The sequence below is a fragment of the Acidovorax sp. genome (genome assembly GCF_021287135.1).
GTDB lineage: Bacteria > Pseudomonadota > Gammaproteobacteria > Burkholderiales > Burkholderiaceae_C > Acidovorax.
The window spans coordinates 1-56,036 of the sequence record NZ_JAJTBB010000004.1 but is presented as its reverse complement, the minus strand read 5'-3'; the positions used below and the strand labels follow the sequence as shown (position 1 = coordinate 56,036).

At 68.8% G+C, this 56,036-nt stretch carries 50 protein-coding genes (1 of these 50 running past the window's edge); 35 read left to right on the top strand and 15 right to left on the bottom strand.

The annotated features are described in order from the left end of the window. Positions 1-320: the end of a xanthine dehydrogenase small subunit gene (xdhA, locus tag LWW96_RS01080; protein ID WP_291483816.1), read on the top strand. Its footprint begins 1,237 nt before the window's first position; 320 of the gene's 1,557 nt are visible here — the last part of the coding sequence; the start codon falls outside the window, past its left edge; it ends in the stop codon at positions 318-320. Further along, entirely contained in the window at positions 317-2,743 is a 2,427-nt protein-coding gene (xdhB, locus tag LWW96_RS01075) for a xanthine dehydrogenase molybdopterin binding subunit (RefSeq protein WP_291483815.1), read from the top strand. The genes xdhA and xdhB overlap by 4 nt, the downstream gene beginning before the upstream one ends. 31 nt (positions 2,744-2,774) lie before the next feature. Here the strand turns inward: xdhB and LWW96_RS01070 are convergent, their stop codons facing one another. Then, entirely contained in the window at positions 2,775-4,880 is a 2,106-nt protein-coding gene (locus LWW96_RS01070; protein WP_291483814.1) for a diguanylate cyclase, read from the bottom strand. Between the two features lie 229 nt (positions 4,881-5,109). Continuing rightward, on the bottom strand, positions 5,110-5,733 hold the full coding sequence (locus tag LWW96_RS01065; protein WP_291483813.1) for a Crp/Fnr family transcriptional regulator: 624 nt from the start codon (positions 5,731-5,733) through the stop codon (positions 5,110-5,112). A gap of 256 nt (positions 5,734-5,989) precedes the next feature. Between LWW96_RS01065 and LWW96_RS01060 the strand changes: the two genes are divergently transcribed. Then, positions 5,990-7,030, top strand: coding sequence for a porin (locus tag LWW96_RS01060; RefSeq protein WP_291483812.1), 1,041 nt, complete (start codon positions 5,990-5,992; stop codon positions 7,028-7,030). An 85-nt stretch (positions 7,031-7,115) separates the two neighbouring features. Next, the gene (locus LWW96_RS01055; protein ID WP_291483811.1) at positions 7,116-8,978 is read left to right on the top strand and encodes an EAL domain-containing protein; all 1,863 of its coding nucleotides are present in this window, start codon (positions 7,116-7,118) and stop codon (positions 8,976-8,978) included. Between the two features lie 42 nt (positions 8,979-9,020). Here the strand turns inward: LWW96_RS01055 and LWW96_RS01050 are convergent, their stop codons facing one another. From LWW96_RS01050 to xdhC, 3 genes are all read right to left on the bottom strand, one after another. Beyond that, positions 9,021-10,421, bottom strand: a complete 1,401-nt coding sequence (locus tag LWW96_RS01050) for an 8-oxoguanine deaminase (RefSeq protein ID WP_291483810.1) — start codon at positions 10,419-10,421, stop codon at positions 9,021-9,023. Between the two features lie 19 nt (positions 10,422-10,440). Continuing rightward, positions 10,441-11,649 (bottom strand): urate hydroxylase PuuD, encoded by a 1,209-nt coding sequence (locus LWW96_RS01045; RefSeq protein WP_291483809.1) that lies wholly within the window; start codon positions 11,647-11,649, stop codon positions 10,441-10,443. A 252-nt stretch (positions 11,650-11,901) separates the two neighbouring features. Then, a complete protein-coding gene (gene xdhC, locus LWW96_RS01040) occupies positions 11,902-12,726 on the bottom strand; it encodes a xanthine dehydrogenase accessory protein XdhC (RefSeq protein ID WP_291483808.1) in 825 nt (274 codons plus the stop codon). A 164-nt stretch (positions 12,727-12,890) separates the two neighbouring features. Between xdhC and LWW96_RS01035 the strand changes: the two genes are divergently transcribed. Beyond that, positions 12,891-13,376 (top strand): hypothetical protein, encoded by a 486-nt coding sequence (locus LWW96_RS01035; RefSeq protein WP_291483822.1) that lies wholly within the window; start codon positions 12,891-12,893, stop codon positions 13,374-13,376. A 123-nt stretch (positions 13,377-13,499) separates the two neighbouring features. On the opposite strand, the gene uraH is transcribed toward LWW96_RS01035, so the two are convergent. Further along, positions 13,500-13,850, bottom strand: a complete 351-nt coding sequence (gene uraH / locus LWW96_RS01030) for a hydroxyisourate hydrolase (protein ID WP_291483807.1) — start codon at positions 13,848-13,850, stop codon at positions 13,500-13,502. Positions 13,851-13,957: 107 nt separating this feature from the next. On the opposite strand from uraH, the gene LWW96_RS01025 reads away from it, so the two are divergent. The 4 genes from LWW96_RS01025 (at position 13,958) to LWW96_RS01010 (ending at position 18,838) form a co-directional block, all read left to right on the top strand. Continuing rightward, positions 13,958-14,626, top strand: a complete 669-nt coding sequence (locus tag LWW96_RS01025) for a GntR family transcriptional regulator (RefSeq protein WP_291483806.1) — start codon at positions 13,958-13,960, stop codon at positions 14,624-14,626. A gap of 180 nt (positions 14,627-14,806) precedes the next feature. Continuing rightward, positions 14,807-15,757, top strand: coding sequence for an allantoinase PuuE (gene puuE / locus LWW96_RS01020; protein ID WP_291483805.1), 951 nt, complete (start codon positions 14,807-14,809; stop codon positions 15,755-15,757). A gap of 64 nt (positions 15,758-15,821) precedes the next feature. Next, positions 15,822-17,600: a 2-oxo-4-hydroxy-4-carboxy-5-ureidoimidazoline decarboxylase gene (gene uraD, locus LWW96_RS01015; RefSeq protein ID WP_291483804.1), complete on the top strand. Its 1,779-nt coding sequence runs from the start codon at positions 15,822-15,824 to the stop codon at positions 17,598-17,600. Beyond that, the gene (locus LWW96_RS01010) at positions 17,597-18,838 is read left to right on the top strand and encodes an ArgE/DapE family deacylase (RefSeq protein ID WP_291483803.1); all 1,242 of its coding nucleotides are present in this window, start codon (positions 17,597-17,599) and stop codon (positions 18,836-18,838) included. The genes uraD and LWW96_RS01010 overlap by 4 nt, the downstream gene beginning before the upstream one ends. An 86-nt stretch (positions 18,839-18,924) precedes the next feature. Here the strand turns inward: LWW96_RS01010 and LWW96_RS01005 are convergent, their stop codons facing one another. Then, positions 18,925-20,259, bottom strand: a complete 1,335-nt coding sequence (locus tag LWW96_RS01005) for a glycerate kinase (protein ID WP_291483802.1) — start codon at positions 20,257-20,259, stop codon at positions 18,925-18,927. A 164-nt stretch (positions 20,260-20,423) separates the two neighbouring features. Between LWW96_RS01005 and LWW96_RS01000 the strand changes: the two genes are divergently transcribed. From LWW96_RS01000 to LWW96_RS00965, 8 genes are all read left to right on the top strand, one after another. Beyond that, a complete protein-coding gene (locus tag LWW96_RS01000) occupies positions 20,424-21,704 on the top strand; it encodes a C4-dicarboxylate transporter DctA (RefSeq protein ID WP_291483801.1) in 1,281 nt (426 codons plus the stop codon). Between the two features lie 29 nt (positions 21,705-21,733). Further along, positions 21,734-22,435: a GntR family transcriptional regulator gene (locus LWW96_RS00995; RefSeq protein WP_291483800.1), complete on the top strand. Its 702-nt coding sequence runs from the start codon at positions 21,734-21,736 to the stop codon at positions 22,433-22,435. Between the two features lie 254 nt (positions 22,436-22,689). Then, positions 22,690-24,177, top strand: coding sequence for a nucleobase:cation symporter-2 family protein (locus LWW96_RS00990; RefSeq protein ID WP_291483799.1), 1,488 nt, complete (start codon positions 22,690-22,692; stop codon positions 24,175-24,177). A gap of 182 nt (positions 24,178-24,359) precedes the next feature. Then, positions 24,360-26,678 carry an NADP-dependent malic enzyme gene (locus tag LWW96_RS00985; protein ID WP_291483798.1) on the top strand — a complete coding sequence of 773 codons (2,319 nt, stop codon included), beginning with the start codon at positions 24,360-24,362 and terminating at the stop codon, positions 26,676-26,678. Positions 26,679-26,897: 219 nt separating this feature from the next. Further along, positions 26,898-27,932, top strand: a complete 1,035-nt coding sequence (locus tag LWW96_RS00980; protein ID WP_291483797.1) for an ABC transporter substrate-binding protein — start codon at positions 26,898-26,900, stop codon at positions 27,930-27,932. Positions 27,933-28,004: 72 nt separating this feature from the next. Beyond that, positions 28,005-28,829, top strand: coding sequence for an ABC transporter ATP-binding protein (locus tag LWW96_RS00975; protein ID WP_291483796.1), 825 nt, complete (start codon positions 28,005-28,007; stop codon positions 28,827-28,829). A gap of 24 nt (positions 28,830-28,853) precedes the next feature. Next, a complete protein-coding gene (locus LWW96_RS00970) occupies positions 28,854-29,621 on the top strand; it encodes an ABC transporter permease (RefSeq protein WP_291483795.1) in 768 nt (255 codons plus the stop codon). Next, positions 29,614-30,102, top strand: coding sequence for a nucleoside deaminase (locus tag LWW96_RS00965; RefSeq protein ID WP_291483794.1), 489 nt, complete (start codon positions 29,614-29,616; stop codon positions 30,100-30,102). The genes LWW96_RS00970 and LWW96_RS00965 overlap by 8 nt, the downstream gene beginning before the upstream one ends. Positions 30,103-30,276: 174 nt before the next feature. Here the strand turns inward: LWW96_RS00965 and LWW96_RS00960 are convergent, their stop codons facing one another. Further along, on the bottom strand, positions 30,277-31,248 hold the full coding sequence (locus tag LWW96_RS00960) for a sugar kinase (RefSeq protein WP_291483793.1): 972 nt from the start codon (positions 31,246-31,248) through the stop codon (positions 30,277-30,279). Positions 31,249-31,389: 141 nt separating this feature from the next. Between LWW96_RS00960 and otnI the strand changes: the two genes are divergently transcribed. From otnI to LWW96_RS00940, 4 genes are all read left to right on the top strand, one after another. Further along, entirely contained in the window at positions 31,390-32,187 is a 798-nt protein-coding gene (gene otnI, locus LWW96_RS00955) for a 2-oxo-tetronate isomerase (protein ID WP_291483792.1), read from the top strand. Positions 32,188-32,572: 385 nt separating this feature from the next. Further along, the gene (locus LWW96_RS00950) at positions 32,573-33,601 is read left to right on the top strand and encodes an ABC transporter substrate-binding protein (protein ID WP_291483791.1); all 1,029 of its coding nucleotides are present in this window, start codon (positions 32,573-32,575) and stop codon (positions 33,599-33,601) included. Between the two features lie 11 nt (positions 33,602-33,612). Then, positions 33,613-34,614, top strand: a complete 1,002-nt coding sequence (locus LWW96_RS00945) for a 2-oxoglutarate and iron-dependent oxygenase domain-containing protein (RefSeq protein ID WP_291483790.1) — start codon at positions 33,613-33,615, stop codon at positions 34,612-34,614. Then, positions 34,611-35,024, top strand: a complete 414-nt coding sequence (locus LWW96_RS00940; RefSeq protein ID WP_291483789.1) for a VOC family protein — start codon at positions 34,611-34,613, stop codon at positions 35,022-35,024. Before LWW96_RS00945 ends, LWW96_RS00940 begins: the two co-directional genes overlap by 4 nt. Before the next feature lie 92 nt (positions 35,025-35,116). On the opposite strand, the gene LWW96_RS00935 is transcribed toward LWW96_RS00940, so the two are convergent. Beyond that, positions 35,117-36,118, bottom strand: a complete 1,002-nt coding sequence (locus LWW96_RS00935) for a 2-oxoglutarate and iron-dependent oxygenase domain-containing protein (protein WP_291483788.1) — start codon at positions 36,116-36,118, stop codon at positions 35,117-35,119. Between the two features lie 362 nt (positions 36,119-36,480). Here LWW96_RS00935 and LWW96_RS00930 point away from each other — a divergent pair, with 362 nt between their 5' ends. From LWW96_RS00930 to LWW96_RS00875, 12 genes are all read left to right on the top strand, one after another. Then, positions 36,481-37,020, top strand: a complete 540-nt coding sequence (locus tag LWW96_RS00930) for a nucleoside deaminase (RefSeq protein ID WP_291483787.1) — start codon at positions 36,481-36,483, stop codon at positions 37,018-37,020. Positions 37,021-37,103: 83 nt separating this feature from the next. Then, positions 37,104-37,760 carry a TetR/AcrR family transcriptional regulator gene (locus LWW96_RS00925; protein ID WP_291483786.1) on the top strand — a complete coding sequence of 219 codons (657 nt, stop codon included), beginning with the start codon at positions 37,104-37,106 and terminating at the stop codon, positions 37,758-37,760. A gap of 271 nt (positions 37,761-38,031) precedes the next feature. Continuing rightward, positions 38,032-38,334, top strand: coding sequence for a 2Fe-2S iron-sulfur cluster binding domain-containing protein (locus LWW96_RS00920; protein WP_291483785.1), 303 nt, complete (start codon positions 38,032-38,034; stop codon positions 38,332-38,334). 19 nt (positions 38,335-38,353) lie between these two features. Then, positions 38,354-38,941 (top strand): NAD(P)H-dependent oxidoreductase, encoded by a 588-nt coding sequence (locus tag LWW96_RS00915; protein WP_291483784.1) that lies wholly within the window; start codon positions 38,354-38,356, stop codon positions 38,939-38,941. 11 nt (positions 38,942-38,952) lie between these two features. Further along, the gene (locus LWW96_RS00910) at positions 38,953-40,269 is read left to right on the top strand and encodes an amidohydrolase family protein (RefSeq protein ID WP_291483783.1); all 1,317 of its coding nucleotides are present in this window, start codon (positions 38,953-38,955) and stop codon (positions 40,267-40,269) included. After that, complete coding sequence (locus tag LWW96_RS00905) at positions 40,266-40,745, top strand: RidA family protein (protein WP_291483782.1); 480 nt, start codon at positions 40,266-40,268, stop codon at positions 40,743-40,745. The genes LWW96_RS00910 and LWW96_RS00905 overlap by 4 nt, the downstream gene beginning before the upstream one ends. A gap of 163 nt (positions 40,746-40,908) precedes the next feature. Beyond that, positions 40,909-41,772 carry a creatininase family protein gene (locus LWW96_RS00900; protein ID WP_291483781.1) on the top strand — a complete coding sequence of 288 codons (864 nt, stop codon included), beginning with the start codon at positions 40,909-40,911 and terminating at the stop codon, positions 41,770-41,772. 73 nt (positions 41,773-41,845) lie between these two features. Further along, on the top strand, positions 41,846-42,841 hold the full coding sequence (locus LWW96_RS00895) for an ABC transporter substrate-binding protein (protein WP_291483780.1): 996 nt from the start codon (positions 41,846-41,848) through the stop codon (positions 42,839-42,841). A 188-nt stretch (positions 42,842-43,029) separates the two neighbouring features. Continuing rightward, on the top strand, positions 43,030-43,869 hold the full coding sequence (locus LWW96_RS00890) for an ABC transporter ATP-binding protein (RefSeq protein WP_291483779.1): 840 nt from the start codon (positions 43,030-43,032) through the stop codon (positions 43,867-43,869). Then, positions 43,866-44,771: an ABC transporter permease gene (locus LWW96_RS00885; RefSeq protein WP_291483778.1), complete on the top strand. Its 906-nt coding sequence runs from the start codon at positions 43,866-43,868 to the stop codon at positions 44,769-44,771. Before LWW96_RS00890 ends, LWW96_RS00885 begins: the two co-directional genes overlap by 4 nt. 101 nt (positions 44,772-44,872) lie before the next feature. Continuing rightward, positions 44,873-46,264, top strand: a complete 1,392-nt coding sequence (locus tag LWW96_RS00880) for an FAD-binding oxidoreductase (protein ID WP_291483777.1) — start codon at positions 44,873-44,875, stop codon at positions 46,262-46,264. Between the two features lie 238 nt (positions 46,265-46,502). Then, positions 46,503-47,342, top strand: a complete 840-nt coding sequence (locus tag LWW96_RS00875) for an urease accessory protein UreD (protein WP_291483776.1) — start codon at positions 46,503-46,505, stop codon at positions 47,340-47,342. A gap of 24 nt (positions 47,343-47,366) precedes the next feature. On the opposite strand, the gene LWW96_RS00870 is transcribed toward LWW96_RS00875, so the two are convergent. The 3 genes from LWW96_RS00870 to LWW96_RS00860 all read right to left on the bottom strand — a co-directional run bounded on the left by LWW96_RS00870 (position 47,367) and on the right by LWW96_RS00860 (position 50,596). Then, on the bottom strand, positions 47,367-47,834 hold the full coding sequence (locus tag LWW96_RS00870; protein WP_291483774.1) for a GNAT family N-acetyltransferase: 468 nt from the start codon (positions 47,832-47,834) through the stop codon (positions 47,367-47,369). A gap of 149 nt (positions 47,835-47,983) precedes the next feature. Next, entirely contained in the window at positions 47,984-49,213 is a 1,230-nt protein-coding gene (alaC, locus tag LWW96_RS00865) for an alanine transaminase (RefSeq protein WP_291483772.1), read from the bottom strand. A 159-nt stretch (positions 49,214-49,372) separates the two neighbouring features. Then, entirely contained in the window at positions 49,373-50,596 is a 1,224-nt protein-coding gene (locus LWW96_RS00860; RefSeq protein ID WP_291483770.1) for an MFS transporter, read from the bottom strand. Between the two features lie 239 nt (positions 50,597-50,835). Between LWW96_RS00860 and LWW96_RS00855 the strand changes: the two genes are divergently transcribed. Further along, positions 50,836-51,558 carry a haloacid dehalogenase type II gene (locus LWW96_RS00855; protein ID WP_291483768.1) on the top strand — a complete coding sequence of 241 codons (723 nt, stop codon included), beginning with the start codon at positions 50,836-50,838 and terminating at the stop codon, positions 51,556-51,558. Positions 51,559-51,663: 105 nt separating this feature from the next. Here LWW96_RS00855 and LWW96_RS00850 read toward each other — a convergent pair whose 3' ends face one another. Both LWW96_RS00850 and LWW96_RS00845 read right to left on the bottom strand, forming a co-directional pair. Beyond that, on the bottom strand, positions 51,664-52,455 hold the full coding sequence (locus tag LWW96_RS00850) for a metallophosphoesterase (RefSeq protein WP_291483766.1): 792 nt from the start codon (positions 52,453-52,455) through the stop codon (positions 51,664-51,666). Between the two features lie 34 nt (positions 52,456-52,489). After that, positions 52,490-53,593 (bottom strand): diacylglycerol kinase family protein, encoded by a 1,104-nt coding sequence (locus LWW96_RS00845; protein WP_291483764.1) that lies wholly within the window; start codon positions 53,591-53,593, stop codon positions 52,490-52,492. 324 nt (positions 53,594-53,917) lie between these two features. Between LWW96_RS00845 and LWW96_RS00840 the strand changes: the two genes are divergently transcribed. After that, positions 53,918-54,814: a phosphatase PAP2 family protein gene (locus LWW96_RS00840; RefSeq protein ID WP_291483762.1), complete on the top strand. Its 897-nt coding sequence runs from the start codon at positions 53,918-53,920 to the stop codon at positions 54,812-54,814. A 142-nt stretch (positions 54,815-54,956) separates the two neighbouring features. On the opposite strand, the gene urtE is transcribed toward LWW96_RS00840, so the two are convergent. Then, the gene (urtE, locus tag LWW96_RS00835) at positions 54,957-55,661 is read right to left on the bottom strand and encodes an urea ABC transporter ATP-binding subunit UrtE (protein WP_291483760.1); all 705 of its coding nucleotides are present in this window, start codon (positions 55,659-55,661) and stop codon (positions 54,957-54,959) included. Between the last annotated feature and the right edge of the window lie 375 nt (positions 55,662-56,036).

Genomic DNA, 56,036 nt, shown 5'->3' with positions numbered 1-56,036 from the left:
CCGCCGTCTGCCTGGCCGTGAACCTGGACATCGAGGCCGGCACCGTGCGCCGCACCAGCATCGGCGCCGGCGGCGTGGCGGCCACCCCAGCCCGCGCGCGCCAGGCCGAGGCCGCCCTCACCGGACAGCCCTGGACCGCCGACACCGTGGCCCGGGCCGCAGCGGCGCTGCAGGCCGAATTCAACCCCATCTCCGACATGCGCGCCAGCGGCGCCTACCGCCGCGCCGTGCTGGCCAGCCTGCTGCAGCGCTTCTGGCTCGAAAGCCAGGGCGAAGAGGCCGTCAGCGTGGAGAACTTCCGCCTGGAGGCACTGGCATGAACCTGCGTGATTCCTCCCTGCCCCTGAGCCGCGACGCCGTGGACGACCCGGTCGCCGCGCGCGCCGACGCCCACGCCGCCGATCCTGTCGCACCGCCCCAAGCCAGCGCCCCCGCCGCGCTGCGCGCCATGGGCCAGTCGCACTTCCACGAAAGCGCGCGGGCCCAGGTGGCCGGCAGCGCCCACTACATCGACGACCTGCCCGAGGTGAAGGGCACGCTGTACGCCGCGCCCATCCTCTCCACCGTGGCGCACGGCACGCTGAACGGCGTGGATGCCTCAGCCGCCCTGGCGCTGCCCGGCGTGCGCAGCGTGGTGCTGGCGCAGGACGTGCCGGGGGACAAGACCCTGGCCGCCTTCGCGCACGACGAACCCGTGTTTGCACACAGCACCGTGCAGCACATCGGCCAGGTCATCGGCCTGGTGGTGGCCGACTCGGTGATGCAGGCACGCCGCGCCGCACGCACGGTAAAGCTCGACATCACCCCCCTGCCCGCCGTGCTGTCGGTGCATGACGCGCTCAAGGCGCAAAGCTATGTGCTGCCGCCCGTGTTCGTGCGCCGGGGCGATGCCGCGCAGGGCCTCGCGCAGTCGGCCCACCGCCTGCAGGGCGCATTCGAGGTCGGCGGGCAGGAGCACTTCTACCTCGAAGGCCAGATCGCCTACGCCCTGCCGCTGGAGCAAAAGCAGTGGTGGATCTACTCCAGCACCCAGCACCCCGGCGAGGTGCAGCACTGGGTGGCCCACGCGTTGGGCATCGACAACCACGCCGTCAAGGTCGAATGCCGCCGCATGGGCGGCGGCTTTGGCGGCAAGGAGACGCAGGCTGGCCATATGGCCGTGTGGGCCGCCGTGGCGGCGAACAAGCTGGGCCGCCCCGTCAAGCTGCGGCTGGACCGGGACGAGGACTTCATGGTCACCGGCAAGCGCCACCCCTTCGCCTACGAGTATGACGTGGGCTTTGACGACACCGGCCGCATCACGGGCCTGAAACTGCAGATGGCGGCGAACTGCGGTTTCAGTGCGGACCTCTCAGGCCCCGTGGCCGACCGCGCCGTGTTCCACGCCGACAACGCCTATTACCTGAGCGATGTGGAGATTGCCTCGTACCGCTGCAAGACGAACACACAGAGCCACACGGCCTTCCGCGGCTTTGGCGGGCCGCAGGGCGTGATCGTGATCGAGGCCATTCTGGGCGACATCGCCCGCGCGCTGGGCCGCGACGCGCAGGACGTGCGCCTGGCCAACCTGTACGGCAAGGACGCTGCCGACGGCCGCAACGTGACGCACTACCAGATGACCGTGGAGGACAACATCCTGCACGAACTGCTGCCCCAGCTGGAGCGCAATGCCGACTACCGCCGCCGCCAGGCCGAGATTGCCGCCTGGAACGCGCAGCAGCCGGTGCTCAAGCGCGGCCTGGCCATCACGCCGGTCAAGTTCGGCATCAGCTTCACGGCCACGCTGTTCAACCAGGCCGGCGCGCTGGTGCATGTGTACACCGACGGCAGCGTGCAGGTGAACCACGGCGGCACCGAAATGGGCCAGGGCCTGCACACCAAGGTGGCGCAGATCGTGGCCGACGAACTGGGCGTGCCCCTGCACCGCGTGCTGGTCACCGCCAGCGACACCAGCAAGGTACCCAACGCCAGCGCCACTGCCGCCAGCAGCGGCACCGACCTGAACGGCCGCGCGGCCCAGTTCGCCGCACGCAACGTGCGCGACAACCTGGCGTCCTTCGTCTGCGGGCTGGACGGCTGTGGCGCAGGCGCCATCCGCTTCGAAGGCGGGCAGGTGATCTCGCCCAAGACCGTACGCTCCTTTGACGATGTGGTGAAAGAGGCATACGCCAACCGCATCCAGCTGTGGAGCGACGGCTTCTACCGCACGCCCAAGATCCACTACGACAAGACCACGCTCACGGGCCGCCCGTTCTACTACTTCAGCTACGGCGCGGCGTGCTCCGAGGTGGTCATCGACACACTGACCGGCGAGAGCCGCGTGGTGCGCGTGGACATCCTGCACGACGTGGGCCACAGCATCAACCCGGCCATCGACATCGGCCAGATCGAGGGCGGCTTCGTGCAGGGCATGGGCTGGCTCACCACCGAACAGCTGGTGTGGAACGACCAGGGCGTGCTGGCCACCCACGCGCCCAGCACCTACAAGATCCCGGCCACGGGCGACATCCCCGCGCACTTCCAGGTGGCGCTGTGGCCCGAAGCCAACCGCGAGGACAACGTGGGCGGCAGCAAGGCCGTGGGCGAGCCGCCGTTCATGCTGGCCATCAGCGTGTACGAGGCGTTGCGCAATGCCGTGGCGGCCGGGCGGCGCCCCGGCGCACCGGGGGCATCCACCGACCCCGTGGCGCTGACCGCGCCGGCCACGGCGGAGAACGTGCTGCGGGCGCTGGGCGGGCTGTAGGCCCGTTTCGCACCGGCGCTGGCTGGGGGACCTACGCCGGCCCGAGCGCCATCCGCCCGGACACCACCGCCTGGCTCGCGTACCGCGTTTCCACCCGGTTGCGCCCCGCCCGCTTGGCGTCGTAGCACGCCATGTCCGCGGCATACAGTACCGAGGGCACATCGTGCAGGCTGGTGTCCAGCACCACCAGGCCGATGCTCACCCCCAGCGTGAAGCTGCGGCCCTGGTACGAAGGCTCCCAGGCCTGCACCGACGCACGCAGCTGCTCCGCCACCGCCAGCCCGCGCGCCAGTGCGCAGCCGGGCAGCACGACCGCGAATTCATCGCCCCCCAGGCGCGCTGCCCAGCCGATCTGGCGCACCTGCGACTCCAGCAGGCGGGCCACGTGGCGCAACACGTCGTCGCCCGCGTCGTGGCCGGCAATGTCATTGACCACGGTGAAATGGTCCAGGTCCAGAAACAGCACCACACCGTCTCCCGGTGCCTCGCCGCCCTCGGCCTCCGGGGAACGCGGCCGGGCGGAGCGCTCGGCCAGCAGCTGGCCCAGCCGCTGGTCAAAGGCGGTGCGGTTGTGCAGGTGCGTCAGCGCATCGTGGGTGCGCTCCCATTCCCGCTCCAGTTGTGCCTCGCGGGCTGCGGTGATGTCCTCCAGAATCCACACGGTCCCGCCACCCGCTTCGTGGGGCCGCACGCTGCGTCCCTGCACGCGGGCCCAGACCGGCGAGCCGTCCTTGCGGGTGAAACAGACGTCTCCGTCAAACGCCCCATGTGCCGCGAACTCGGCCTGTACCCGTTCGCCCATGCGCACATGCTCTGCGTCATTCGCGTAGAGGATGCGCGCGGGGCGGCTGTACAACTCGCCTTCGGCGTAGCCCAGCATCTGGCAGGCTTGGCGGTTCACCGCCTCCAACACGCCGCCGCGCGAGATCACGATGCCCACGGAGGCATGGTCCATCACGGCCCGGAACTGCCCGTCGAGCGTGGCCTGGTGCTGCTCCTGCACGCTGCCCTGCCGCGCCAGGCCCTGGAACGCCCGGACCAGCTCGCCCACCTCGCCCCCCGCACGCGGCCATTCGACCAACTGCGCGGGAGCGGTGCGCGGACCGCGGCGCAGCATCTGGCGGGCGCTGTGGGTCAGATGCGCCAGCGGCTGCGCCATCCAGGCCATGAGCCCTGCCGCGAGCAGCATGCACAGCGCCATGCCGGCGGCCGCCAGCCACCAGGCGTCGCGCTGCGCCCCGCGCAGCGGCGCCAGCAGGGCCTGCGACGGCGTGACCCGGGCCACGATCCACTGCGGCAGCGGCATGCCCGCCATGCTGACGATGTGCTGGGCCTCCACCTGCGTCATCCCCCGCCCCACGACGGGCTGTGCCTGGGCCAACCAGCGGGCGTACACGGAGCCCAGGCCCACCTCGTCAGAGACCTTGCCCAGAATGCGCGCCGGATCGGAGTGCGAGAGGATGGTGCCGTCCCGCGTGAAGACGATCAGCCGGGAATCATCGCGCACCGGCAGCACCATGGACTGCGGCAGCAGCCCCTGGGACTGCAGCCGCAGCGCGCCCGCCACGGCCCCCAGTACCGAGCCGTCCTCGCGGTGCAACGGCATCGTGAACATCACCCGCGCCTCGCTGGTGCGCCCAGCGATCAGCTCCGACACCAGGGGTTTGCCGTCAATCAGCGTGCGGCGCAGCGCGTCGCGCTCGGCCGGGTCCAGGTTGGAGGCCTTGTCCGGGCGGCCGGCGCGCAGGTTCAGCCGCAGCTCGCCATCGCCCCGTGCCACCTGCATCGCATCGAAGAACTGCACCGCAGGCTGGCCCTGCTGCAACTGGTGCTCCAGCTCCGACGGAGTCTCCAGCAGCTCGGGCGTGATGCCTGCCGCCACGGTGCGCAGCACCTTCTGGCTTTGCTCGATCTTGCTGGCCAGCAGGCGGGCCACCACTTCCACTTCGTCGGTTTGCTGGCTCACCACGCGCCGCAGGGCTTCCTGCCCGGACGCACGCGTCACCAGCCATGCCGAGATGCCCCCCGACAGGCCCACCGCCAGCACGGCCACCAGCACCAGGCGCCCGACCAAGGCGCCGGGCACAAACCAGGCTGGCGCGTCGTGCTGCGACTCGGGGGGAGCCGGCGGCTTCATGGGCACTCCGCTGGAGGAGCGCCACGGCAACAGCAGGGCGTGGCGTGGTACATCGGAACAGGCTCACCAGACAGTCTCGATGAATATACGCAGCGCCCCACCCCCGGCGCCTGGGTGGAACCCTCAGTAAACCACAAGGAAAAACCCTGAGCCGCCCCGCAGGCGGCCCGGTGCGGACGGGCTCAGTGGCGCCGCCGCGAAGGAAGGGACGAAGAGAGGAAGGGGCGCGTCAGCAGCCTGCCATGGACTGCAGTGCACGCGGTTGGGGCAGGTTCAGCACGTTCCCGGTGCCATGGATCAGCCCCAGCTCCCGCAGATGGCGCAAGACCCGCGAGAAGGTTTCCGGCGCGATGCCCAGCTGGGCCGCGATCAGGCGCTTGCGCTGGTGCAGGGTCACCTGCATGGTTCCGCTGTGGTCGGGCTCGGCGTGCTTGAGCAGCCACTGCGCGCAGCGCGACTCGGCGTCCTGCGCCAGGCGGCTCACTGCCAGTTCGGACTGCTGGCGGTAGCCCTGGGCCATGTCCAGCAGCAACCCCCGTGCACCCGCCGGCATTTCCGCCAGACTGCGCCGGAAGTCCTCGATGGGGATGCGCCGCACCTGCAACCGGGTATCGGCCACCATGTCCACCGGCAGGGGCAAGCCCATCAGGGCGGACGCGGCATCCAGCCAGAACGGCCCTTCCACCGCCCCCAGCTGGTGGCGCAGGTAGCCGTCGTCCAGCACACCGCGCAGCACGCGGCCGCTTTCCAGGTGCAGCACGGACGTCAGCACCTCGTTGCGCCTGCGCAGCACTTCACCGGCGGCGATGACCTCGGTTTCGGCGGGCAGAGAGAAATAGGTAGAGGGCAGCATGGACGGGACTTTGCCCCGCGGCGGCGGCCCCGGCATTGAGCAAGATCAAACCTCACCCATGCGCCAGGCCGCGCCACGCCTGGCTTTGCGCGAAAACAGACGCCGCCGCTGCGCACCGCGCCACCGCCGGCCTCCGGTTTTGTAAGCACTTGTTTGGCGGGGCATGGAAATTGCGAAGCCACCGGACTGGTGCCACGGCACCGGGCCGCCGGTTCGCCGGCGCATTCCCTTTTTCTCGAAAAAACCTGGAGTACCCATGAAGAAAAACCTGATGGCCCTTTCCCTTTCGCTGGGTGGCGCACTGCTGTGCGCCACCGCGGCACATGCCCAGAGCTCCGTGCAGCTGATGGGGCTGACGGACGTGTACGTCGGCTCCCTGAAGAACGCGGGCGACGCCGGCCGCAGCGCGGTGGTCGGCAGCGGGGGCATGACGACGTCCTGGTTCGGATTCAAGGGTACGGAAGACCTGGGGGGCGGGCTGCGGGCCAATTTCGCGCTCACGTCCTTCATCAAGGTGGACAGCGGCGTCCAGGGCCGGTTTCCCAACGACACCTTTTTCTCGCGCGATGCCAATGTCGGCCTGGCAGGCAGCTTCGGCAGCGTGACGCTCGGACGGGGCATGGCGCCCAACTTCCTGCCATCCATCCTGGCCAATCCGCTGGGCGATTCGTTCACCTTTGCCCCGCTGATCCTGCACATGAACGTGCCGCTGTTCAACGCCTCCAGCTGGGGTTCCACCACGCCGTCGGACACCGGCTGGTCCAACCAGATCACCTACAGCACGCCCAACATGGGCGGCCTCACGGCCAACCTGCAGTACCAGTTCGGAGGAATCGCGGGGGACAGCAGCAAGAAGAACGTGGGCGTGAACGCCCTGTACTTCAGCGGCCCGGTCACCCTCACGGCCTTCTACGAGCGTGACCAGATGAGCAACCCCGCCGTGCCAAGCACCTACCTGGGTACCACCAAGACCGACTGGATGGTGGGCGGCGCCTACGACTTCACCGTGGTGAAGGCCTTTGCCAGCTATGGCCAGGCCAAGGCGGACAACAGCCCCGACAAGGCCAAGACCACCCAGCTCGGCGTTTCCGTGCCGGCAGGCGCTACCGGCAAGGTCCTGGCGTCGTGGGCGCAGACCAAGATGAGCGCCACGGATGTCTCACGCAAGACCTTCACGGTGGGCTACGACTACTTCCTGTCCAAGCGGACCGATCTGTACGTGATGGCCATGAACGACCGCATCACGCACCAGACCACCGGCACCAGCGTGGGTGTCGGGGTGCGCCACCGCTTCTGACGCGGCGGCCCGCTCGCCCGGTGTAACCGGGCTGTCACAGCGGCCGGGTATGGTCGGCGTCTCACCAGGGGACCGAAGAGACGCCATGCACACCACCCGACGCAGCCGCCTGGAGGCGATGGCAGCCCTGCTGTCGCCTGCCGCGCGGGAGGGCTCGGGCCCGGTGGCGCGCCTGGTGCGCGCCGGCGGGCTGCATTGCGTCTTTCAGCCGCTGGCGGATCTGCGCGAAGGCGGCGTCTATGCCCACGAAGCCCTCATCCGCGGGCCGAAGGGCAGCGCGCTGCACGCGCCCGACGCGCTGCTGCAGCAGGCGCAGGAAGAGCACATCCTGCAGGACTTCGAGCTGGCCTGCGTGCTCACCGCGCTGGAACAATGGGGCCGCCAGGACGCGCCCGGACGGCTGTTCGTGAACGTCAGCGCCGACGCGCTGGTGCATGGCGTGGCGCTGGCGGGCGCCCAGCGGCTGGGCGAGATGGTGCGCGGCTTCGGCCTCAGCGCGCGCATGCTGGTGCTGGAGATCACCGAGCACGAGCGGGTCACCGACATGCCGCAGCTGCGCGAGGCCATCAAGGCCGTGCATGCCTGTGGCGCGCGCCTGGCGCTCGACGACTTTGGCGACGGCCGCTCCAGCCTGCGGCTGTGGTCGGAGATCAAGCCCGATTTCGTCAAGATCGACAAGTACTTCATCCGCGACATCAGCGAGCACCCCGAGAACCTGCAGATGCTGCAGGCCATCCGGGGCATTGCCGATGTGTTCGGCACCACGCTGATTGCCGAAGGCATCGAGACCCGGGACGACCTGCGGGTGCTGCGCGACCTGGGCATCCCCTACGGCCAGGGCTGGCTGCTGGGCCGGCCTGCCGCCCAGGCGTGCGAGGCCGTTGAAAACGCGGCGCGCGACGTGCTGCAGGACCGCCGCGTGGCCGTGCTGCCCCACCTGGGCCAGACCGCGCGCCCCGGCATCCTGCGCAGCCTGCTGGTGGTGCAGGCCCCTACGGCGGCGCCCGGCACCAGCAACGACACCGTCGCGGCGATGTTCCACGAGCGGACCGACCTGCACGCGCTGGCGGTGGTGGAGGGCACGCGCCCGGTGGCGCTCATCAACCGCCAGCAATTCATGAACCACTACGCGACGCTGTACTTCCGCGAGGTGCACGGGCGCAAGCCCTGCATCGCCTTCGCGAACACGGCTCCGCGCGTGGTGGACCTGGACTGCGACGTGGACCAGCTCGTGGGCATCCTCACCTCGCAGGACCAGCGCTACCTGAACGACGGCTACGTCGTCACGGACAACGGCCGCTACCTGGGCCTGGGCACGGGCGACCAGCTGGTGCGGGCGGTGACGGAAACCCGCATCGAGGCCGCCCGCCACGCCAACCCGCTGACCTTCCTGCCCGGCAACATTCCCATCAGCCTGCACATGCAGCGCCTGCTGGACCATGGCACCGAGTTCGTGGCCTGCTATGCGGACCTGAACAACTTCAAGCCCTTCAACGACCACTATGGCTACTGGCGCGGCGACCAGATGATCCGGCTGGTGGCCCGGCTGTGCGTGAGCCACTGCGATGCCCGGCGGGATTTTGTCGGCCATGTGGGGGGCGACGACTTCATGATCCTGTTCCAGAGCCACAACTGGCAGCAACGCTGCGAGGCCATCATCCAGGAGTTTGCGCGCGAGGCCCTGGCCTTGTTTGACGAGGCCGCACGCCATGCCCGTGGCATCGAAGCCGAGGACCGGCAGGGCGTGAAACGCTTCTTTCCCTGCACCACCTTGTCGATCGGTGCAGTGCGGGTGCTGCGCGGCCAGTACGACTCCGCCGAGCAGGTGGCCAACGAGGCCGCCCTGGCCAAGCACGACGCCAAGCAAAGCCCCAGCGGACTGCATGTGCACGGCCCCCAGTTGTCCGGGCCGGTGCACACGCCCCTCCCTCTGCAGCGGGTCGCCTGAACAGACGACCAGGGCGCGGCACCCGGTCCGCTCTGCGATGGCTCAGCGATGGCCCAGCGCAGCAACAGCCAATTGCAGGGCCAGGCGGTTGTGGCGCTCGATCAGCGGCGGCAGGTCCAGCGTGGTGAGCTGGCCGTCGCGCACCACCACCCGGCCGTTGACCACGGTGTGGCGGGCCTTGGCCGGCGCACACAGCAGCAAAGCCCCCACCGGGTCGTGCACGGCGCCGCCGGCCAGGTCAAGGCTGGAGAGGTCGAACACGGCCAGGTCGGCACACTGCCCCACCGCCAGCGAGCCGATGTCGGAGCGGCCCAGCACCTCGGCCCCACCCCGGGTGGCCAGGGCCAAGGCGTCGCGGGCCTTCATCTCGGCCGGCCCGGCATCGCAACCGAAGGGCTCCAGGGCACGGCCGACCCGGGCCAGCAGCATGGCCTGGCGCGCCTCGCCCAGCATGTGCGCGCCATCGTTGCTGGCACTGCCATCCACGCCCAGGCCCACGGGCACACCGGCGTCCAGCATGCGCCGGATGGGTGCAATACCCGAAGCCAGGCGCATGTTGCTGCATGGACAATGCGCCACCCCGGTGCGGGTGCGGGCAAACAGGGCCATGCCGGCCGCGTCGAGCTTGACGCAGTGGGCATGCCAGACGTCGTGCCCAACCCAACCCAGTTGCTCCGCGTACTCGGCCGGCGTGCAGCCGAACTTGTCGCGGCTGTAGGCGATGTCATGGTCGTTCTCGGCCAGGTGGGTGTGCAGACGCACGCCATGCGCCCGGGCCAGCAGAGCCGACTCGCGCATCAGATCGCGGCTGACGCTGAAGGGCGAACACGGGGCCACCGCCACCTGCACCATCGCGCCATGGCGGGCATCGTGCCAGCGCTCGATCAGGCGCTGGGTGTCACGCAGGATGGCGTCTTCGCGCTCGACCACCTCATCGGGCGGCAGGCCGCCCTGCGAGCGGCCCACGCTCATGCTGCCGCGGGTGGCGACAAAGCGCATGCCGATGGCCTGGGCCGCCTCGATGCTGTCGTCCAGGCGCACGCCGTTGGGGTAGATGTAGAGGTGATCGCTGCTGGTGGTGCAACCACTGAGCAGCAGTTCGGCCATGGCCACCTGGGTGGAGACCCGCACCATCTCGGGCGTCAGACCGGCCCAGATCGGGTACAGGCCCTGCAACCAGGAGAACAGCTCGGCATCTTGCACCGCCGGAATCGCGCGCGTGAGCGACTGGTACATGTGGTGGTGCGTGTTGACCAGGCCGGGGGTGACCAGGCAGCCGCTCAGATCGAGCACCTCGTCGGCCTGATCGGGCAGCTCGGCGGCCGGGCCGATGGCCTCGATGCGGTGATCGCGGATGAACACCGAGGCGTCGCTCAGCTCGCGGCGCTGCTCGTCAAAGGTGGCCACGCAACGAGCGTTGCGCAGCAGCAGGGTCCGGCTCATGGGCGGCTCTCCCGGTGGATCAGGGGGCGGTGGGCGCACCGGCCTGGAACCAGGCGCCGACCAGGGCGCGCTCCTCGTCGGTGATGCCGGTGGCGTTGTTCATCGGCATGATCCTGGTGACCACCACCTGCTGGTAGACCGCCTGGGCATGGGCCTTGACCTGCTCGGGCGAGTCCAGGCGCACGTTCTTCATCTGCACGGCCTCGCCGTGGCACATGTAGCAACGCGCCGCCAGCACCTTCTGCACCTGGGCAAAGTTGGCGGCGGCCGGCGCCGCCGCAGCGGCGGCGGGGGCCACCGGTGCCGGACGCATCCAGGCGATCAGGGCCAGCAGCACCACCACGCCGGCGGCGGCATAGGGCCAGGGATGGGCATTGCGGCCCAGCTTGTAGCCGTGGCGCATCACGAAAAACTGCCGGATGGCCGCACCGGCAAACATCATGGCGATCAGCACCAACCAGTTCTGCGGGTGGGTATAAGTGAAGCTGTAGTGGTTGGACAGCATCGCAAACAGCACCGGCAGCGTGAAATAGGTGTTGTGCACGCTGCGCTGTTTGCCGCGCTTGCCGTGGATGGGATCGACCGGCAGGCCGTCCTTGATCTGCTGCACCACGGTGCGCTGGCCCGGGATGATCCAGAAGAAGACGTTGGCACTCATCGAGGTCGCGATCATGGCCCCCATCAGCAGGAAGGCGGCGCGGCCGGCAAACCAGTGGCAGGCCAGCCACGAGGCCACGCAGACCAGTACCAAGACCAGTGCGCCCACGATGGCATCGCCGTTCTTGCGCTGGCCAAACACCCGGCAGATGCCGTCGTACAGCAGCCAGAACACCACGAAGAACCCGAGCGCCACGGCGATGGCGGTGGCCGGGGCCCAGTCCATGCGCGACTTGTCGATGAGGTAGGTCCCGGCGCTGTACAGGTACGACACCGTGAACAGCGCAAACCCGCTGAGCCAGGTGCTGTAGCTTTCCCAGAAGAACCAGTGCAGGTGGCCCGGCAGCTTGGGCGGCGAGACGGCGAACTTGACCGGGTGGTAGAACCCCCCGCCGTGCACAGCCCAGAGCTCGCCCGAGACGCCCTGCTTTTTCAGGTCCTCGTCCTCCGGCGGCGTGAGGCTGCTGTCCAGGAACACGAAGTAGAACGACGAGCCGATCCAGGCGATGGCGGTGATGACGTGGAGCCAGCGCAGCAGCAGGTTGGCCCAGTCGAGAACGTAACTTTCCATATCTCAACCTTGGCGGCGTGCGGACGCCGCATACCTGCTCACCACTGCGGGCGCTCTGAGCAGAAGAAAAGGGTCGCGCACCTTGGCAGGGCATTGCTGCTGCTGCCGGGGCACCGCTGCGACCGATGACAGCGAAAAGTGTATGCAGGAATTGTTCCCAACTCCAGACGCACGCTGCGGGAAAGCCCCGGGATTACCCTGAGAGCCCCGGTGCGGCACTGCGGGGCAGTGGTCCGCCGCCGGAGCGACACCTCAGGCGCCCGTGCCCAGCGACTGCAGCAGCTGCGCCGCCACGGCCACGGCGATCACCTCGGGCTCCTTGCCCGGGATGCCGGGCACCCCGATGGGGCAGGTGATCCGCGCCAGCTCGTCCGGGGCGAAACCCCGCTCCCGCAAGCGGTGCGAGAACGTGGCCCACTTGGTCTTGCTGCCAATGAGCCCGATGAATGGCAGGTCTCCCCGCTCGCGCTGGCGCCGCAGGCAGGCGGCCACAATGTCCAGGTCTTCCGCGTGGCTGAAGCTCATGACCAGCACGCGCGTGCCCGGCGCCAGGTCGGGCACGGCCGCCTGCACGGGGTCCGAATGCTCGCACTGCACGCCCTCGGGCACGCTGCGGGGGAAAATGCCGTCGCGGCTGTCCACCCAGGTCAGCGCGAATGGCAGCGGCGCCAGCACCCGCACCAGCGCATGCCCCACATGCCCGCCGCCGAAAAGCGCCACCGGGTGCCGGGGCGGCATCAGCCGCACGCGCAGAGCGCTGCCCACGGCCAGATCGGCGCCGCCCACCACCTGAAAACCCAGGAACACCACGCCGCCGCAGCACTGCCCCAGGCTGGGGCCCAGCGCATAGCGCCGCTGGGGCGGCCCGCCCGCCCCGCGCAGCCGCTGCCGCGCCTCGTCAATGGCCTGCAGCTCCAGGTGCCCCCCGCCGATGGTGCCCACGGTCCGGTCCGCAAACACGGCCATCCACGCCCCGGGTTCCCGTGGCGCGGACCCTTGGGTAGACTCCACGGTGACCAAGCACGCGGGCGCGGCCTCCAGGCCCTCCAGAAGCAAGCGCAAGGGGGTCACGGCCATTCCTTCGCCACACCGGGTGTTTGTCGGTTCATTCAGCGCGTCTTTCGTTCGTTGGTCATTTCTTTGTCGCCTTCACTTCCTGCCGCCGGAGCCCTTGCCGCATGACATCCCTGCCGCCCCCCCGCGCCACCGAAAAGCGCAGCCACTGGCTGCTGGCTGGCATCATGGCCATTGGCACCGCCCTGGTCTCGGCCTGCAAATCGCCCCCGGAGCCCGGCCTAGCGTCGCCGCCCGACAGCGTACCCTCCGCCGCCCCGGGCATCGATGGGGTCCGGGGTCCCCTGCCCGCATCGGCCGGCTCGGCCCGTCCATCGGCGGCCCCCACAGCCCAGGCGTACCGCAAGGATGCGGCCACACACCTGTACGGGCTGAACCGCGAACGCATCTTCCTGGGCAAGCTGCCGCCGCAGCTGTACGCCATCGGCGTTCTGCAGCTGGACATTGACCGCGGCGGCAAGATCACCCGGCTGCACTGGATGCGCGCCCCCAAGCATGCGCCCGAGGTGGTGGCCGAGATCGAGCGCACCGTGCGCTCGGCGGCGCCTTTCCCGGCGCCGTCCCGGATGGGCCGCGTCACGTACACCGAGACTTGGCTGTGGGACAAGAGCGGGCGCTTTCAACTGGATTCCCTCACAGAGGGGCAGCTTTGAGCACATCCCCCTTCTCTCGAAATCGCTGCGCGACTTCGGAAAGGAGGACGACGCCCTCGGTGCGGGCCGGCCGTTGCCTGGCATCTCTGGCCTGGGCCGCCCCCTCTTCGTCGGCTGCGCCCCTCACGAACCGCGATAGGTCGAATAGCTCCAGGGGCTGACCAGCAGCGGCACGTGGTAGTGCTGGTCGGCGTGGGCGATGCCGAAGTCCAGGCTCACCTGGTTCAGGAAGTTCGGCTCGGGCAGTTGCACGCCGCGGGCCTTGAAGTAGCCTGCCACATCAAAGCGCAGCCGGTAGGTGCCGGTGCGCAGGCTGGCGTTGTCGAACAGCGGCGCGTCGGTGCGGCCGTCGTGGTTGAGCACCAGCTGCTTGATGAGCGTGGCGGTATCGCCCTCGGTGGCGTACAGGGCCACCTCCATGCCCGCAGCGGGGCAGCCGTGCATGGTGTCCAGAACATGGGTGCTGAGGCCCATAGGGAATCTCCTGAAGTGGGTACGCGGGCTTTCGGCGAGGATGGCCAGATCGCAACGTGTAGACCAAAAGTGTATACACTTTCCCCGTTCTCCAGTACCCTCCCGCCATGGAATCCTCGTCCACCAGCGCCATTGTCGAGGCGCTGACCCGCGCCATCGTAGAACACCGCCTGCAGCCCGGCACCAAGCTGGCGGAGCAGAAGCTGGCGGACCACTTTGGCGTGTCGCGCACGCTGGTGCGCCAGGCGCTGTTCCAGCTGGCGCAAAACCGCCTGGTGACGCTGGAGCCCGCGCGCGGCGCCTTTGTGGCCACGCCCTCGGCCCAGGAGGCACGGCAGGTGTTTGCCGTGCGCCGCATGCTGGAAACCGAGATGACCCGCGCCTTCGTGCGCCAGGTGACGCCCGCCAAGATCCGGGCCCTGCGCGCCCACGTGGCCGCCGAAAAGGCCGCCGTGGGCAGCGCGGACGCCAGCAGCCGCACCGAGCTGCTGGGCGACTTCCATGTGCGCATGGCCGAGCTGATGGGCAACGAGGTGCTGGCGCAGCTGCTGGGCGACCTGATCTCGCGCTGCGCCCTCATCACGCTGATGTACCAGTCAGCCAGCGCCGCCGAACACTCGCACGAGGAGCACGCCGACATCGTGGCCGCGCTGGCCGCCCGCGACGAAGAGCGCGCCGTGCACCTGATGCAGCTCCACCTGGAACACGTGGAGGCCAGCCTGGCCTTCGACCGCAAGCGCCCGGCAAGCGACTTGGCCGCTGCGCTGGCAACATGAAACACTCCCTGAGTCGCTTCGCGCCTTCCCTCTCTCTCTCTACGCGCTGCGCGCTACGGGAGGGGGACGCAGCCAGCGCGGCGGGGCGGCCCTTGCGCGGCTGCCCTCGCCTGAACCCTGCCGGTTTCATCGGCCGCGGGTAGCGCGCAACGCTACGGATAACCAAGGAAACTGCCCGACATGATCTACGACGCCACCGCCCCCTACCCCCGCGACCTGATTGGCTACGGCAGGAACCCGCCCCACGCCCAGTGGCCCGGCGGTGCCCGCATTGCGGTGCAGTTCGTGCTGAACTACGAAGAAGGCGGCGAGAACGCCGTGCTGCACGGCGACGCGGGCAGCGAGCAGTTCCTCTCGGAAATGTTCAACCCCGCCAGCTACCCCGAGCGGCACATGAGCATGGAGGGCATCTACGAATACGGCTCGCGCGCCGGCGTGTGGCGCATCCTGCGCGAGTTTGAAAAGCGCGGGCTGCCGCTCACGGTGTTTGGCGTGTCCACCGCGCTGCAGCGCCACCCCGAGCTCACGGCCGCGTTCGTGGAGCTGGGCCACGAGATCGCCTGCCACGGCCTCAAATGGATCCACTACCAGCACGTGCCCGAAGACGTGGAGCGCGCCCACATGCGCGAGGCCATGGACATCCTCCAGCACATGACGGGTGAAAGGCCGCTGGGCTGGTACACCGGCCGCGACAGCCCCAACACCCACCGCTTGGTGGCCGACTACGGCGGCTTTGCCTACGACAGCGACTACTACGGCGACGACCTGCCCTTCTGGATGAAAGTGAAGAAGACCGATGGCAGCGTGGTGCCGCAACTCATCGTGCCCTACACGCTGGACTGCAACGACATGCGCTTTGCCCTGCCCCAGGGCTACTCGCACGCCGACCCGTTCTTCCAGTACATGAAGGACACGTTTGATGCGCTCTATGCCGAAGGGGACCCGGCTGGCGACAACGCGCCCAAGATGATGAGCATCGGCATGCACTGCCGCCTGCTGGGCCGGCCCGGCCGCATCACGGCGCTGCAGCGGTTTCTGGACCACATCGCGCAGCATGACAAGGTGTGGGTGGCGCGGCGCATCGACATCGCGCGGCACTGGGCGCAGCACCACCCGGCACCCGTCTTATGAATGAAATCGGCCTCCAGCGCTTACCCAGCAAGCGCGAGCAGCTCACTTTTTGGAAGCACCTCCCATGCCCTTGACCCTGGAACAACTCAACGCCGCCAGTCCCGCCGAGGCGCTGGCGCTGCTGGACGGGCTGTACGAACACTCGCCCTGGATCGCCGAACAGGCGCTGGCGCAGCGGCCCTTCCGCTCGCTGGCGCACCTGAAGCATGCGCTGGCGCAGGTGGTGCGCACGGCCCGCACAGAGGCACAGCTGGGCCTGATCCGCGCCCACCCCGAGCTGGCGGGCAAGGCCATGGTGGCCAAGAGCCTCACTGCCGAATCCACCAACGAACAGAACAAGGCGGGCCTGACCCAGTGCACGCCGGAGGAGTTCGAGCGCATCCAGCAGCTCAATGCCGCGTACAACGAGCGCTTTGGCTTCCCCTTCATCCTGGCCGTGCGCGGGCCGCGGGGCACGGGCCTGACCAAGCGCGAGATCATCGACACCTTCGCCCGGCGGCTGGACAACCACCCCGAATTCGAGCAGACCGAGGCGCTGCGCAACATCCATCGCATCGCCGAGATCCGCCTGGCCGACAAGTTCAGCGCCGAGCCCACGCTGGGCAACGACGTGTGGGATTGGCACGAAAGGCTGGCCGAACACTCCGACCCCGGCTTTGCCGAGAAGGGCCAGCTGACCGTCACCTACCTCACCGACGCGCACCGCGCCTGCGCCCAGCGCATCAGCCACTGGATGCGCGACTGCGGCTTTGACAGCGTGGAGATCGACGCCGTGGGCAACGTGGTGGGCCGCTACCACGGCGCACAGCCCACCGCCAGAACCCTGTTGACCGGCTCCCACTACGACACCGTGCGCAACGGCGGCAAGTACGACGGGCGCCTGGGCATCTTCGTGCCCATGGCCTGCGTGCGCGAGCTGCACCGTGCCGGCAAGCGCCTGCCCTTCGGCATCGAGGTGGTGGCGTTCGCCGAGGAGGAAGGCCAGCGCTACAAGGCCACCTTCCTAGGGTCGGGCGCGCTCATCGGCCACTTCAACCTCGCGTGGCTCGACCAGAAGGATGCCGACGGCGTGACGATGCGCGAGGCCATGCAGCACGCGGGCCTGTGCATCGCCGACATTGCCAAGCTGCAGCGCGACCCGGCGCAGTACCTGGGCTTCATCGAGGTGCACATCGAGCAAGGCCCCGTGCTCAACGAGCTGGACCTGCCGCTGGGCGTGGTCACCTCCATCAACGGCGGCGTGCGCTACGTGGGCGAGATGATCGGCACCGCCAGCCACGCGGGCACCACCCCCATGGACCGCCGCCGCGATGCCGCCGTGGCCGTGGCCGAGCTGGCGCTGCACGTGGAGCAGCGCGCCGCGCAGGACGGCGACTCGGTGGGCACCATCGGCCTCTTGAACGTGCCGGGCGGCTCCATCAACGTGGTGCCGGGGCGCTGCCAGTTCAGCCTGGACCTGCGTGCCCCCACCGATCCCCAGCGCGACGCCCTGGTGCGTGACGTGCTCGATGCGCTGGACCGCATCGCCCAGCGCCGCGGCCTGCGCTACACGCTGGAGGAATCCATGCGCGCCGCCGCCGCGCCCAGCGCGCCCGCCCTGCAACACCAGTGGGAACGCGCCGTGGACGCCCTGGGCCTGCCCGTGTTCCGCATGCCCAGCGGCGCCGGGCACGACGCCATGAAGCTGCACGAAATCATGCCCCAGGCCATGCTATTCGTGCGGGGCCAGAACTCGGGCATCAGCCACAACCCGCTCGAATCCACCACCAACGACGACATGCAGCTGGCGATTGACGCCTTCACCCAGGTGCTGCACCAGCTTGCCGAGGAAACCCAACCATGACCACTCCCACACAGGCTTCTTACGCCGCCCTGGACGCCTGGATCGACCAGCACTTTGACGAGGAAGTGCGCTTCCTGCAGGCCCTGGTGCGCGTGCCCACCGACACGCCGCCCGGCAACAACGCGCCCCATGCCGAGCGCACGGCCGAGCTGCTGAAGGACTTTGGCTACGCGGCCGAGAAGCACGCCGTGCCTGCGGCCGAGGTGCACGCCTACGGCATGGAATCCATCACCAACCTCATCGTGCGCCGGCCGTATGGAAGCGGCGGCAAGACCATTGCGCTCAACGCCCATGGCGACGTGGTGCCGCCGGGCGAAGGCTGGACGCGCGACCCCTACGGCGCCGAGATCGTCGATGGAAAGATGTACGGCCGCGCCACCGCCGTGAGCAAGAGCGACTTTGCGTCCTTCACCTTTGCCGTGCGCGCCCTGGAAGCCGTGGCCAAGCCCGCCCAGGGCGCGGTGGAACTGCACTTTACGTACGACGAGGAATTTGGCGGCGAGCTGGGCCCCGGCTGGCTGTTGAAAAACGGCCTCACCCAGCCCGACCTGATGATTGCCGCCGGTTTCAGCTACGAGGTGGTCACCGCCCACAACGGCTGCCTGCAGATGGAAGTGACCGTGCACGGCAAGATGGCCCACGCGGCGGTGCCGCACACCGGCGTGGACGCGCTGCAGGGCGCGGTACACATCCTGAACGCGCTGTACGCGCAGAACGACGAGTACAAGAAAGTCACGTCCAACGTCGCGGGCATCAAGCACCCGTACCTGAACGTGGGCCGCATCGAGGGCGGCACCAACACCAATGTCGTGCCCGGCAAGGTGGTGTTCAAGCTGGACCGCCGCATGATCCCCGAGGAGAACCCGGCCGAGGTGGAAGCCACCATCCGCCGCGTCATCGAGCAGGCGGCAGGCGAGCGCGCCGGCATCACGGTCGAGATCAAGCGCCTGCTGCTGGCCAACGCCATGACGCCGCTGCCAGGCAACCGCCCGCTGGTGGAGGCCCTGCAAAAGCATGGCCGCGCCGTGATGGGCCAGGAACTGCCCGCCGTGGGCACGCCGCTGTACACCGACGTGCGCCTGTACGTGGAGCGCGGCATCCCCGGCGTGATCTACGGCGCGGGGCCGCGCACCGTACTCGAATCGCACGCCAAGCGCGCCGACGAGCGCCTGGAGCTGGAGGACCTGCGCCGCGCCACCCAGGTGATTGCGCGCACGCTCAGCGACCTGCTGGCATAGCCGCCGCCGGGCCTGACGGCCCGGTCTGCGCCCGCGGGAATCCGAGCCAAAAAGAGCGCTAGCGATTACTGGACAAGCGCCACCAGCTACAAAATTAGTAGCGCGCGAAAATCATTCACATTGGTGTGGGTGGGGCCGGTCACCACCAGATCGCCCAGGGCGGAGAAAAAGCCGTAGGCATCGTTGCGGTCCAGCGCGTCGGTGATGCGCAGCCCTGCCGCCCGGGCGCGCGCCAACGTGTCGGGCGCCACCACGGCACCGGCGTTGTCCTCCACGCCGTCGATGCCATCGGTGTCCGCCGCCAGCGCCCACACCCCGGGCTGCCCTTGCAGGGCCTGCGCCAAGCCCAGGCAGAACTCCCCGGCGCGGCCGCCGCGGCCGCGGGGGCCGTCCGCCGATGGCCGCCGGACCGTCACCGTCGTCTCTCCGCCCGAGAGGATCACGCACGGCCGCGCAAACGGCTGGCCGTGGCGTGCCACCGCCCGGGCCAGCGCCGCGTGCACCTTGCCGACCTCCCGCGACTCGCCCTCCATCTCGTCCGACAGGATGTGGGCCTGCACGCCCGCGGCGCGCGCGGCCTCGGCCGCGGCCTGCAGCGACTGCCGGGGCGTGGCCACTAGGTGCACGGCGTGGCCCGCGAACACGGCGTCGCCCGGTTTGGGCGTTTCCAGCTGGCCCGCGTGCAGCGCTGCCCGCACCGGGGCGGGCACTTCGATGCGGTAGCGGTCCAGGATGCGCAGCGCGTCGGCGCAGGTGGTGCCATCGGGCACCGTGGGTCCGCTGGCGATCACCGACGGGTCGTCGCCCGGCACGTCGCTGATGGCCAGGGTCACCACCCGCGCCGGAAAACACGCAGCCGCCAGCCGCCCGCCCTTGATGCGCGAGAGGTGCTTGCGCACACAGTTCATCTCGTCGATGGCGGCGCCGCTGTCCAGCAGCGCCTGGTTGATGCGCTGCTTGTCCGCCAGCGTGAGCCCCTCGGCCGGCAGCGTCAGCAAGGCCGAACCGCCACCGGAGATGAGGCACAGCACCAGGTCGTCCTCGGTCAGGCCCTGGGCGAGCGCCAGCATGCGGCGCGCAGCGTCCAGGCCCGCGGCGTCGGGCACAGGGTGGGCCGCCTCCACCACTTCGATGCGCTGGGCCAGGCCTGCCGGCCGCGGCGGCGTGTGGTGGTAGCGCGTGACCACCAGGCCCGACAGTGGCGCGTCCGCCGGCCACAGGGCCTCCACCGCCTGGGCCATGGCGCCGGCGGCCTTGCCGGCGCCCAGCACCAGTGTGCGCCCCCCGCTCTCCCGGCGGGGCGGCGGCGGCAGGAACGCCGCGGTGTTGTGCAGCGGCAACGCGCGGCGCACGGCGGCGCGGTACAGGGTTTCCAGAAATTCGCGCGGCTGGCGCTGGGGGTCGGGGACGGGGGCGGTCATGGCGTGGCAAGGATGTGCCGGGATTGTGCGGCAACCCCCTGCCCGGCGTGGGCTGGAGGAGCGCTGGGGCGGGATAACCCGATGTTCTGGTGCGCAGGCTTTGTCTACATTTCTTGTATGCAAGTTTGCCAATCTCGCTTCCGTCACACCTGAGGGCTTTCCCCATGCTTCGCTTTCTCAACTCCTTGTTCGGCCGGGTGGTCCTGGCGCTGGTGGCCGGGGTGGCCGTCGGGCTGCTGTGGCCGGACACGGCCGTGCAGCTCAAGCCGCTGGGCGATGGCTTCATCAAGCTCATCAAGATGCTCATCCCCCTCATCGTGTTCTGCGTGGTGGTGCACGGCATCGCGGGCACGGGCGACCTCAAGCGCGTGGGCCGGGTGGGCATCAAGGCGCTGGTGTACTTTGAAGTGGTCACTTCCATCGCCCTGGTGCTGGGCCTGGTGCTGGCCTTCTGGTTTCAGCCCGGCGTGGGTATGAATGTGGACCCCAACGCGCTGGACCCAAAGGCCATGGGTGCCTATGTGGAAAACGCCAGCAAGCTCACGGGCGGCGGGCTCAGCGACTTTCTGCTCAAGCTGATTCCCACCACGGCGGTGAGCGCCTTTGCCACCGGCGACGTGCTGCAGGTGCTGCTGTTCTCCATCGTGTTCGGCTGCGCGCTCGCGCTCCTGGGCGAGCGCGGCGCGCGCGTCACCCTGCTCATCGAAGACCTGTCGCAGGTGCTGTTCAAGACCATGGGCCTGATCATCAAGCTGGCCCCGCTGGGCGTGCTGGGCGCCATCGCCTTCACGGTGGGCAAGTACGGCATCGGCTCGCTCAAGCAGCTGGGCCTGCTGGTGGCGCTGTTCTACGCGGCGGTGGCGGTGTTCGTGGTGGTGGTGCTGGGCCTCATCCTGCGCGTGTCGGGCTTCAGCCTGTTCAAGCTGCTGCGCTATCTGCGCGAAGAGCTGGCCGTGGTGTTTGCCACCACCTCGTCGGACAGCGTGCTGCCGCAGATCATGGCCAAGCTCAAGCACCTGGGCATCCGCGAATCGACCGTGGGCCTGGTCATCCCCACGGGCTACTCGTTCAACCTGGACGCGTTCTCCATCTACATCACGCTGGCGGCCGTGTTCATCGCCCAGGCCACCAACACGCCCATCAGCATGGCCGACCTGCTGACCATCCTGGCGATCTCGCTGGTCACCTCCAAGGGCGCGCACGGCGTGCCGGGCTCGGCCATCGTGGTGCTGGCGGCCACGCTGCACGCCATCCCGGCCATTCCCGCCATCGGGCTGGTGCTGGTGCTGTCGGTGGACTGGTTCATGGGCATCGCCCGCGCCCTGGGCAACCTGATCGGCAACTGCGTGGCCACCGTGGTGATCGCCGCCTGGGAAGGCGACATCGACCGCGCACGCGCCCACGCCGTGCTGGACGGCCGCGAGCCGCCGGCGCAGCAGCTCTGACCGGCGCCTTGCGCGACGACAATCGCTCCATGCACAGCACCAACCCGACCCAGATCGCCCAGCAGGTGGTCGAATCCGTCCTGGCTCAGAAGCTGGCGCCGGGCGAGCGCCTGGGCGAGCAGGAGCTGGCCGATCTGTTCGGCGTGAGCCGCACCCTGGTGCGCGAAGCGCTGATGCAGCTGCAGGCCCGCGGCTTTGTGGAAGTGCGCCCGCGCCGGGGCTGGTATGTGGTGGAGCCCTCGGTGGAAGACGCGCGGGATGCGTTCTCGGCCCGCCGCATCATCGAGTCGGGCATCCTGGCGGACGCCGGCACGCCGCTGCAGGCCGTCACGCGCCGCCTGCGCACCCATATCGCGGACGAGCAGCAGGCCATCGAGGGCGCCGACGCGGCCACGCGGGCGTTCCTGCTGGCGGATTTCCATGTGTGCCTGGCGGAAGCCATGGGCCACCGCAGCCTGAGCGACATCCTGCGCGACCTCACCGCCCGCACCACGCTGGCGGCATCGCTCTACCAGTCGCGGCACGCGGCCAGCCAGTCCTGCGCCGAGCACGCCGCCATCGTCGAAGCGCTGGAGCGCGGCGACACCGCCCTGGCGCGCGAACGGATGCTGGCCCACATCGGCAATGTGGAAGGCGCGCTGAACCCCGCCCCGCCGCCCCTGCGCGACCGGCTGCGCGAATCCCTGGCCCCGCTGGCCGGCAGCCGCCGCGCCGCCCCGGCCCAGGGCTGATCCCCGCAGCCCCCGCCCAAAGCGTCGCACCACCAGGGTGCACGCAACCCCGCAGGTTCAGCCCCAGGCGCACCTCCAGCGTGCCGGCCCGTCCGGCGGCACGCCGGGGCGATTCCCGAAACCGGCCTAAGGGTTTACCGCGATCAGCCACGGCCACGTTTTGTATACGATTTTTGTATGGATTCCTGTGCACGGAATGTGCATGCGTGTCCGCACACACCCTCGTATTTCCAACACGCCCTAAGGAACCCGCCATGCACCCGCCCGTACACCCCGTGGATGAACACCTGCCGCTGGCCCGGCTCACGGCCCTGGGCCTGCAGCATGTGCTGGTGATGTATGCCGGCGCGGTGGCCGTGCCGCTCATCGTCGGCCGTGCGCTCAACCTCACGCCCGAGCAGGTGGCCAAGCTGATTTCGGCCGACCTGTTCGTCTGCGGCCTGGTCACGCTGATCCAGGCGCTGGGCGCCACGCAGTGGTTCGGCATCCGGCTGCCGGTGATGATGGGCGTGACGTTTGCCTCGGTGGCGCCCATGGTGTCCATGGCGCAGAGCACGGGCGGCACGGCCGGCGCCGGGCTGATCTTCGGCGCGGTGATCGGTGCGGGCGTGATCTCCATCGCCATCGCCCCGCTGGTCAGCCGCATGCTGCGCTTCTTCCCGCCCGTGGTCACGGGCACGATCATCGCGGTCATCGGCATCAGCCTGATGCGCGTGGGCATCAACTGGATCTTCGGCAACCCCGTGGGCCCGACCGCCCCCAACGTGGTGAACCCCGAGCACCTGAAGTGGCTGACCGAGATGCAGGCCGCCGCCGGCGCACCGGGCTCGTCCCTGCCGCCGGTGCCCAAGGGCTTTGCGGTGGTGCCCACGGTGCCCAACCCCAAGTACGCCGACCTCACGGGCGTGGGCATCTCGGGGCTGGTGCTGCTGTCCATCCTGCTCATCGCCAAGTTTGCGAAGGGCTTTGTGGCCAACATCTCCGTGCTGCTGGGCATCGTGATCGGCGCCATCGCGGCGGTGGCCATGGGCCTCATGAACTTCGACAAGGTGGCCAAGGCCCAGTGGTTCGACCTGGTGCTGCCCTTTGAGATCGCCGCGCCGGTGTTCGACCCCATCCTGGTGCTGACCATGACGCTGGTGATGATCGTCGTAATGATCGAGTCCACGGGCATGTTCCTCGCGCTCGGCGAGATGACCGACCGCAAGGTGGACCAGGCAGCGCTGACCCGCGGGCTGCGCACCGACGGGCTGGGCACCCTGCTGGGCGGCCTCTTCAACACCTTTCCGTACACCAGCTTCTCGCAGAACGTGGGGCTGGTGGCGGTCACGGGCGTCAAGAGCCGCTTCGTCTGCGTGGCCGGGGGCGCCATCCTCATCGTGCTGGGCGTGCTGCCCAAGCTGGCGGCGCTGGTCGAGTCGCTGCCCACCGTGGTGCTGGGCGGCGCGGGGCTGGTGATGTTCGGCATGGTGGCCGCCACCGGCATCCGCATCCTGGGCGGCGTGGATTTCAAGACCAACCGCTTCAACGCGATGATCGTGGCGGTCTCCATCGGCGTAGGCATGATCCCGCTGATCGCCCCCAACTTCCGCCAGTGGATGCCGCATGCCATCCACCCGCTCATCGAATCCGGTATCCTGCTGGCCTCGATCACGGCCGTGGCCCTGAACGTTTTCTTCAATGGCGCCAGCCGCGACACCTCCGCCGCTGTGAACGCCGCACGCCAGGCCGACGCCCACTAGCGTCGCGCCCGCGCTGCCGAAGAGCCCCAGCCCCACGACTGCGGGGCCGCGCCCTCGGGGGGCGGCCCTGCCGCAAGAGGTTTGCGCCCCATGCCGCATTCGCATAAACCGCCAGGCGTGCCCGCTTCACCATCGGGTACGCTTGTTGTTGGCTTTCTGCCAAGGATTTCCAGGATTCCCGTATGACCCAGAAACTTTCCGCTGCCGAAGAATCGCTGCGCGACGCTGCACGCGAGTACCACCGCAACCCCGGCCGGGGCAAGATCGCGGTAACCCCGACCAAGCCCCTGTCCAACCAGCGCGACCTGTCGCTGGCCTATTCGCCCGGCGTGGCCTACCCGTGCCTGGACATCCAGGCCGATCCGTCCAAGGCGTTCGACTACACCTCGCGCGGCAACCTGGTGGGCGTGATCACCAACGGCACGGCCGTGCTGGGACTGGGCGATATCGGCCCGCTGGCCGGCAAGCCGGTGATGGAAGGCAAGGGCTGCCTGTTCAAGAAGTTTGCGGGCGTGGACGTGTTCGACATCGAACTGGACGCGCGCGACCCCGACAAGATCATCGAGATCGTCGCGGCGCTGGAGCCCACGCTGGGCGGCATCAACCTCGAAGACATCAAGGCGCCCGAGTGCTTCTACATCGAGCGCGAACTCAGCAAGCGCATGAACATCCCCGTGTTCCATGACGACCAGCACGGCACGGCCATCATCAGCAGCGCGGCGCTGCTCAACGGCCTGGAGCTGGTGGGCAAGCAAATCGGCAACGTGAAAGTGGCCGTTTCGGGCGCGGGCGCTGCCGCCATTGCCTGCCTGAACGTGATGGTGGGCCTGGGGGTGAAGCGCGAGAACGTCTTCGTGTGCGACTCCAAGGGCGTCATCTACGAAGGCCGCCCCGGCGGTTTCGACGAGTCCAAGGCGCAGTACGCGCAAAAGACCGAGGCCCGCACCCTGGCCGACGCGGTGAACGGCGCCGACGTGTTCCTGGGCTGCTCGGCCCCCGGCGTGCTCACGGCCGAGATGGTCAAGACCATGGCGGCCAAGCCCATCATCCTGGCCCTGGCCAACCCCGAGCCCGAGATCCGCCCCGAGCTGGCCAAGGCCGTGCGTCCGGACTGCATCATCGCCACGGGCCGCTCGGACTACCCCAACCAGGTCAACAACGTCCTGTGCTTCCCGTACATCTTCCGCGGCGCGCTGGACTGCGGCGCCACCAAGATCACCGAGGCCATGAAGCTGGCCTGCGTGCGCCAGATCGCCGACCTGGCCAAGGCCGACATCAGCGAAGAGGTGGCCAGCGCCTACGCGGGCAAGGAACTCGCCTTTGGCCCCGACTACCTCATCCCCACCCCGTTTGATTCGCGCCTGATCCTCAAGATCGCGCCCGCCGTGGCCAAAGCTGCTGCCGAGTCGGGCGTGGCCACGCGCCCCATCGAGGACATGGAGGCTTACAAGGAAGCGCTGTCGCGCTTCGTGTACCAGACCGGCATGCTGATGCGCCCCGTCATCAACGCCGCGAAGGCGCTGCCGCAAGGCAGCAAGCGCGTGGCGTATGCCGACGGCGAGGACGAGCGCGCGCTGCGTGCCGCGCAGATGGCCATTGACGACAAGATCGCCCAGCCCATCCTGATCGGCCGCCCCGCGGTGATTGCCGCCCGCATCGAAAAAGCCGGCCTGCGCATGCAATTGGGCAAGGATGTGGAGGTGTGCAACCCCGAGGACGATCCGCGCTTCCGCCAGTACTGGGAGCACTACCACCGGCTCATGAAGCGCAACGGCGCGACGCCCGAGGTGGCCAAGGCCGCCGTGCGCCGCTCCAACACCATCATCGCCTCGCTGATGGTCAAGCTCGGCGATGCCGACGCCATGATCTGCGGCCTGGTGGGCACCTACGAGACGCACCTGGAGCGCATCCACAACATCCTGGGCCACGCCCCCGGCGCCACGAACTACGCGGCGCTCAATGCGCTGATGACGGACCGCAACGGCACGCTGTTCATCGCCGACACCTACGTGAACGAAGACCCCACGGCGCAGCAGCTGGCCGACATCGCCTGGATGTCGGTGCAGGAGGTGCAGCGCTTCGGGCTGCCGGCCAAGGTGGCGTTCCTGTCGCACTCCAGCTACGGCTCGTCCAAGCGCGCCTCGGCCCGCAAGATGCGCGAAGCGCGCGACCTGTTCGTGGCCGCCCACCCGGAGATCGAGTGCGACGGCGAGCTGCATGGCGACGCCGCGCTGGAGCCGAACATCCGCAACGCCTACATGGCGGATTCCACGCTGAGCGACTCGGCCAACCTGCTGATCTGCCCGAACATTGACGCCGCCAACATCCTCTACAACGTGCTCAAGACCACGACCAGCGGCGGCGTGACGGTGGGCCCCATCCTCATGGGCGCAGCCGCCACGGCCTACATCCTGACCCCGGCCGCCACCGTGCGCCGGGTGCTCAACATGACGGCGCTGGCCGTCGCCAGCGCGGCAGCACGCCCCAAACAGGGGAGCTGACCGCCCCACCGCCCGGGAGCGCACCCCCGGGCGGTGCAAAACCGGCAGGGTTCGCCCCATTTCGGGAAACTCTGCATCCCCGCGTGCACCACTTCAGGGAACAATGGCCTCGTGCCTGGTTCCGCTGCGGCGAAAGCAGGCACCGAATTTGCTCAGGCATGGCCATGCGGCCGTGCAGACGGCATCTCTCCCCTCAGCCTTTCCCCGACAGGAGCCCCCATGAAGAAACGATCGTTCCTGCGATCCACCGCCCTGCTGGCTGCCGCCGGCGCATTCTCGCTGGCGCAGGCACAGACGCTCACCCCCATCAAGTTCCAGCTGGACTGGCGCTTCGAAGGTCCTTCGGCCCTGTTCCTGCAACCCGTGGCCAAGGGCACGTTCAAGGCCGCTGGCCTGGACGTGACGGTGGACGCCGGCAACGGCTCGGGCGGCGCCGTGCAGCGCGTGGCCTCCGGCACCTACGACATGGGCTTTGCCGACCTGGCCGCGGTGATGGAATTCCACGCCAACAACCCCGACGCGCAGAACAAGCCGGTGGCGGTGATGATGGTCTACAACAACACGCCCGCTTCGGTGATGGCGCTCAAGAAGAGCGGCATCACCAAGCCCGCGGACCTGGCGGGCAAGAAGATGGGTGCGCCGGTGTTCGACGCCGGCCGGCGCGCGTTCCCCATCTTCCAGAAGGCCAATGGCATCGGCGCCGTGCAATGGACCGCCATGGACCCGCCGCTGCGCGAGACCATGCTGGTGCGCGGCGATGTCGATGCCATCACCGGCTTCACCTTCACCTCGCTGCTGAACCTGGAGGCCCGCGGCGCCAAGGCCGCCGACGTGGTGGTGCTGCCCTATGCGGACTTCGGCGTGAAGCTCTACGGCAACGTGATCATCGCCAGCCCCAAGCTCATCAAGGAGAACCCGGCGGCCATCAAGGCCTTCCTGTCGGCGTTCGCCAAGGGCGCCAAGGAAGTCATGGCCAACCCCGCCGCGGCCATCGACCACGTGAAGGCCCGCGACGGAATCGTGAACGTGCCGCTGGAAACCCGCCGCCTGCAACTGGCCATCGACACCGTCATCAACAGCCCCGACGCACGCGCCGAAGGCTTCGGCCAGGCCAAGCCGGGGCGCCTGGCGCTGATGGCTTCGCAGGTCTCTGACGCGTTCAACACCAAGACCCGCGTCAACGCCGACGACGTGTGGAACGGTAGCTTCCTGCCGCCCGCCGCCGAGCTGAACGCGGTGTTGCCGAAGAAGTAATTGCTATATTATTGATAGCTGCTTGCGCTTGCCCATCAAGCGCTGCAGGCCTCTTTTACCCAAAATATTCCCATGCAGGCTGCCGGCAACTATTTTGTGGATTTCCGCGACGTCTGGCTCGCCTACAACGACGAGCTGCGCGCCAAGAACCAGTTCGCGGTGGAAGCCATCGACCTGAAAGTGCACCAGGGCGAATTCATCGCCATCGTCGGCCCTTCGGGCTGCGGCAAGTCCACGTTCATGAAGCTGGCCACGGGCCTGAAGATGCCCTCGATGGGCAAGATCCTCATCGATGGCCAGCCGGTGACCGGGCCGCTGAAGGTGTCGGGCATGGCCTTTCAGGCGCCGTCGCTCCTGCCCTGGCGCACCACCGTGAACAACGTGCTGCTGCCGCTGGAGATCGTGGAGCCCCACCGCAGCCAGTTCAAGGCCAAGCGCAAGGACTACGAAGCCCGCGCCCGCGCCCTGCTGCAGAAGGTGGGCCTGGGCGGCTACGAGGACAAGTTTCCCTGGCAGCTGTCGGGCGGCATGCAGCAGCGCGCCAGCATCTGCCGTGCCCTGATCCACGAGCCCAAGATGCTGCTGCTGGACGAGCCCTTCGGCGCGCTGGACGCCTTCACGCGCGAAGAGCTCTGGTGCATCCTGCGCGACCTGCAGGCCGAGCAGAAATTCAACGTCATCCTCGTCACGCACGACCTGCGCGAGAGCGTGTTCCTGGCCGACACGGTGTACGTGATGAGCAAGAGCCCCGGCCGCTTTGTCGTGCAGCGCCAGATCGACCTGCCGCGCCCGCGGGACCTGGAGATCACCTACACCAAAGAGTTCACCGACATCGTGCACGAGCTGCGCGGCCACATCGGCGCCATGCGCCAGGCTGGCGCGCCCATCGCCCAATAGACGCTGACACCAGCCCGCCCCACCATGCACAAGAAAACCGTAGAACGCTGGTCGCCCTGGATCCTGCTGGTCGCGATCGTCCTGCTGTGGCAAATCCTCTGCTCGGCCTTCAACGTGTCCGAATTCATCTTCCCCAGCCCCTGGGCCATCGGCCAGCAACTGGTCGAATTTGGCGGCGTCATTGCCGGCCATGCCTGGCGCACCTTCTGGGTCACCATGGCGGGCTTCGGCATCGCCATCGTCGTGGGGGTGCTGCTGGGGTTTGTGATCGGCAGTTCGCGCGTGGCGTATGCGGCGGTCTACCCGCTGATGACCGCCTTCAACGCCCTGCCCAAAGCCGCCTTCGTGCCCATCCTGGTGGTGTGGTTCGGCATCGGCGTGGGGCCGGCCATCCTCACGGCTTTCCTCATCAGCTTCTTCCCCATCATGGTCAACATCGCCACGGGCCTGGCGACGCTGGAGCCCGAGCTGGAAGACGTGCTGCGCGTGCTGGGCGCCAAGCGCTGGGACGTTCTCACCAAGGTGGGCCTGCCCCGCTCCATGCCGTACTTCTACGGCTCGCTCAAGGTGGCCATCACCCTCGCTTTTGTGGGCACCACCGTGAGCGAGATGACCGCCGCCAACGAGGGCATCGGTTACTTGCTGATCAGCGCCGGCTCGTCCATGCAGATGGGCCTGGCGTTTGCGGGCCTGATGGTGGTGGGCGCCATGGCCATGGTGATGTACGAGCTGTTCAGCTGGATCGAAAAGCGCACGACAGGGTGGGCGCACCGGGGTTCGCAAGGTGAATGAAGCGACGGCGTTAAGCGCTGCTCAGACCGCCACGCTGCTGCGCCGCGCCAACGCCGTGGCCCGCCGCGCGATGGCCATGGGCCGCCACCCGTTTGGAGCGTTGCTTGTGGCGCCCGACGGCGACACCGTGCTGGCCGAGCAGGGCAATATCGACACCGTGAACCATGCCGAGAGCACCCTGGCGCGCACCGCCGCCGCCAACTACCCCGGCGCCTATCTGGCCCAGTGCACGCTGGTCACTACCTTCGAGCCCTGTGCCATGTGCGCAGGCACCATCTACTGGGCGGGTATTGGCCGCGTGCTCTACGGCGCGCAGGAGACGACGCTGCTCGCCCTGACCGGCAACCACCCCGAGAACCCCACGCTGGCGCTGCCCTGCCGCGAAGTGTTCGAGCGCGGGCAGCGGCCGGTGGAAGTCATCGGGCCCGTGCCGGAGCTGGAGGACGAGATGGCGGCACCCCACCGCGACTTCTGGCGCTAAGGATCGTCCGCACGCATCGCGCGGCAAGTGCGTGCTGCCGATCGGAAAAGGGCTGCAAGGCGCACAACGCAGCCATAGCCGGTGCTCTGGCGAGGATTTGCTTGCGGGGCAGACCGCCCGAGGCGCCGACGCACACGGCGCGGCGATTCACGCAGAGGATCCCCCCAGGTCCGCTCAGCCCAGCTCCGCCCGGGTCGGCAGCCCATCCGCATCCCCCGGAAACTGCACCACGCGTGCCCCGATCACGTTGCCGCGCGCGGCCGCCTGGGCCAGCGTCAGGCCTTCGAGCAAGCCGCTGATGACGCCCACAGCGAAGCCGTCGCCTGCGCCGACGGTGTCGACCACGCGCTCCACGCGGAGTCCGGGCGCGATGCCGGAGACACCGCCCTGCTGCGCGTAGTACGCGCCCTCGGGCCCCAGCTTGACGACCACCTGGCGCGCGCCGCGCTCCAGGTAGAAGCCGGCAATGTCTTCGGCCGTGTGGCGGCCGGTGAGCTGGCGGCCCTCGGCCAGGCCGGGCAGCACGGTGTCGCTCAGCGCGGCCACGGCATTGATGCATTCGGCCATGGCTTGGGGCGAAGGCCACAGGCGCGGACGCAGGTTGGGGTCGAACGAGACGGCTGCGCCGGCCGCGCGGGCCTGGCGGGCCAGGTGGAACACCAGCTCGCGGGCGGTCTGCGACAGCGCGGGGGTAATACCGGTCAAGTGCAGGTGGCGTGCCGGGAATGCACCCGCCGGTGCATCGGCCACGCCCAGGTGGCTGGCGGCCGAGCCCTTGCGGAAGTACTCGATTTGCGGGTCGCTGCCGTCGCCGGTGCGGGTCTTGAGCATGAAGCCCGTGGGGTGGGCCGTGTCGGCCACCACGTAACGGGCATCGATGCCTTCGTGCGCGAGCACGCCCCGCAAAAAGCGGCCGAACGAGTCATTGCCCAGCCGCGTGATGTAGCCGGTGCGCAGGCCCAGGCGGGCCAGGCCCGTGGCCACATTGAGTTCCGCGCCGGCCGGTACGCGGCGAAAGTCTGGCACGGCGTGCAGCTCGCCCGGCCCGAGCGCCATGAACAGGGCCATGGGCTCTCCCACCGTGAGGACGTCCAGAGCGTCCGGAGGCGAAACGGGTGAAGGTGTGGATGCGAGGGGGGTAGGCATGGTGGATTCTTGAACGGGACGCCGCGGCGGCGCTGGCGCCCCCGCGCATTGTGCGTGCCCGCGGGGCCGGCCGCACGCCCCGCGTGCGATACATTCGCCGAAACCCGCCGCACGGCCTGCCCTGCGGACCGAAAGCTCGTCATGCCCCGTTTCGCCGCCAACCTGTCCCTGCTCTACAACGACGTGGACTTTCTCGACCGCTTTGCCGCCGCTGAGCGCGATGGTTTCAAGGCGGTGGAGTACCTCTTCCCCTATGCCTATCCTGCGCAAGAACTGGCGACGCGGCTGCAGGCCAACGGGCTGCAGCAGGTGCTGTTCAACGCGCCGCCCGGCAACTGGGACGCGGGCGAGCGCGGGCTGGCCTGCCTGCCGGGGCGCGAGGCCGAGTTCCGCGACGGCATTGCCCAGGCCATCGAATACGCCCAGGCCCTGCAATGCCCGCGCATCCACGTGATGGCCGGGCTGGTGCCCCAGGGAGCGGATGCAGCCACCGTGCGCGCCACCTATATCGCCAACGTGCGCTATGCCGCCGGGCAGGCGGCGCCGCACGGCATCCAGATCCTGCTGGAGCCCATCAACGGCCGCGACATGCCGGGCTTTTTCCTGAACCGGCAGGACCAGGCCCATGCGCTGGTCGCCGAGATCGGCGCGGCCAACGTCAAGGTACAAATGGACCTGTACCACTGCCAGATCGTGGAGGGCGACCTGGCCATGAAGATCCGCCAGTACCTGCCCACGCGCAACGTCGGCCACCTCCAGATCGCCGGCGTACCCGAGCGGCACGAACCCGATGTGGGCGAGGTGAACTATCCCTATCTCTTCCAGTTGCTGGATGCGCTGGGCTACGACGGCTGGATTGGCTGCGAGTACCGCCCGGCCCGCGGCGCCGCCGCGCATGCCACCCGCGATGGGCTGGGCTGGCTGCGGCCCTGGCTCTGAGACGCTGCTCGCGGACGTTTCCGAGCCGCACCAAAGTCGAGGCGGCGCGCCTGCCCCCGGTGCACCGCCGCACCAACGAGCGACAGGGTGCCTGCGGCCCAGCGCGCAAAACAGCCGTCCGCCGCCCTGCCGCGTGGCACAGATCCTGCAGATGCCCGGGAGCCAAGAGTAGAAGCGTTCAGCGGCTCCCGCCCGGAAATTGCTCTTGAAGCATGCAATGGACTGACGCCACCCCGGGCGCGCAGGGCCGTGCGTCTTCAGGAAGCAGGTGCCCCGCATCGCGCCCGAGCGCCCATCGGTTGATTGCATGCCCCCGTTCGGAGGGGTGTGAAGCCTGGCTTTTCACTCCACCGTGGTTATCCGCCAACGACCAGGAGTGCCCACCATGCAACGCCGTTCCCTCATCCGTGCCACCGGCGCCGCCGCCCTGCTGTCTGCCACGCCGTTTGTGCGCGCCCAGGGCAGCCTGCAGAAGTTCAAGTTCAACCTGGGCTGGAAGGTGGAGGCCTCGGGCGCGGGCTTTTTGCTGGCACAGCAGCGTGGCTACTACAAGGATGCGGGTCTGGATGTCACCATCGACACCGGCAATGGGTCCGCCTCGGCCATCAGCCTGGTGGCGGGCGGCGCGTATGACGTGGCGTCGGCCGACCTCTCGACCATGATCGAGTTCAACACCGCCAATCCGCAGTCCAAGCTGGCGGCGGTCGCCATCCAGTACGACCTGAACCCCAACTCGGTGATGGTGCGCAAAGACAGTGCCATCAAGAAGCCCGCCGATCTGGCAGGCAAGACCATCCTGGGCCAGCCCTTCAACGCATCCCGCAAGCTGTTTCCGGCCTTTGCCAAGGCGCAGGGGTTTGATGCCAGCGGCGTGAAATGGGAAAACGTGGCGCCCGACATCGGCGACACCCGCTTCGTCAAGGGCGACTTCGATGCCGCTGCCTACTTTTTCTTCACCGGCCTGCTCAACCTGAAGGCCCGGGGCCTCGCTCCCGAGCAGATCACGGTGTTCCGGTTCTCGGACCATGGCCTGCGCTCCTACGGCAACGGCTTGGTGGCCAGCCCGCGGAGCATGCAGGACGCGCCCGATGCGATGAAAGCCTTTGTGAAGGCCACCACGCGTGGCTGGATCGAAGCCATCGCGGACCCGCGCGCGGGCGCTGCCGCCGTCAAGGCCCGCGAGCCCCTGGCCCATGAAGAGATCGAGTTCGAGCGCCTGCAGCTCATCGTGGACGGCACCATGAAGACCGCCGAGACCCGCGCCAACGGCTGGGGCGCCGCCACCGCCGCGCGGCTGCAGGCGACGATCGACGAAACGGTGTCGGCTTTCGGCCTCAAGCCCGGCCTGGCGGTGGCCGACATCTGGACGGACCGCTTCCTGCCCGCCGCCGCAGACCGCAAGCTCAAGGCCTGAGGACGGACGCCATGGGCATCCCTCTCATCGACCTTGCCGGGGCCCTGCACGCGGGCGCGCCGCGCACCCCGGCCGTGGCCGCGGTGGTCTCCCAGCTGCGGCAGGCCTGCACGGAGACCGGCTTCTTCTACGTGCTGAACCACGGTGTGCCGCAGGAGCTCATCGCGCGGCAATTCGCCCTGGCGCGGCAGTTCTTCGACCTTCCGCTGGCGGACAAGGAAGCCATCTCGCTGCACCACTCGCCATCGATGCGCGGGTATGAGCGCCTGGGCGGGCAGACGCTGGACGCCAACGCCCGCCCGGACCTCAAGGAGAGCTTCTACTGCGGGCTGGACTATGCGGCCGACCACCCGTATGTGCTGCGCGGCTACCAGTCCTACGGCAGCAACCAGTGGCCCGCGGGTTTGCCGGAACTGGCGGCGTACAGCCGCCTGTACATCGCCGCCCTGCAGCAGCTGGCCCTGCGGCTGATGCAACTGCTGGCGTTGTCGCTGCAGCTGCGCGAGGACTATTTCGACCCCATGCATGCCAACCCCATGCTCACCTTGCGGATGCTGCGCTACCCGCCCCATCCGGAGGGCGCCGACGCGTCAACCTTTGGCGCGGGCGAGCACACCGACTGGGGCGCCATCACCCTGCTGGCGCAGGACGGCCATGGCGGCCTGGAGGTGAAGCTGCCCGATGGCACCTGGGTGGATGCCACGCCCGTGCAAGGTGCGCTGGTCGTGAACCTGGGCGACATGGTGCCGCGCTGGACGAATGGCCTGTACCGCTCCAACCCCCACCGCGTGCGCAACGTGTACAGCGGCGGCGCACCGCGCTACTCGCTCCCGTTCTTCTACACGCCCGACTACGAGGCCCAGGTGGCCCCTGTGGCGACCTGCGTGCCCGCAGGGGAGCGCCCGCGCTTTGAGCCCTGCACCGTGGGCGAGCATTTGCAGGCCATGTACCGCAAGACCTATGGGCTGGGCCACCGCGCGGCCAGCTCCACAACGGCGGCGGTGATGGCATGAGGCTCTGGTTCAACCTGCTGTGCCAGGACATCGACGCCCAACTGCAGTTCTACCAGGCCCTGCTGCGGCTGCCCGAGGCGCGCGGCACGCGCTCGCCCCTGTACCGCGCGGTGGAGACGGAGCACTTTCAGCTCGGCTTCAATGCGCCTGGCGCGTACGCCCTGCTGGGCCTGGCCGACCGGCAGCCCGCTTCAGCCCGGCCCGGGCCGCGTGAGGTGACGGGCTACGCCACCTTCATGCTGGACACGCCCGCCGCCGTGGAAGCGGCCAGCCTGCAAGCGCCCCAGTTGGGCGGCCAGGTCCTCAAGCCGCCCTACGCCACCTACTACGGCCAATGGCAAGCCGTGCTGGCCGACCCGGAAGACAACGTGTTCCGGGTCAGCGCCCTGGGGCTGCCGGACCCGGCCTGACGGGCTCCTCGCCACATTCAGCGCGCGCCCGGCGGGCGTTCGGCAAGCCGCCGGGCGGACCGGGCGCTTCCCGGCCCGCGCACCGGGAAGCGTCAATACGCCTTGAAGTTGGCCGCCACCCGCTGGTTCAGGTAGTCGCCCGCGGCAATCGCCGGGTACTTCTTGCCAGGCCCCTCGATGAGGGCGTCGCGGTTGGCCTGCGCGAAAAAGGCGATGCTGTAGCGCGGCCCCATGTACTCGCCCGGCGCGGGGTTCTTCACACGGTGGAAATTGCTGGGCAGCTGGTCGTCGCTCCAGCGCATCAGCATGTCGCCGATGTTGCACGTGATGGCCTGCTCATCCGGCTCCACGGGCGTCCACGCCTGGCTGTCCATCTCCTTGCCGGGGCACACCTGCAGGCCGCCCTGGCCGGGCCGCTGAAAGAGGAGCGTGAGGCAGTCGAAGTCGGTATGGGCGCCGGCCCGCCACAGGCCCAGACCGGCCTGCTGCTCGGGCGGGATGGCGAAGTAGTGCAGCAGGCGCAGGGTGCTCTGGTAGCTGGCCTGTGCCGGATCGTGCGCGCGGGCGAAGAAGCCGTCGTCAAAGCCCAGCTTCCAGGCAAAGCATGAAAGCACCTGCATCGCCACCTGCCAGCACTGCCGTTCAAAGGCCAGCAGGGTGGACTGAAAGCCCGCCAGCTCGGCCTCGGAGGGCCACAGCCCCTGCATGTGGGGGCGGGTGATCTGGTAGGACTCTTTCTGGTCGGGCGTGCCGGTGGAGGGGCGCACCTGGGCACGGCTTTCCCACCCCACGTTAAGCGCCTTCTTCAGCGGGTACTGGGCCTTCACCGCGTCCGGCAGCGCAAAGAAGCGCTCGGTCATGGCAAACGCGTGGCGTACCTCCGCCAGGTCGATGCCGTGGTTCACCAGCTGGAAGAAGCCCACGTCCACGGCGGCATCCCACAGCTGCTGGGCAATCTCAGGCTTGCGCTGGTCGAAGTGGGAAAGGTCGATCCGGCGGATTTCGCGGGTACCGGTTTCTGAGCCCAGGGCGCCCATGCGGGTCTCCTTTTGCAGCTCGGCAAGGTCGTATTGGGGTGCGGTGGCAGCGGTCATGGTGTGCTCCGGAACAAGGGACAACAAAGAACTGAGGAACAACCTCTTCGTCCCACCCAGGAGCTTCCGGCGTGCGCCGGTCCACAGAGCGGCGCGGTCCTGAAGCCCACGCGTGCCATGGGTGGCACGCGTGTGGGAGGAAGAGGGCTTCAAGAGCAATTTCCGGCCGGTGCGTCGGAAGGCGGGCGCCGCTGGCGGAGCCGTTCCGAGGCAGCGCAGTGAACGCTTCTACTCTTGCCCGCATCTTTGCAAGAACGGTGCCTGCCACGGCCTGCCGCAGCCGGGGGAATGTCACCGATTGTTCTTGGCATGCCAAATGCAACACGTGCCCCAACGCCTCAAACAACCCCTGGAGACACCCCATGCATGCCCTGTTGCCCACACGCCTTGCCCACGGCCCCGCCCTGCTGGACGAGCCCACGCCCCTGAACGAAACCGACGGCATGTACCTGCGCCAGGCGATCGCCTGGTCCTGCACGGCGCGGGCGCGCGGCAACCGGCCGTTTGGTGCTGTGGTCATCAGCGCCGAAGGCCAGGTGCTGGCCGAGGCTTATTGCAATACGACCGAGACCGGCGACTGCACCGGCCATGCGGAAACCAACGCCGTGCGCCAGCTGAGCCCCCGCGTGGGCCGCGACGCGCTGGCCAAGGCCACGCTCTATTCCTCGGCCGAGCCCTGCGTGATGTGCGCTGGCGCCATCTTCTGGTCGGGCATCGGCCGCGTGGTGTTCGGCATCGACGCGGTGCGGCTGCGCGAGTTTCGCGGGGGCCGGGCCGAGCAGCGCGACGCCGAGCTGTCCTGCCGCGACGTGTTCGACGCCTCGCCCCACGCCATTGAATGCATCGGCCCCGCACTGATTGACGAAGCCAGCGAACCGCATGTGGGCTTCTGGCGGTCGTGACGCATGTGCGGCGCCCTCAGCCGCATGCGCGGGGCGCAGGCACAATCGGGCGCATCCACCCAGGATCCTCTGCACCCCTTGCCATGACTGAACCTGATGCCGAGGCCGCCTCCGGCGCCCTGCTGAACCGTACCAAGCAGGGGCGCGAGCGCATCCTGTGCGCCATCCGCGAAGCCGCCATTGCGGAGTTCAGCCGCCACGGGTTCAAGGGTGCCTCCACCAAGGCCATTGCCGAGCGCGCGGGGCTGACCAAGCCCCAGCTGCACTACTACATCAGCAGCAAGGAAGAGCTGTACGAAGAGCTGCTCTACTCGGTCCTCAACGGCTGGTCGGACGCCTTCACTTTCGATGCCGACAGCGACGACCCCAAGACCGTGCTGTCCAACTACGTGCGCAAGAAGCTCGACTACGCGCTGGACAACCCCGGCTTGTCGCGCATCTTCACCACCGAGGTGCTGGGCGGCGGGCGCAGCCTGGGCAAATACTGGCCCGTGGCCGTGAAATCCACGCAGCAGAAGGTGGACCTCATCAACCGGTGGATCGCCGAAGGGCGTATGCGCCAGGTCGACGCCAAGCTGCTGCTCATGCAGATCTGGGGCATGACGCAGCACTACGCGGACTACGGCGTGCAGGTGCATGTCATGCTCGGCCTGGCGCCCGACGAACCCATCGACCGCGCGCCCATCGTGCGCGAGCTCACCAGCTTTGTGCTGCTGGGCTGCGGCCTCGCACCAGACTAGGGAGGCTCTGCCCGAATCGGGCGGAAAGTGTGCGCTGCGGACCGGGAGGGACCGCACGGCGCAAAGCGCAGCAATCGCCCCAGCAATAGCCGCAGGTATTGCGAGGCTTTGCTTGCGCAGCACTCTGTCCGCGGCCGCAGCCGCACACGGCGCAGAGGGCCGTGCGCCACCCCTATCTCCCATTGATCCACCACAAAGACAACTGGCAGGACTTGTGGCTGGCACAGCCTTTGCAAGAGTTTGACCAATCGATCAAATCATCTGGTCAAACATGCAAACACTCCCCACGACAGCGCAGGCCGCCCCGGCAGGGCACGGTTTCGACCTGATCCTGGAACGCAGCCACTTGCGCCTGCCGGTGGCGCCCTGCGAGAGCATCGCCGACGTGCTGCTGCTGGCCGGCGTGGCCGTGGAGACGCTGTGCGAACAAGGCGTGTGCGGCACCTGCGTGACGCGGTGGACCGCCGGCGAGCCCGACCACCGCGACAGCTGCCTGAGCCCCGAAGAACAGCGCACCCATGTCGCCGTGTGCTGCGCCCGCTGCCACAGCCCCACGCTCACGCTGGATCTCTGATTCCCTGGAAGGACACCCCATGCGCATCCTCGTCATCTATTGCCACCCCGTGGAAACCAGCTACAACGCGGCGCTGCATGCGGAGGTCGTGCAGCAGCTGCGCGGCGCCGGCCATGAGGTCGACGACTGCGACCTGTACGCCGAGGGCTTCAACCCCGTGATGACGCGGGACGAGCGGCTGGGCTACCACGAAGTGCCCAGCAACCGGCTGCCCGTGCAGGGCTACGTGGACCGGCTGCTCTGGGCCGAAGCCGTGGTGTTCTGCTTCCCCACCTGGTGCTTCGGCATGCCGGCCATGCTCAAGGGCTTCTTCGACCGCGTGCTCATGCCCGGCGTGGCGTTCGACCTCAGCGACCCGCACAACGTCAAACCCTCGCTCACGCACATCAAGCGCATTGCCGCCGTGGTGACCTACGGCCGCCCGCGCTGGACGGCGATGTTCATGGGCGACCCGCCGCGCAAGTCCATCACGCGCTACCTGCGCCTGCTCACCGGCGGCAAGGCGCGCGTGGACTACCACGCCTACTACCACATGAATGTGGCCACGCCCCCGCGTCTGGCGGCCTTCAAGGCCCGCGTGGGCCAGGCCATGGCGCGCTTTGCGTAACGGGGCACGGCATGCACGCATCCAACACGCCCGACCACCTCCTGCGCGCCCGCCTGCCGCGCTGGCTGCTGCCCGCACAGTGGCCGCAGCAGGGTCACCAGCCGGCGCTGGCGGACCTGCACCTGGCCCAGGGCCGCGTGGTGCAGGTGCGGCCCCACGGCACGCAGCCCCATCCGCCAGGCGCGGTGTGGGACGTGGCCGGCGCCCTGGTGCTGCCCGGCCTGGTGGATGCGCACACGCACCTGGACAAGGCCTTCACCCTGCCGCGCATGGGCGTGGTGCAACCCGGCCTGCTGGGCGCCATCGACGCGATGATGGCGGACCGCCAAGGCTGGACCGAGGCCGACATCCACGCCCGCGCCAGCCGCGCCCTGCAATGGGCGTGCGACGCGGGCACCGTGCACCTGCGCACCCACTGCGACTGGTGGGAGCCCGACGCCCAGCCGCTGGCCTGGAACGTGTTGCGCGACCTGGCGCATGACTGGGCCGACCGCATCACGCTGGAACGCGTGAGCCTGATCCCCTTGCATCTGTATGCGGATCGCAGCACGGCCCTGCGGCTGGCCGCCACCGTGGCTGCGAGCGGCCCCGGCGCCCTGCTGGGTGGCTTTGTGCATTCCACCAACTGGGACCCCCAGGCCCTGCGCCACCTGCTCGAAGCCGCGCAGCACCACGGGCTGAATGTGGACCTGCATGTGGATGAAGAACTGCACCCCGGCGCGCAAGGCCTGGCGACCACGGCTGCGCTGCTCCAGGAATTGCGCTTTGAAGGCCACGTGGTCTGCGGCCACACCTGCGCGCTGGCGGCGCAGGGCGAAGCCACGGCCCTCGCCACGCTGGACGCGGTGGCGCAGAGCCCCATCACCCTGGTGACGCTGCCCATCACCAACCTGCTGCTGCAGGACGCCACCACCGGCCGCACACCCCGCCAGCGGGGCCTCACGCTGGTGAAGGAAGCCCGCGCCCGCGCCATTCCGGTGCTGGTGGCCAGCGACAACGTGCAAGATCCGTTCTGCCCGGTGGGCAGCTTCGACCCGCTGGAAGCGCTGGCCACCGGCGTGCTGGCCGCGCAGCTGGAGGCCCCCTTCGACCGCTGGAGCGACTCGCTGTGCCGCGCCGACTGGCTGCGCACCGGCCCCGCCGCCCTGCCCCTGCAGCCCGGCAGTTCCGCCGACCTGCTGGTCTTCACCCAGGCCGACCACTGGGGCTTTCCGTCCCGCGCGCAAGGCCGCGTGGTGCTGCGCCAAGGCCGCGTGGCCAGCGGCCATGCACCGGCCGCGTGGCACGTTCCTGCGACCGCATCCCACACCGCAAGGAGTCCGGCATGAACCCCACCGCTGCCGCCCCCGGCATCGCCCAACCGTTGGCCCGCTACGCCGCCTGGCGCCGCGCTGGCGACTTCATCTACCTGAGCGGCATCATCGCCGTGGACCCTGCGGCCAGCCGCATCGTGCGCGGCTACGACGACATCCCCCCTGAGGCCGCCGCGCTGATCGGGCGCACCGGCGAGTTCAGCAGCGACATCAAGGAAGGCCCGATCCTCGCGCAGAGCTGGTACGTGCTCGACCGCATCCGCCAGACCGTCGAGGCCGCGGGCGGCCAGATGTCCGACGTGTTCAAGCTGGTGCAGTACTTCAAGCACCTGGACCACTTTCCGCAGTACAGCCGCGTGCGCCGGCTGTTCTTTCCAGGCGAACCGCCAGCCTCCACCGTGGTGGAAGTGAGCGGCATGCTGCCCACCCCGGACATCCTCATCGAGGTGGAGGCCACGGCCTACCTGCCAGTGAGAGGAAGTCCCCCCTGAGTCGCTTCGCGCCTTCCCCCCAAAGGGGGACTCCGCCCGTGCGGCGGGGCGGCCCTTGCACGGCGGCCCTGACCACCACGACATCGCCCATAGCAAAGACCTGCTGACTGCCCATACCTCCAACCGGCAAGCTCCGTCCGCGCCCACCAAGAAAGAACCACCCATGCTGCACGGCTACACCCCGCCCCACCGCTACCTGCCCTACCTGAGCTGGACAGAGATTGCCGACCTGCCGGACAAGGCCAACACCGTCATCGTGCTGCCCACCGGCGCCACCGAGCAGCACGGCCCGCACTTGCCCTGCGCGGTGGACACCGTGATCAGCGCCGGCGTGGTGGGCCACGCGCTGGCCCGCCTGCCGGCCGACGTGCCCGCGTTTGCCATGGCGCCCATCACCTACGGCAAGTCCGAGGAGCACCTGCACTTTCCGGGCACCGTCACGCTCAGTGGCGAGACCCTGCTGGCCACCATGAACGAGGTGGGCGAGTCGGTCTACCGCGCGGGCTTTCGCAAGCTGCTGTTCGTCAACGGCCACGGCGGCCAGCCGCAGGTGATGGAGATGTGCGCCCGCGAGCTGCGCCTGCGCCATGGCGACTTCATCGTGGTGCCCAGCTTCACCTGGCGCGTGCCGCATGTGGCGGGCAAATACCTGTCCGACACCGAAAAGAAGCTGGCCATGCATGCCGGCCATGCCGAGACCGCGCTGATGCTGGCGCTGGCCCCCGACACCGTGCACATGGAGCGTGCGGTGGTCAACTACCCGCCCGTTTTTGAATCGCCCCTGCTCTCGCCCGACGGCCGCCCCGCCTGCGCCTGGAGTGCCCGGGACTTCGGCCCCAGCGGAATCATCGGCGACCCCTTGCCCGCCACCGCCGAGCAGGGCTACGCCATCCTGGATTCGCTGGCCGTGAGCTGGGCCGCCGCCATCACCGAGCTGCACCGCCTGCAGTGGGCCCCGCGCGCCGAGCCCACCTGGGGCCGCGCCCAGCACACCGGCCATGTGGAGCGCTCCAGCGCACTGGCCTGAAACCTGCGAACGCGCAGCCGCATTCCCCTTGTCCCGTCCCGTCGTTTTCCTCTACCACCTCACGGAGCCTGCCATGACCCCGAAAACCGCCTCCCGTCTTGTCAAAACTGGTGCCGCCGCACTGCTCGCCCTTGGTGCTGTCGGCACCACGCAGGCGCAGGAAAAGTTCACCTACATGACCAACTGGTATGCCCAGGCCGAGCACGGCGGCTTCTACCAGGCGGTGGCCACAGGCTTGTACAAGAAGCACGGGCTGGACGTGACCATCAAGATGGGCGGCCCGCAGGTCAACATCGTGCAGATGATGGCGGCCGGCCAGGCCGAATGCGTGATGGGCTCCAGCGACCTGCAGATGATCCAGATGCGCGAGGGCGGCGTGCCCGTGGTCAACGTGGCCGCCGTGTTCCAGAAAGACCCGCAGGTGCTGATCGCCCACGAGGACGTGACGCGCTTCGAGGAGCTCAAGGGCAAGACGATCCTGATCGCCTCGTCCGCGCAGCGCGGCTACTGGCCGTGGCTGAAGGCCAAGTACGGCTTCACCGACGCGCAGACGCGGCCCTACACCTTCAACATCCAGCCTTTCGTGGCGGACAAGAATTCCGCCCAGCAGGGCTACCTCACCTCCGAGCCGTTTGCCATTGCCAAGGCGGGGGTGAAGGCCAACACCCTCATGTTCAGCGACCATGGCTACCCCGCCTACGCCACCACCATCTCCTGCATGGACAAGACGGTGAAGGAGCGCAGCGCTGCCGTGGCCGCGTTCGTGAAGGCCTCGATGGAAGGCTGGAAGAGCTATCTGGCCGACCCCGCCCCCGCCAATGCCCTCATCAAGAAGGACAACCCCAACATGACCGACGAGCAACTCGCCTACAGCGTGGCCAAGCTCAAGGAGATGGGCATGGCCACCGGCGGTGACGCAGCCACCCTGGGCATCGGCATCATCACCGACGCCCGCGCCAAGGCCAGCTACGACTTCCTGGCCAGCGCCAAGCTGATCGATCCGGCCAAGGTGAAGCTGGCAGAGACCTACACCACCGCTTTCGTGAAGGACCTCAAGGTTCTTCCCTGATGCGATTCACGGGCTTCCCTCCACCTCCAACCGTTCACGCTGAGCCTGTCGAAGCGCCGCGCAAGGCGCAGGCAGGCCCGGCCCGAACGGTGGGTGAGGTGAAACCCGGTGGATCACCCGCGCTCCCGCTGCCACCCCAGCCCTGACACAGCCGCCGCCCCCGCGGCCGCATCCATCGAAAGGCGACCATGACCTCCTCTCCCGATTCCCCGCCACTGGCGCACGCCGGCGCAAAGGCCTTTACCACGCCCGCCGTGGAGGTGCTGTCGGCGGAAAAGACCTACCCCAATGGCACCCAGGCCCTGCTGCCGGTGGACCTGACCATCGAGGAAGGCGAGTTCGTCACGCTGCTGGGCCCGTCGGGCTGCGGCAAGAGCACGCTGCTGAAGATGGTGGCGGGGCTGCTGGAACCCACGGATGGCCGCCTGCACCTGTGGCGCAAGCCCGTGGCGCAGCTGGACGAAAGTGGCAAGAAGATGGCGTTTGTCTTCCAGTCGCCCACGCTCATGCCCTGGGCCAGCGTGCAGACCAATGTGCGGCTGCCGCTGGATCTGGCGGGTGTGCCCCGCCAGGAGGCCGATGCCCGCGTGACCGAGGCATTGGCACTGGTGGGCTTGGCGAAATTCGCCAACGCCCTGCCGCGCGCACTGTCGGGCGGCATGCAGATGCGCGTGTCGATTGCGCGCGGCCTGGTCACCCAGCCCGACCTGCTGCTGATGGACGAGCCGTTTGGCGCGCTGGATGAAATCACGCGCCACAAGCTCGACGCCGACCTGCTCGATCTATGGCGCAAGAAAAAGCTCACCGTGATCTTTGTGACCCATTCGATCCACGAGGCGGTGTTCCTCTCCAGCCGCGTGGTCATGATGGCGGCACGCCCCGGCCGCGTGGTCGAGGAGTTCCGCATCGACGCCCCCTACCCCCGCACGGCCGACTTCATGGTGTCGTCCGAATTCAGCCGCTACGCCAAGCTGCTGCAGGACAGCCTGCTGCGCGCCAGCGTGGACACCGAGGAGGCCGTGGCATGAGCACCCCGTTTCCCTCCGCGCCCATGGCGCCCCCCGCAGCCCCGGCCCGCACAGCGCCGGTGCCGTCGGCCACCGTCAGGCCCGCCGCCAAGGCCGCGCCGAAGCGCCCGCCCTTGCTGGCCCGGCCCCACGTGCAGCGGGTGGTGTACCCCGTGCTCGTGGGCCTGGTGCTGTTGGCCCTGTGGCAAGGCCTGGTCACGGCGATGGAGCTGCCGCCCTACCTGGTGCCCTCGCCCCTGCTGATGGTGAAGACGCTGTTCACCGACTGGGCCGCGCTGGGCGGATCGCTGTGGGTCACCGTCAAGATCACGGTACTGGCCTTTGCGGCAGCCACGGTGGCGGGGGTGCTGATCTCGTTCCTATTCGTGCAGAGCAAGCGCATCGAGACCGCACTCTTCCCCTACGCGGTGCTGCTGCAGGTCACCCCCATCGTGGCCGTGGCGCCGCTCATCATCATCTGGGTGAAGGACCCGACGGCCTCCATGGTGATCTGCGCCGCGCTGGTGGCGCTGTTCCCCATCATCAGCAACACCACGCTGGGCCTGCGCAGCGTGGAGCCTGATCTGCAAAGCTACTTCCGGCTCAACCGGGCCACGCGGCTGCAGACCCTGGTGCGCCTGCGCATCCCCAGCGCGCTGCCCTACTTCTTTGGCGGCCTGCGCATCTCCAGCGGCCTGGCGCTCATCGGCGCGGTGGTGGCGGAGTTCGTGGCGGGCACGGGCGGCCAGGGGGCCGGGCTGGCCTACCAGATCCTGCAGGCGGGCTTTCAGCTCAACATCCCGCGCATGTTCGCCGCGCTGCTGCTGATCTCGCTCACGGGCGTCGCGCTCTTCGTGCTGATGGCGTGGCTCACACGCCTGGCGCTGGGCGGCTGGCACGCCTCCGAGAACTCGCAGGACTGAGCCCACCACGCCCCGCACCCCACCGCGCGCGGCCCTCGGTTGGCGCGGTGCAGGACCCCTTTTTGCCCAACGGCCTTCATCAGCCCCCAGGAGATACCCACATGACCACCGCGACCACCGCCCAGCAACTGCCCGACCTGCTGCCCGACCTCGACTGGATTGCCGACCCGCTGCGCGTGGGCCGCCTCTCGCAAGACTTTGCCTGGTTCAGCCCCGTGCTCAAGCGCGAACTGGCCGGCAAGCGCGGCGACCTTGCCGTGCGGCCGCGCACGGAAGACGAAATCCGCCAAGTGGTGGCCGCGTGCGCCACGGCGGGCATCCCGCTCACCGTGCGCGGCAGCGGCACCGGCAACTATGGCCAGAGCACGCCGCTGCAGGGCGGCGTGATCCTGGACCTGTCGGGCTACAACGCGTTCGGCTGGGTACGGGGCGGCGTGGGCCGCGCGCAGGCCGGCATCCGGCTCGCAGACTTCGACACCCAGGCGCGCCTCCACGGCCAGGAGTTGCGCTGGCTGCCCAGCACCTACCGCAGCGCCACGCTGGGGGGGCTGTTTGGCGGCGGCTTTGGCGGTGCAGGGTCCATCAACCACGGCCCGCTGGCTGCGCCCGGCAACGTGCTGGCCGTGCGCGCGATGACCGTGGAACCCGAGCCGCAAGTCATCGAACTGCGCGGCCCCGAGGCCATGCAGTTGCACCACACCTACGGCACCAACGGCATCGTGCTGGAGCTGGAAGTGGCGCTGACGCCCGCGGTGGCCTGGACCGAGTGCATCGCCACCTTCGCGCAGTTTGACGCCGCGCTGGAATTTGCCGACCGCTTCGGCAGTGCGCCCGGGCTGGAGAAAAAAGAGGTGTGCTTTCTGGCAGCGCCCATCCCGCAGTACTTCACCAGCCTGGCCGAGCACCTGCCCGCCAACCAGCACGCGGTGCTGATGCTGGTGGCCCCGCACTCCGAGGCCGGCCTGCGCGACATGGTGGCGCAGCATGGCGGCCAGGTCACCTACCGCAAGACCGCCGAGGAAGTGGCCAGCAGCCACAAGACGCTGCTGGAGTACACCTGGAACCACACCACCCTGCACGCCCTGAAGGTGGACAAGAACCTCACCTACATCCAGAGCGGCTTCAACCCCCAGCACCGCCTGAAGCAGGTGCGCGCGCTGGAGGCGGCCCTCAAGGGCGAGGTGATGATGCACCTGGAGTTCCTGCGCACCAAGGAAGGCGCCTTCAACTGCAGCGGGCTGCAGATCATCCGCTACACCACCGAGGAGCGCCTGAACCAGATCATGCAGATCTACCGCGACCACGGCGTGCAGATCAACAACCCGCACGTCTACATCGTGGAAGACGGCAAGCAAAACCACCTGGACCCGGCCGTGGTGGGCATGAAACGCCGCTTCGACCCGCAAGGCCTGCTCAACCCCGGCAAGCTGCGCAGCTGGTATGCGGCCGAGCCCCAGGCTGCAGCCCCTGCCCCTGCGCTCCAGACCGCCTGACGCATTACAGCGACATCTCCACGCGCCCCCGGTATCTCTCCCTCTCCCCTCGCGGGAGAGGGCCGGGGAGAGGGGGCAGCGGCCCCACGCAGCGCCCCCCTCTCCCCCCGCCCTCTCCCACAAGGGGAGAGGGAGCTGCAAACCGATCCCGCCTAGCGCAAACGTCTGGTCAAAAACACCCCTTGCGCCCACCCACAGGGCATAATCAGCTACTCATTTAATAGCACCACGCCCGCCCATGCCTTGGCACGCCCGCCTACAGCTCGACTACACGGCAGACACCCGCCACGCCCGCACGGTGGCCCGCTACGAGCACAACGGCCCGCTGCGCATCCTGCAAAGCCTGTACCCCGAGGGCGACGCGATCTGCCACAACGTGCTGGTGCACCCGCCCGGCGGCCTGGTGGGCGGCGACACGCTGGACATCACCGCCACCGTCGGCCCTGGCGCCCACGGCCTGGTCACCACCCCCGGCGCCACGCGCTTTTACCGATCCACCGGCCCGCTGGCACTGCAGCGCAGCCACCTCACCCTGGCCGAAGGCGCACGCCTGGAATGGCTGCCGCTGGAAGCCCTGTGCTACAGCGCCTGCCACGCCGAAAACCACCTCACGCTGAACCTCGCCCCTGGCGCCGAATGCATGGCCTGGGACGTGACCGCCCTGGGCCTGCCGCACGCGGGCCAGCCGTTTGAGCAAGGCCGCTTCACCCAGCACCTGGAAGTGCCCGGCCTGTGGCTGGAGCGCGGCGTGATCGACGCCGCCGATGACCGGCTGATGAGCAGCCCCTTGGGTTTGGCGGGCCACCGCTGCATGGCCAGCATGTTCTTTGCCGCAGGCACCCCGCTGGACCGCACGCGCCGCGACGCGGCCTTGGACGCCGCGCGTGCGGTGATGGACCAACACCCGCAGGTCCAAGCCACCGCAGGCGCTACCAGCCCCAACGACCGCATGGTGGTGGTGCGCGTGCTGGCGCCCCAGGTGGAGCCGGCGATGAAACTGCTCAAGGCTGTGCGGGTGGCGTGGCGGGAAGTGTTGTGGGGGTTGAAGGGGGAGGCGCCGAGGATTTGGGCGATGTAAGGTGGCGGACTGTGCGATGGCAGGTCACATTTTTGGGCTATTAATTGCCTCGAAAAATACGCGACCATTTTTCTCACCGAGGCGCTGAAAGCCGCATTTCTCTGCAACCCTTATAGACCCGATGTTTTGGCTTCTAGCAGATGCTTTCAGCTTAGAGATACCTTTTGCGAAAGCATCTTCGACCAATAAGGCAACGGCCATCGTGCCAATGCCCTTGCCCCAAAAATTTTTACGAAAGAACCACCCACAGTCAGCGCTATCACCGCTGAGCAAAGTGAACCCCACGCTCCCGGCCACGATGGAGTCCACTTCGACAGCGTAAAAGAAGCGGCGTCTGATTGGCATAAGTTGCTGCTCCAGCGCGTCCAAGAAAGCAGCCTCCGCTTGCTCGCGCGTTCGTGGCAGCCAATCCATGAACTGACCTACGTCTTGATCTTGCTGCAACGAACAAAACGCCTCCTGATCGCCTGGCAAGAATTCTCGGAGCAGCACAGGGGTAGGGCACATGGGTTCGCCGCACAACCAATCAACAATCGTGAGAACTTAAGGACCGCGCTGGGCCGTCAAGGAGCGGCGGCCAAGCCCTAACCCTCATTCAGAATTGGTCGAGTGTAGACCCCAAGCGGCAGGATGTTCGAGTGTCAAGCCGTTGCTGTTGCCGGTATCTTCAACAGTCCATCCGCCTTGAACATGGCGCGAATCCCCCTTACCGCCTGCCGAATCCGCGCCTCGTTCTCGATCAGCGCAAAGCGCACGTACTCGTCCCCCTGGTCGCCAAAGCCGATGCCCGGCGACACGCACACCTTGGCCTTGTCCAGCAGCTGCCGCGCAAACTCCAGCGAGCCCAGCGCGCGGTACGGTTCAGGAATGCGCGCCCAGATGTACATGCTGGCCTTGGGGCAGTCCACGGCCCAGCCGGCTTCGGTGAGGCCCTTGTAGAGCACGTCGCGGCGGCGCTGGTACTGGGCGGCGATGTCTTTCACGCACTGCTGGTCGCCCTCCAGCGCGGCGATGGCGGCCACCTGCAGGGGCGTGAAGGTGCCGTAGTCGTGGTAGCTCTTGATGCGCGCCAGCGCCGCCACCAGGTCGGCATTGCCCACCATGAAGCCCACGCGCCAGCCTGCCATGTTGTAGCTTTTGCTGAGGGTGAAGAACTCCACCGCCACGTCCTTGGCGCCGGGCACTTCCATGATGCTGGGGGCGCGGTAGCCGTCGTACACGATGTCGGCGTAGGCCAGGTCGTGCACCACCAGAATGTCGTGCTTCTTGGCCAGGGCGATCACGCGCTCGAAGAAGCCCAGGTCCACGCACTGCGCCGTGGGGTTGCTGGGGAAGCCGAAGATCATCATCTTGGGCTTGGGGTAGCTGCCGCGGATGGCTTTTTCCAGCTCGGCAAAGAAGTCCACGTCGGGCGCCACGGGCACGCTGCGGATGTCGGCGCCCGCGATCACGGCGCCGTAGATGTGAATGGGGTAGCTCGGGTCGGGCACCAGCACGGTGTCGCCCCGGTCCAGCGTGGCCAGCATGAGGTGGGCCAGGCCCTCCTTGGAGCCGATGGTGACGATGGCCTCGGTGTCGGGGTTGATGTCCACCGCATAGCGGTTTTTGTACCAATGGCTGATGGCGCGGCGCAGGCGCGGGATGCCTTTGCTGGCGCTGTAGCCGTGGGTGTCGGGCCGCTGGGCCACTTCGGTGAGCTTGGCGACGATGTGCGGCGGCGTGGCCCCGTCGGGGTTGCCCATGCTCATGTCGATGATGTCTTCGCCGCGGCGGCGGGCGGCGAGCTTGAGCTCGGCCGTGATGTTGAAGACGTAGGGGGGGAGGCGGTCAATGCGCGCAAAACGGCGCTTGCCCTGCGATGCTGCAGACATGCGGTGTGACTTTCACGTAAGCGCCCGGAACCGTCCGAGCGACGTGGCCGGCAGAAAGGCCGGCCCGCAGGCAATGTAACGCACAACGCTGCGCGCATGCCACCCGCGATGGGTGCGGGTGTCGCGAAGCTGCGACGTTGCAGCTACGCGGGGCGGCTGCTACGCCGTGGCCGCCGTGCGGGCGGCCGTCGCCCTTTCGCTGCCCAGCGACCACGCAAAGATCGCCACGCCGCCCAGGCCCAGGACCACGCCCACCCAGCCGGTGGAGGTCCAGCCCCATCCTGCCGCGATGCCCACACCGCCCAGCCAGGCGCCCAGCGCGTTGGCGGCATTGAAGGCCGAGTGGTTGAGCGCGGCGGCCAGCGTTTGCGCGTCGCCCGCCACGTCCATCAGGCGGATCTGCAGTGCGGGGCCGATGGCCACCAAGGTGCCCAGGAAGAACGTGGCCAACGCCGCGCTGGCAGGGTGGTGCGCGGCGGGCACAAACAGCGCCAGCACCAGAATGGACCACACCAGCACCTTGCCCACCGCGGGCATGAGCGCCTTGTCCGCCATGCGCGAGCCCACCAGGTTGCCCGCCACCATGCCCAGGCCAAACAGCGACAGCACGAACGGCATGAGCGCGGGGGGCATGCCGGCCACTTCCAGCAACGTCGGCTTGATGTAGCTGAACACGGCAAACATGCCGCCAAAGCCGATGGCGCCAATGCCCAGGGTGAACCACACCTGCTTGCGCGCCAGCGCGCCCAGCTCGCGCAGCGGGCTTGCACCGTGCGGCGCGGGCATGTCGGGCACCCACAGCCGCACCATGGCGACCGCGGCCACCGCGATCAGCCCCACAAACACAAAGGCCGCACGCCAGCCAAAAGCCTCGCCCAGCGCGGCGGCAATGGGCACGCCCACCAGCGTGGCGCTGGTCAGCCCCAGCATGACCCACCCCACCGCCCGCGCACGCCGCCCCGGCGGCGCCAGGGCCGCCGCCACCAGCGCGGCCACGCCAAAGTAGGTGCCGTGCGGCAGGCCCGTGAACAAGCGCAGCGCGCTGAGCGACGCGTACCCGGGCGCCAGCGCCGACGCAAAGTTGCCCAGCGCGTACACCGCCATCAGGGCCATCAGCAGCGCGCGCCGCCCCCAGTGCGCGCAGAGCACGGCCAGCACCGGCGCGCCCACCACCACGCCCAGGGCATAGGCGCTGATGACGTGGCCGGCCTGCGGAATGCTCACCCCGATGTCGCGCGCCACCTCGGGCAGCAGGCCCATGATGACGAATTCGCCCGTGCCGATGGAAAACCCGCCCACGCCCAGGGCCAGGACCGCGCGCACCAGGGTGCGGTCGTCGGCGGGTGTGGGGGCGGTGGGCAGGGACGGGACAGGCGCAGTCATGGCATCAGCGAAGTGGGGCCGCCCCACCGTCCGGCACATGCCCTCCGGCCCGCCAGCAGCGTGGGCGGCGGGGGAGGAAAGGACGGGGGAGTCGAAGCAAAAAGAAACGCGGTTACAGGGGTAAACCCTGTTTTGGTAACCATACCACGCACCCTGCGGCCTTGCTGGCACGGGGGTATCGCCGGCCCGGCCGCGCTGCTAAGCTGCCCGGTCTCCCGACAACCCCACCGCAGGATCCCATGCATCCCACACCAGGCACCGACGACGCCCCCACCGTGCAGGTGCTGGCCTTCGACATCTTCGGCACCGTGGTGGACTGGCACGGCAGCATCGTGCGCGAAATGCGGGCGCTGTACCCCGCGGTGGACGGCGACGCGTTCGCCCTGGCCTGGCGCGCGGGCTACCAGCCCGCCATGGCCCGGGTGATGCAGGGCGGCCAGCCCTGGACGCTGATCGACGACCTGCACCGCGCCATCCTGGACGAGATCCTGCCGCAGTTCGGGCTGGCGCACCTTAGCGAAGCCGAGCGCGCGCACCTCAACCGCGTGTGGCACCGCCTGGACGCCTGGCCCGACAGCGTGCAGGGGCTGACGCGGCTGAAAAAGCGCTACCTCATCACCAGCCTGTCGAACGGCAACATCGGCCTGCTCACCCACATGGCCAAGCGCGCTGGCCTGCCCTGGGATTGCGTGCTGAGCGCCGAGGTGTTCAAGGCCTACAAGCCCAGCGCGGAGGTGTACCTGGGCGCGGCGCGCATCTTCAACCTGGCGCCGGCCCAGGTGATGCTGGCGGCCGCCCACCACGACGACCTGGCTGGCGCCCGCGCCTGCGGCCTGCGCACGGCCTATGTGGAACGGCCGCACGAGTTTGGCGCGGCGCGGCCCAAGGACGTTTCCCCCCAGCCCGGCAACGACCTGCACGCGCGGGACCTGAACCACCTGGCCGACCTGCTGGGCTGTTGAGGGCGGTGGGGCCAGCGCTCCAGCGCGGGCGCTGGGGGTTTTGGTATTTTTGGCCTCCAGGGCGCTTGAACAAAGCGCGAGCAGCTATTCATTCAATAGCAAACTTCACCCGCCGTCCGCCATCCCCACAGGCTGGCGCAGCACGCACGTGAATTCGCCGCTGGCTGCGTCGTAGTCCCAGCGCGCTGCGGTGCGCGCCTGCCCGCCGGGTGCGGCGCCCGTGGCCTCCACGCTCAGCACCACCAGGCTGTTGGGCGCGCCGTGCCGCAGCCGGTGCGAGACCGCCGTGCCCGCGCTGCTGGCCCACAGGCCGCCGCCCGCTGGCAGCAGCGCCGGGTGGTGGGCGTGGCCCGACAGCAGCATCTGCGCACCGGCGGTGCGCCAGCGTTGCACGGCCTCGTCGGCGCGGTGCGGGCGGTGGGCGCGGTCGAGCGCGTCGCGGGCCACCAGCGGGTGGTGGCTGGCAACGATGCGCCACGCGTCCGGCGGCGCACGCGCCAGCAGCCGGGCCACATGCTCGATCTGGGCGGACGACAGGCTGCCCCGCTCGTGCCGCCATGCGCGGGTGGTGTTGACGCCGACCACGTAGAACGCGCCCATGTGCCGCACGGGCTCCTGGTCCAGGCCGAACTGATCGGCGAAGCGCTCGTAGGCGCGGCCCCACCGCATCCACCAGGCGAACAGCGGCAGGTCGTGGTTGCCCGCCAGCACCAGCGTGGAGCGCGCGTGCAGCCCCTGCACAAAGCGCGCGGCCTGCTCGAACTGCGGGGCCGTGGCGCGCTGCGTGAGGTCGCCGGACACCACGGCCATGGCCACCCCCAGGCGCTGGGCCAGGCGCTGCGCTGCGGCGCAAACCGCGGGGTCATGGGCACCAAAGTGCAGGTCCGACAAGTGCATCAGAACGGTCATAGTAGTGCCAGGAACCCGCCGCTCACGCGGGCAGCAACCCGCCGCCGCCTGCCGGTGAGGGAGCGATCGGCGCCGGTATCAGGGGCGCTGGCGGCGCCTCAGCCGCCTCAGCCGCAGCAGGCCCCGTGCGGGGCGGTGCGTCGCGCAGCGGCGCGCCCGGCGCTACCAGCCACAGGGGCCGCTCGGCCAGGCGGAAATGCAGGGGCGGCGCCATCCATTCGCGCTCCCCGTCGAACGCCACCTTCACGCGCGGAGGGCGCCAGCTGGCGGGCTCCACGGTGAGTTCCGAGCACGCCATGCTGATCACCGCGCTGTCCTTGTCCAGCTGGCCCGTCGCAGCGTTCCACACGGTGCGCGCCACGGCCCAGCGGCCCTGGGGCTGCAGCATGACCACCGCCAGCCGGTTCCCGCGGGCCACCTGGTGCGCCTGCGGCAGGCCGATGCGGTCCAGCTGCAAGGGGTTGTTGCCCACGAACAGGGTGGTGACGCGGTGCTCCTCCTGGCGCACCTGGGCGTCCTCGTGGGTTTTCATGACCACGCGCCAGCGGCGCCCCCAGGCCGGCCGGAACATGCTCCACACGGCCGCCGCCACGGCCACCAGGCGCGACCGGCCAAAGCGCCGGGAGGCCCGCTCGCGCTCGGCCAGCAGCTTGGGGTACAGGCCCACGCTGGCGTTGACGATGAACAGGCGCCGGTTCACGTACCCGACCTGAACAGGATGCATGTCGCCCGCCTCCAGGGCACGCATCAGGTCGTGCACGGCAGCCTCGGCGTCCAGCGCCAGGCCCTGCTCGCGGGCAAAGTAGTTGAAGGTGCCCATGGGCACCACGCCCATGGGCAGCCCGGCGGCCAGCACGGCCGCGGCCACGGCGTTGATGGTGCCGTCACCGCCCGCGGCCACCACCAGCCCGCCGTCCAGGCGGGCGGCGGCGGCGGCATCGTGCGCCAGCTGCACGATGCCGGAGCGCTCGCGCGGCACATGCCAGACCACGTCGCGCGGGTGCAGCGCCAGCACGCCCTCCAGCTTGGCGCGCAGCAGATCCAGGTCCGCGCCGGGCCGCAGCGGTATCACCAAGTGGAGAGGACCGCGGGGAAACGCGGGGGCGGCGGGCTCGGAAACGATCATTGCAGGGAGGGGGGAGAAAGCCAGCGGGCGCAGTGGGGGCACGGAAAGAGGCCAAGGAGAAGCGGGGAAGCCGCGCCACCCGCCCATGGTGCAATCGCCGGCGGCCGGGCGCAGCCGGTGCCCATGCCTTGGCCCTGTCAGCGGGCGCCGACAGCGGCGCGCACGGCCACGCCGTCCGCGGGCGGTTTTGGCCCCTGCCGGCCCGCGCCTTTGGTGCGCAACGGCGCGGAACTCCGGTACAAACGCATGCCGGCTCGCCGGTTCACCGGCCGGGGCCTTCACCGGCCCGCCCCTGAAACCCTGCGCAAGGAAACACTGAAGCGAATGACCGAGATCGATGCACACACCCTGGGCACCCTGCTGGCAAGCCACCCTCTGGGGTGGTGGCTGGCGGGCGTGGCCGCCGGCGCGCTGGTGGGCTGCGCCGGCCTGGCGGCCTTGCGCGCCCTGCGGCGCGCCAGCCCGCCCCTGCGCCGCTTCGTGCCCGTGCAGGCGCGCTGGACCCTGCTGGCCGCCATGGGCACCGCGGCCTTCGTGCTGGTGCTGGCCGGCGCTGCGATGGCCGAGCTGGCCGAAAGCGGGCGCGACGGAGGCGCCTGGGGCGTGCTGGACGATGCCCTGGCCGGCGGCCTGCGCAGCCAGGCGGACACGGCCGTGCTGCGCTGGTTTGCCGCGCTCACGCACCTGGGGGATTCCTGGGCGCTGACGGGGCTGACCGGGGTGGTGGCGGTGGCGCTGTGGTCCGCCCGCCACCGGCTGCTGGCCACCGCCTGGCTCTTCGCCATGGCCGGCAACGGGGCGCTGACCAAGGTGCTCAAGAACGTGTTCGAGCGCGTGCGGCCCGAGCACGACCACGGCATCGCCCAGGCCAGCGGCTACAGCTTTCCCAGCGGCCACAGCAGTGCCTCGCTGGTGGCCTATGCCCTGCTGGCCTACCTGGCCACGCGCCTGCTGCCGCGCGCCTGGCACCTGCCGGCCGCCCTGGCCGCGGGCGCGTTAGTCTTCACCACCGGCTGGAGCCGCGTGGTGCTGCACGTGCACTACGCCAGCGACGTGCTGGCCGGCTGGCTGCTGGGCGGTACGTGGATGGTGTGCACGGTGCTGATTCTGGAGAGCGTGTCGCGCTGGCACCGCCAACGCCTAGGGATGCTCTGCACGAATCGAGCGGCAAGTGGGCACTGCGGATCGGGAGGGGCTGCAAGGCGCAAAACGCAGCAATAGCCGCAGCTATTGCGAGGATTTGCAACGCCGCAGACTGCCCGAGGCCGCAGATGCACACGGCGCGATGATTCGTGCAGAGATCCCTAGCGGCGACCGAGCCGGTGTGAAGACGTTGAGGGCCAGGGCGAGACTGGGACGGTTCTTAAATCGCTACCAAATTGCGGATGCCCTTGGCCTCCATCTCGCTGCCCGGCCCGCGGGCGATGACCTCGCCGCGCTCCATGACGAGGTATTCGTCGGCCAGCTCCTGCGCAAAGTCGTAGTACTGCTCGCACAGCAGGATGGCCACCTTCTCACCATTCAGGCCCTGGTCGGCCAGCATGCGGATGACGCGGCCGATGTCCTTGATGATGCTGGGCTGGATGCCTTCGGTGGGCTCGTCCAGGATCAGTAGGCGCGGCCCCGGCGCGAGGGCCCGCGCAATCGCCAGCTGCTGCTGCTGCCCGCCCGACAGGTCTCCGCCGCGGCGCCTGAGCATTTGCTTGAGCACCGGGAACAGCTCGTACAGGTGCGGCGGCACGGGGGTGGAGGCACTGCGGTAGGCCAGGCCCATGCGCAGGTTTTCTTCCACCGTAAGGCGGCCAAAGATCTCGCGGCCCTGGGGCACAAAGCCCATGCCGGCGCGGGCGCGGTCATACGGCGCGGCCTTGTCCATGGGCTGGCCGTCGAAGGTGATGGAGCCGCTCTTGATGGGCACCAGGCCCATCAGGCTCTTGAGCAGCGTGGTCTTGCCCACGCCGTTGCGGCCCAGCAGCACGGTGACCTTGCCGGGTTCGGCGGTGAGGCTCACGTCGCGCAGGATGTGGGAGCCGCCGTAGTACTGGTTGATGTTTTGGACGGTGAGCATTTTTTAAACGTTTTTGGCCTCTGGCGCTTGACTAGCAAGCGCGGGAAGCTATGAATTTGATAGTTTTTTTCAGGACTCCCAACGCGACGCGCTGCCGGGTTGAGGTTGCCGAAGCCTCGGTGCTTTCTCCCACCCGTTCGGGCTGAGCCTGTCGAAGCCGGGGCATGAACGCTCGCTCGCCCATCTGCGCAGCATGCTTTCGCCGAGGGCGGGAGCCGGGATGTCGCCCCGGCGGGCGAGTCCCTTTCTTTCGCGTCGCCGAAAGAAAGGAACCAAAGGTCGCGAAGCGGGACTCCACTCACTTCGCGCAGCGAAGTTATGTGGAGGCCAAAGGGCGACCCTACAGGCTGCGTCCCTCCGCTCTGCTGCGGGCAA

What these genes read in the sequence shown, in the direction of transcription:
- xdhB (WP_291483815.1), top strand. Translation starts at nt 317, where the DNA reads ATGAACCTGCGTGATTCCTCCCTGCCCCTGAGCCGCGACGCCGTGGAC.
- LWW96_RS01070 (WP_291483814.1), bottom strand. Translation starts at nt 4,880, where the DNA reads ATGAAGCCGCCGGCTCCCCCCGAGTCGCAGCACGACGCGCCAGCCTGG.
- LWW96_RS01065 (WP_291483813.1), bottom strand. Translation starts at nt 5,733, where the DNA reads ATGCTGCCCTCTACCTATTTCTCTCTGCCCGCCGAAACCGAGGTCATC.
- LWW96_RS01060 (WP_291483812.1), top strand. Translation starts at nt 5,990, where the DNA reads ATGAAGAAAAACCTGATGGCCCTTTCCCTTTCGCTGGGTGGCGCACTG.
- LWW96_RS01055 (WP_291483811.1), top strand. Translation starts at nt 7,116, where the DNA reads ATGCACACCACCCGACGCAGCCGCCTGGAGGCGATGGCAGCCCTGCTG.
- LWW96_RS01050 (WP_291483810.1), bottom strand. Translation starts at nt 10,421, where the DNA reads ATGAGCCGGACCCTGCTGCTGCGCAACGCTCGTTGCGTGGCCACCTTT.
- LWW96_RS01045 (WP_291483809.1), bottom strand. Translation starts at nt 11,649, where the DNA reads ATGGAAAGTTACGTTCTCGACTGGGCCAACCTGCTGCTGCGCTGGCTC.
- xdhC (WP_291483808.1), bottom strand. Translation starts at nt 12,726, where the DNA reads ATGGCCGTGACCCCCTTGCGCTTGCTTCTGGAGGGCCTGGAGGCCGCG.
- LWW96_RS01035 (WP_291483822.1), top strand. Translation starts at nt 12,891, where the DNA reads ATGGCCATTGGCACCGCCCTGGTCTCGGCCTGCAAATCGCCCCCGGAG.
- uraH (WP_291483807.1), bottom strand. Translation starts at nt 13,850, where the DNA reads ATGGGCCTCAGCACCCATGTTCTGGACACCATGCACGGCTGCCCCGCT.
- LWW96_RS01025 (WP_291483806.1), top strand. Translation starts at nt 13,958, where the DNA reads ATGGAATCCTCGTCCACCAGCGCCATTGTCGAGGCGCTGACCCGCGCC.
- puuE (WP_291483805.1), top strand. Translation starts at nt 14,807, where the DNA reads ATGATCTACGACGCCACCGCCCCCTACCCCCGCGACCTGATTGGCTAC.
- uraD (WP_291483804.1), top strand. Translation starts at nt 15,822, where the DNA reads ATGCCCTTGACCCTGGAACAACTCAACGCCGCCAGTCCCGCCGAGGCG.
- LWW96_RS01010 (WP_291483803.1), top strand. Translation starts at nt 17,597, where the DNA reads ATGACCACTCCCACACAGGCTTCTTACGCCGCCCTGGACGCCTGGATC.
- LWW96_RS01005 (WP_291483802.1), bottom strand. Translation starts at nt 20,259, where the DNA reads ATGACCGCCCCCGTCCCCGACCCCCAGCGCCAGCCGCGCGAATTTCTG.
- LWW96_RS01000 (WP_291483801.1), top strand. Translation starts at nt 20,424, where the DNA reads ATGCTTCGCTTTCTCAACTCCTTGTTCGGCCGGGTGGTCCTGGCGCTG.
- LWW96_RS00995 (WP_291483800.1), top strand. Translation starts at nt 21,734, where the DNA reads ATGCACAGCACCAACCCGACCCAGATCGCCCAGCAGGTGGTCGAATCC.
- LWW96_RS00990 (WP_291483799.1), top strand. Translation starts at nt 22,690, where the DNA reads ATGCACCCGCCCGTACACCCCGTGGATGAACACCTGCCGCTGGCCCGG.
- LWW96_RS00985 (WP_291483798.1), top strand. Translation starts at nt 24,360, where the DNA reads ATGACCCAGAAACTTTCCGCTGCCGAAGAATCGCTGCGCGACGCTGCA.
- LWW96_RS00980 (WP_291483797.1), top strand. Translation starts at nt 26,898, where the DNA reads ATGAAGAAACGATCGTTCCTGCGATCCACCGCCCTGCTGGCTGCCGCC.
- LWW96_RS00975 (WP_291483796.1), top strand. Translation starts at nt 28,005, where the DNA reads ATGCAGGCTGCCGGCAACTATTTTGTGGATTTCCGCGACGTCTGGCTC.
- LWW96_RS00970 (WP_291483795.1), top strand. Translation starts at nt 28,854, where the DNA reads ATGCACAAGAAAACCGTAGAACGCTGGTCGCCCTGGATCCTGCTGGTC.
- LWW96_RS00960 (WP_291483793.1), bottom strand. Translation starts at nt 31,248, where the DNA reads ATGCCTACCCCCCTCGCATCCACACCTTCACCCGTTTCGCCTCCGGAC.
- otnI (WP_291483792.1), top strand. Translation starts at nt 31,390, where the DNA reads ATGCCCCGTTTCGCCGCCAACCTGTCCCTGCTCTACAACGACGTGGAC.
- LWW96_RS00950 (WP_291483791.1), top strand. Translation starts at nt 32,573, where the DNA reads ATGCAACGCCGTTCCCTCATCCGTGCCACCGGCGCCGCCGCCCTGCTG.
- LWW96_RS00945 (WP_291483790.1), top strand. Translation starts at nt 33,613, where the DNA reads ATGGGCATCCCTCTCATCGACCTTGCCGGGGCCCTGCACGCGGGCGCG.
- LWW96_RS00940 (WP_291483789.1), top strand. Translation starts at nt 34,611, where the DNA reads ATGAGGCTCTGGTTCAACCTGCTGTGCCAGGACATCGACGCCCAACTG.
- LWW96_RS00935 (WP_291483788.1), bottom strand. Translation starts at nt 36,118, where the DNA reads ATGACCGCTGCCACCGCACCCCAATACGACCTTGCCGAGCTGCAAAAG.
- LWW96_RS00930 (WP_291483787.1), top strand. Translation starts at nt 36,481, where the DNA reads ATGCATGCCCTGTTGCCCACACGCCTTGCCCACGGCCCCGCCCTGCTG.
- LWW96_RS00925 (WP_291483786.1), top strand. Translation starts at nt 37,104, where the DNA reads ATGACTGAACCTGATGCCGAGGCCGCCTCCGGCGCCCTGCTGAACCGT.
- LWW96_RS00920 (WP_291483785.1), top strand. Translation starts at nt 38,032, where the DNA reads ATGCAAACACTCCCCACGACAGCGCAGGCCGCCCCGGCAGGGCACGGT.
- LWW96_RS00915 (WP_291483784.1), top strand. Translation starts at nt 38,354, where the DNA reads ATGCGCATCCTCGTCATCTATTGCCACCCCGTGGAAACCAGCTACAAC.
- LWW96_RS00910 (WP_291483783.1), top strand. Translation starts at nt 38,953, where the DNA reads ATGCACGCATCCAACACGCCCGACCACCTCCTGCGCGCCCGCCTGCCG.
- LWW96_RS00905 (WP_291483782.1), top strand. Translation starts at nt 40,266, where the DNA reads ATGAACCCCACCGCTGCCGCCCCCGGCATCGCCCAACCGTTGGCCCGC.
- LWW96_RS00900 (WP_291483781.1), top strand. Translation starts at nt 40,909, where the DNA reads ATGCTGCACGGCTACACCCCGCCCCACCGCTACCTGCCCTACCTGAGC.
- LWW96_RS00895 (WP_291483780.1), top strand. Translation starts at nt 41,846, where the DNA reads ATGACCCCGAAAACCGCCTCCCGTCTTGTCAAAACTGGTGCCGCCGCA.
- LWW96_RS00890 (WP_291483779.1), top strand. Translation starts at nt 43,030, where the DNA reads ATGACCTCCTCTCCCGATTCCCCGCCACTGGCGCACGCCGGCGCAAAG.
- LWW96_RS00885 (WP_291483778.1), top strand. Translation starts at nt 43,866, where the DNA reads ATGAGCACCCCGTTTCCCTCCGCGCCCATGGCGCCCCCCGCAGCCCCG.
- LWW96_RS00880 (WP_291483777.1), top strand. Translation starts at nt 44,873, where the DNA reads ATGACCACCGCGACCACCGCCCAGCAACTGCCCGACCTGCTGCCCGAC.
- LWW96_RS00875 (WP_291483776.1), top strand. Translation starts at nt 46,503, where the DNA reads ATGCCTTGGCACGCCCGCCTACAGCTCGACTACACGGCAGACACCCGC.
- alaC (WP_291483772.1), bottom strand. Translation starts at nt 49,213, where the DNA reads ATGTCTGCAGCATCGCAGGGCAAGCGCCGTTTTGCGCGCATTGACCGC.
- LWW96_RS00860 (WP_291483770.1), bottom strand. Translation starts at nt 50,596, where the DNA reads ATGACTGCGCCTGTCCCGTCCCTGCCCACCGCCCCCACACCCGCCGAC.
- LWW96_RS00855 (WP_291483768.1), top strand. Translation starts at nt 50,836, where the DNA reads ATGCATCCCACACCAGGCACCGACGACGCCCCCACCGTGCAGGTGCTG.
- LWW96_RS00850 (WP_291483766.1), bottom strand. Translation starts at nt 52,455, where the DNA reads ATGCACTTGTCGGACCTGCACTTTGGTGCCCATGACCCCGCGGTTTGC.
- LWW96_RS00845 (WP_291483764.1), bottom strand. Translation starts at nt 53,593, where the DNA reads ATGATCGTTTCCGAGCCCGCCGCCCCCGCGTTTCCCCGCGGTCCTCTC.
- LWW96_RS00840 (WP_291483762.1), top strand. Translation starts at nt 53,918, where the DNA reads ATGACCGAGATCGATGCACACACCCTGGGCACCCTGCTGGCAAGCCAC.
- urtE (WP_291483760.1), bottom strand. Translation starts at nt 55,661, where the DNA reads ATGCTCACCGTCCAAAACATCAACCAGTACTACGGCGGCTCCCACATC.